General features: G+C 59.6%; 58 protein-coding genes (1 of these 58 cut by a window edge). 16 read left to right on the top strand and 42 right to left on the bottom strand.

Features of this window, described 5'->3' with window-relative positions; all coding sequences use genetic code 11:
* The 14 genes from DMP08_RS04875 to DMP08_RS04800 form a co-directional block, all read right to left on the bottom strand.
* On the bottom strand, positions 1-1,187 hold the 5' portion of the coding sequence (locus DMP08_RS04875; protein ID WP_244596809.1) for a glucosaminidase domain-containing protein. It extends 415 nt beyond the left edge of the window; the window shows 1,187 of its 1,602 coding nt (coding positions 1-1,187); its start codon is at positions 1,185-1,187; the stop codon falls past the left edge of the window.
* Between the two features lie 2 nt (positions 1,188-1,189).
* Positions 1,190-3,667: a VirB4-like conjugal transfer ATPase, CD1110 family gene (locus tag DMP08_RS04870; protein WP_123191845.1), complete on the bottom strand. Its 2,478-nt coding sequence runs from the start codon at positions 3,665-3,667 to the stop codon at positions 1,190-1,192.
* The gene (locus tag DMP08_RS04865; RefSeq protein ID WP_123191844.1) at positions 3,636-4,061 is read right to left on the bottom strand and encodes a PrgI family protein; all 426 of its coding nucleotides are present in this window, start codon (positions 4,059-4,061) and stop codon (positions 3,636-3,638) included. The genes DMP08_RS04870 and DMP08_RS04865 overlap by 32 nt, the downstream gene beginning before the upstream one ends.
* 12 nt (positions 4,062-4,073) lie before the next feature.
* The gene (locus DMP08_RS04860; RefSeq protein WP_006234636.1) at positions 4,074-4,289 is read right to left on the bottom strand and encodes a hypothetical protein; all 216 of its coding nucleotides are present in this window, start codon (positions 4,287-4,289) and stop codon (positions 4,074-4,076) included.
* A gap of 87 nt (positions 4,290-4,376) precedes the next feature.
* Positions 4,377-6,197, bottom strand: a complete 1,821-nt coding sequence (locus DMP08_RS04855) for a VirD4-like conjugal transfer protein, CD1115 family (RefSeq protein WP_123191843.1) — start codon at positions 6,195-6,197, stop codon at positions 4,377-4,379.
* A complete protein-coding gene (locus tag DMP08_RS04850) occupies positions 6,194-6,745 on the bottom strand; it encodes a hypothetical protein (RefSeq protein ID WP_123191842.1) in 552 nt (183 codons plus the stop codon). Before DMP08_RS04850 ends, DMP08_RS04855 begins: the two co-directional genes overlap by 4 nt.
* A gap of 57 nt (positions 6,746-6,802) precedes the next feature.
* Positions 6,803-7,336 carry a peptide ABC transporter substrate-binding protein gene (locus DMP08_RS04845; RefSeq protein ID WP_123191841.1) on the bottom strand — a complete coding sequence of 178 codons (534 nt, stop codon included), beginning with the start codon at positions 7,334-7,336 and terminating at the stop codon, positions 6,803-6,805.
* A 201-nt stretch (positions 7,337-7,537) separates the two neighbouring features.
* Positions 7,538-8,326, bottom strand: a complete 789-nt coding sequence (locus DMP08_RS04840; protein WP_161555419.1) for an ATP-binding protein — start codon at positions 8,324-8,326, stop codon at positions 7,538-7,540.
* Positions 8,327-8,340: 14 nt separating this feature from the next.
* Positions 8,341-8,856, bottom strand: a complete 516-nt coding sequence (locus tag DMP08_RS04835; protein ID WP_123191839.1) for a helix-turn-helix domain-containing protein — start codon at positions 8,854-8,856, stop codon at positions 8,341-8,343.
* A gap of 5 nt (positions 8,857-8,861) precedes the next feature.
* Positions 8,862-9,110, bottom strand: a complete 249-nt coding sequence (locus tag DMP08_RS04830) for a helix-turn-helix transcriptional regulator (RefSeq protein WP_123191838.1) — start codon at positions 9,108-9,110, stop codon at positions 8,862-8,864.
* Positions 9,111-9,188: 78 nt separating this feature from the next.
* Entirely contained in the window at positions 9,189-9,407 is a 219-nt protein-coding gene (locus tag DMP08_RS04820; protein ID WP_123191837.1) for a helix-turn-helix domain-containing protein, read from the bottom strand.
* A gap of 869 nt (positions 9,408-10,276) precedes the next feature.
* The gene (locus DMP08_RS04810) at positions 10,277-11,398 is read right to left on the bottom strand and encodes an IS1249 family transposase (RefSeq protein ID WP_123191836.1); all 1,122 of its coding nucleotides are present in this window, start codon (positions 11,396-11,398) and stop codon (positions 10,277-10,279) included.
* Between the two features lie 82 nt (positions 11,399-11,480).
* Positions 11,481-12,206, bottom strand: a complete 726-nt coding sequence (locus DMP08_RS04805; RefSeq protein ID WP_244596807.1) for a DUF3800 domain-containing protein — start codon at positions 12,204-12,206, stop codon at positions 11,481-11,483.
* A 1,023-nt stretch (positions 12,207-13,229) separates the two neighbouring features.
* A complete protein-coding gene (locus DMP08_RS04800; protein WP_123191835.1) occupies positions 13,230-13,655 on the bottom strand; it encodes a helix-turn-helix domain-containing protein in 426 nt (141 codons plus the stop codon).
* Positions 13,656-13,865: 210 nt separating this feature from the next.
* Here DMP08_RS04800 and DMP08_RS04795 point away from each other — a divergent pair, with 210 nt between their 5' ends.
* The 4 genes from DMP08_RS04795 (at position 13,866) to DMP08_RS04780 (ending at position 16,288) form a co-directional block, all read left to right on the top strand.
* Positions 13,866-14,075, top strand: coding sequence for a hypothetical protein (locus DMP08_RS04795; RefSeq protein WP_244596805.1), 210 nt, complete (start codon positions 13,866-13,868; stop codon positions 14,073-14,075).
* Entirely contained in the window at positions 14,062-15,135 is a 1,074-nt protein-coding gene (locus DMP08_RS04790; protein ID WP_123191834.1) for a site-specific integrase, read from the top strand. The genes DMP08_RS04795 and DMP08_RS04790 overlap by 14 nt, the downstream gene beginning before the upstream one ends.
* A complete protein-coding gene (locus DMP08_RS04785) occupies positions 15,135-15,509 on the top strand; it encodes a plasmid mobilization protein (RefSeq protein ID WP_420541185.1) in 375 nt (124 codons plus the stop codon). The genes DMP08_RS04790 and DMP08_RS04785 overlap by 1 nt, the downstream gene beginning before the upstream one ends.
* 410 nt (positions 15,510-15,919) lie before the next feature.
* Entirely contained in the window at positions 15,920-16,288 is a 369-nt protein-coding gene (locus DMP08_RS04780) for a YraN family protein (RefSeq protein ID WP_123191832.1), read from the top strand.
* A 35-nt stretch (positions 16,289-16,323) separates the two neighbouring features.
* Here DMP08_RS04780 and DMP08_RS04775 read toward each other — a convergent pair whose 3' ends face one another.
* The 3 genes from DMP08_RS04775 to DMP08_RS04765 all read right to left on the bottom strand — a co-directional run bounded on the left by DMP08_RS04775 (position 16,324) and on the right by DMP08_RS04765 (position 18,640).
* Positions 16,324-17,457, bottom strand: a complete 1,134-nt coding sequence (locus tag DMP08_RS04775; RefSeq protein ID WP_123191831.1) for an AAA family ATPase — start codon at positions 17,455-17,457, stop codon at positions 16,324-16,326.
* Positions 17,450-18,292: a DUF6414 family protein gene (locus DMP08_RS04770; protein ID WP_123191830.1), complete on the bottom strand. Its 843-nt coding sequence runs from the start codon at positions 18,290-18,292 to the stop codon at positions 17,450-17,452. Before DMP08_RS04770 ends, DMP08_RS04775 begins: the two co-directional genes overlap by 8 nt.
* A 138-nt stretch (positions 18,293-18,430) precedes the next feature.
* Positions 18,431-18,640, bottom strand: a complete 210-nt coding sequence (locus tag DMP08_RS04765; protein ID WP_244596804.1) for a hypothetical protein — start codon at positions 18,638-18,640, stop codon at positions 18,431-18,433.
* 373 nt (positions 18,641-19,013) lie between these two features.
* Here DMP08_RS04765 and DMP08_RS04760 point away from each other — a divergent pair, with 373 nt between their 5' ends.
* The 8 genes from DMP08_RS04760 (at position 19,014) to DMP08_RS04725 (ending at position 25,503) form a co-directional block, all read left to right on the top strand.
* Positions 19,014-19,781: a ParA family protein gene (locus tag DMP08_RS04760; RefSeq protein WP_123191829.1), complete on the top strand. Its 768-nt coding sequence runs from the start codon at positions 19,014-19,016 to the stop codon at positions 19,779-19,781.
* Entirely contained in the window at positions 19,771-20,676 is a 906-nt protein-coding gene (locus tag DMP08_RS04755) for a ParB/RepB/Spo0J family partition protein (RefSeq protein ID WP_123191828.1), read from the top strand. Before DMP08_RS04760 ends, DMP08_RS04755 begins: the two co-directional genes overlap by 11 nt.
* A gap of 292 nt (positions 20,677-20,968) precedes the next feature.
* Positions 20,969-21,379, top strand: a complete 411-nt coding sequence (locus DMP08_RS04750; protein ID WP_123191827.1) for a CopG family transcriptional regulator — start codon at positions 20,969-20,971, stop codon at positions 21,377-21,379.
* Positions 21,379-22,689: a relaxase/mobilization nuclease domain-containing protein gene (locus DMP08_RS04745; protein ID WP_123191826.1), complete on the top strand. Its 1,311-nt coding sequence runs from the start codon at positions 21,379-21,381 to the stop codon at positions 22,687-22,689. The genes DMP08_RS04750 and DMP08_RS04745 overlap by 1 nt, the downstream gene beginning before the upstream one ends.
* Before the next feature lie 10 nt (positions 22,690-22,699).
* Positions 22,700-23,329 (top strand): hypothetical protein, encoded by a 630-nt coding sequence (locus DMP08_RS04740; protein WP_123191825.1) that lies wholly within the window; start codon positions 22,700-22,702, stop codon positions 23,327-23,329.
* A 76-nt stretch (positions 23,330-23,405) separates the two neighbouring features.
* A complete protein-coding gene (locus DMP08_RS04735; protein WP_123191824.1) occupies positions 23,406-24,113 on the top strand; it encodes a hypothetical protein in 708 nt (235 codons plus the stop codon).
* 47 nt (positions 24,114-24,160) lie between these two features.
* Positions 24,161-24,685 (top strand): type IV toxin-antitoxin system AbiEi family antitoxin domain-containing protein, encoded by a 525-nt coding sequence (locus tag DMP08_RS04730; protein WP_123191823.1) that lies wholly within the window; start codon positions 24,161-24,163, stop codon positions 24,683-24,685.
* Positions 24,682-25,503: a nucleotidyl transferase AbiEii/AbiGii toxin family protein gene (locus tag DMP08_RS04725; protein WP_123191822.1), complete on the top strand. Its 822-nt coding sequence runs from the start codon at positions 24,682-24,684 to the stop codon at positions 25,501-25,503. The genes DMP08_RS04730 and DMP08_RS04725 overlap by 4 nt, the downstream gene beginning before the upstream one ends.
* Positions 25,504-25,720: 217 nt before the next feature.
* On the opposite strand, the gene DMP08_RS04720 is transcribed toward DMP08_RS04725, so the two are convergent.
* From DMP08_RS04720 to DMP08_RS04645, 15 genes are all read right to left on the bottom strand, one after another.
* Positions 25,721-29,212, bottom strand: a complete 3,492-nt coding sequence (locus DMP08_RS04720; RefSeq protein WP_123191821.1) for a SpaA isopeptide-forming pilin-related protein — start codon at positions 29,210-29,212, stop codon at positions 25,721-25,723.
* A gap of 2 nt (positions 29,213-29,214) precedes the next feature.
* Positions 29,215-29,724, bottom strand: a complete 510-nt coding sequence (locus DMP08_RS04715) for a DNA gyrase (protein WP_123191820.1) — start codon at positions 29,722-29,724, stop codon at positions 29,215-29,217.
* 95 nt (positions 29,725-29,819) lie between these two features.
* The gene (locus DMP08_RS04710) at positions 29,820-30,827 is read right to left on the bottom strand and encodes a VirB6/TrbL-like conjugal transfer protein, CD1112 family (protein ID WP_170158404.1); all 1,008 of its coding nucleotides are present in this window, start codon (positions 30,825-30,827) and stop codon (positions 29,820-29,822) included.
* A gap of 9 nt (positions 30,828-30,836) precedes the next feature.
* The gene (locus DMP08_RS04705) at positions 30,837-31,589 is read right to left on the bottom strand and encodes a hypothetical protein (RefSeq protein WP_123191819.1); all 753 of its coding nucleotides are present in this window, start codon (positions 31,587-31,589) and stop codon (positions 30,837-30,839) included.
* 14 nt (positions 31,590-31,603) lie between these two features.
* Complete coding sequence (locus DMP08_RS04700; RefSeq protein WP_123191818.1) at positions 31,604-33,268, bottom strand: C40 family peptidase; 1,665 nt, start codon at positions 33,266-33,268, stop codon at positions 31,604-31,606.
* Between the two features lie 6 nt (positions 33,269-33,274).
* Positions 33,275-35,806, bottom strand: coding sequence for a VirB4-like conjugal transfer ATPase, CD1110 family (locus tag DMP08_RS04695; protein WP_475733603.1), 2,532 nt, complete (start codon positions 35,804-35,806; stop codon positions 33,275-33,277).
* A complete protein-coding gene (locus tag DMP08_RS04690) occupies positions 35,784-36,200 on the bottom strand; it encodes a PrgI family protein (protein WP_123191817.1) in 417 nt (138 codons plus the stop codon). Before DMP08_RS04690 ends, DMP08_RS04695 begins: the two co-directional genes overlap by 23 nt.
* Before the next feature lie 14 nt (positions 36,201-36,214).
* Positions 36,215-36,430, bottom strand: coding sequence for a hypothetical protein (locus DMP08_RS04685; protein ID WP_086414237.1), 216 nt, complete (start codon positions 36,428-36,430; stop codon positions 36,215-36,217).
* A 197-nt stretch (positions 36,431-36,627) separates the two neighbouring features.
* Positions 36,628-38,460 carry a VirD4-like conjugal transfer protein, CD1115 family gene (locus DMP08_RS04680; RefSeq protein WP_244596803.1) on the bottom strand — a complete coding sequence of 611 codons (1,833 nt, stop codon included), beginning with the start codon at positions 38,458-38,460 and terminating at the stop codon, positions 36,628-36,630.
* Position 38,461: 1 nt separating this feature from the next.
* Positions 38,462-39,040 carry a hypothetical protein gene (locus DMP08_RS04675; protein ID WP_123191816.1) on the bottom strand — a complete coding sequence of 193 codons (579 nt, stop codon included), beginning with the start codon at positions 39,038-39,040 and terminating at the stop codon, positions 38,462-38,464.
* 38 nt (positions 39,041-39,078) lie between these two features.
* Positions 39,079-39,849, bottom strand: coding sequence for a hypothetical protein (locus DMP08_RS04670; protein WP_123191815.1), 771 nt, complete (start codon positions 39,847-39,849; stop codon positions 39,079-39,081).
* Between the two features lie 203 nt (positions 39,850-40,052).
* Positions 40,053-40,838 (bottom strand): ATP-binding protein, encoded by a 786-nt coding sequence (locus DMP08_RS04660; RefSeq protein ID WP_123191813.1) that lies wholly within the window; start codon positions 40,836-40,838, stop codon positions 40,053-40,055.
* Positions 40,828-41,322, bottom strand: a complete 495-nt coding sequence (locus DMP08_RS04655; RefSeq protein ID WP_123191812.1) for a hypothetical protein — start codon at positions 41,320-41,322, stop codon at positions 40,828-40,830. Before DMP08_RS04655 ends, DMP08_RS04660 begins: the two co-directional genes overlap by 11 nt.
* A complete protein-coding gene (locus DMP08_RS04650; RefSeq protein WP_123191811.1) occupies positions 41,319-41,588 on the bottom strand; it encodes a helix-turn-helix domain-containing protein in 270 nt (89 codons plus the stop codon). The genes DMP08_RS04655 and DMP08_RS04650 overlap by 4 nt, the downstream gene beginning before the upstream one ends.
* Positions 41,589-41,726: 138 nt before the next feature.
* Positions 41,727-41,945, bottom strand: coding sequence for a helix-turn-helix domain-containing protein (locus DMP08_RS04645; protein WP_161555418.1), 219 nt, complete (start codon positions 41,943-41,945; stop codon positions 41,727-41,729).
* 406 nt (positions 41,946-42,351) lie between these two features.
* Here DMP08_RS04645 and DMP08_RS04640 point away from each other — a divergent pair, with 406 nt between their 5' ends.
* The gene (locus tag DMP08_RS04640) at positions 42,352-42,894 is read left to right on the top strand and encodes an IS66 family transposase (protein WP_123191809.1); all 543 of its coding nucleotides are present in this window, start codon (positions 42,352-42,354) and stop codon (positions 42,892-42,894) included.
* Between the two features lie 208 nt (positions 42,895-43,102).
* Here DMP08_RS04640 and DMP08_RS04635 read toward each other — a convergent pair whose 3' ends face one another.
* Positions 43,103-43,402, bottom strand: coding sequence for a LysR family transcriptional regulator (locus tag DMP08_RS04635; protein ID WP_123191808.1), 300 nt, complete (start codon positions 43,400-43,402; stop codon positions 43,103-43,105).
* A gap of 811 nt (positions 43,403-44,213) precedes the next feature.
* Positions 44,214-46,658 (bottom strand): leucine-rich repeat domain-containing protein, encoded by a 2,445-nt coding sequence (locus DMP08_RS04630; protein WP_161555416.1) that lies wholly within the window; start codon positions 46,656-46,658, stop codon positions 44,214-44,216.
* A 900-nt stretch (positions 46,659-47,558) separates the two neighbouring features.
* On the opposite strand from DMP08_RS04630, the gene DMP08_RS04620 reads away from it, so the two are divergent.
* From DMP08_RS04620 to DMP08_RS12615, 3 genes are all read left to right on the top strand, one after another.
* Positions 47,559-48,884 (top strand): DUF3440 domain-containing protein, encoded by a 1,326-nt coding sequence (locus DMP08_RS04620; protein WP_123191883.1) that lies wholly within the window; start codon positions 47,559-47,561, stop codon positions 48,882-48,884.
* Positions 48,862-49,413, top strand: coding sequence for an IbrB-like domain-containing protein (locus DMP08_RS04615; protein WP_123191805.1), 552 nt, complete (start codon positions 48,862-48,864; stop codon positions 49,411-49,413). Before DMP08_RS04620 ends, DMP08_RS04615 begins: the two co-directional genes overlap by 23 nt.
* 353 nt (positions 49,414-49,766) lie before the next feature.
* Entirely contained in the window at positions 49,767-49,979 is a 213-nt protein-coding gene (locus DMP08_RS12615; protein WP_337959665.1) for a DUF4143 domain-containing protein, read from the top strand.
* 489 nt (positions 49,980-50,468) lie between these two features.
* On the opposite strand, the gene DMP08_RS12725 is transcribed toward DMP08_RS12615, so the two are convergent.
* The 8 genes from DMP08_RS12725 to DMP08_RS04575 form a co-directional block, all read right to left on the bottom strand.
* Positions 50,469-50,948, bottom strand: coding sequence for a phosphotransferase family protein (locus tag DMP08_RS12725; RefSeq protein ID WP_337959666.1), 480 nt, complete (start codon positions 50,946-50,948; stop codon positions 50,469-50,471).
* A gap of 56 nt (positions 50,949-51,004) precedes the next feature.
* Positions 51,005-51,415 (bottom strand): phosphotransferase family protein, encoded by a 411-nt coding sequence (locus tag DMP08_RS12720; protein ID WP_123191803.1) that lies wholly within the window; start codon positions 51,413-51,415, stop codon positions 51,005-51,007.
* Positions 51,412-51,723 carry a hypothetical protein gene (locus DMP08_RS04595; protein ID WP_148042324.1) on the bottom strand — a complete coding sequence of 104 codons (312 nt, stop codon included), beginning with the start codon at positions 51,721-51,723 and terminating at the stop codon, positions 51,412-51,414. Before DMP08_RS04595 ends, DMP08_RS12720 begins: the two co-directional genes overlap by 4 nt.
* A gap of 87 nt (positions 51,724-51,810) precedes the next feature.
* A complete protein-coding gene (locus DMP08_RS12790) occupies positions 51,811-52,041 on the bottom strand; it encodes a methyltransferase domain-containing protein (protein ID WP_123191801.1) in 231 nt (76 codons plus the stop codon).
* Positions 52,042-52,076: 35 nt separating this feature from the next.
* Complete coding sequence (locus tag DMP08_RS12785; RefSeq protein ID WP_161555415.1) at positions 52,077-52,214, bottom strand: hypothetical protein; 138 nt, start codon at positions 52,212-52,214, stop codon at positions 52,077-52,079.
* A gap of 779 nt (positions 52,215-52,993) precedes the next feature.
* The gene (locus DMP08_RS04585) at positions 52,994-53,290 is read right to left on the bottom strand and encodes a thioredoxin family protein (protein ID WP_123191800.1); all 297 of its coding nucleotides are present in this window, start codon (positions 53,288-53,290) and stop codon (positions 52,994-52,996) included.
* Positions 53,291-53,312: 22 nt separating this feature from the next.
* Complete coding sequence (locus DMP08_RS04580; RefSeq protein WP_211328385.1) at positions 53,313-54,314, bottom strand: permease; 1,002 nt, start codon at positions 54,312-54,314, stop codon at positions 53,313-53,315.
* Positions 54,315-54,406: 92 nt separating this feature from the next.
* The gene (locus DMP08_RS04575; protein WP_123191881.1) at positions 54,407-54,724 is read right to left on the bottom strand and encodes an ArsR/SmtB family transcription factor; all 318 of its coding nucleotides are present in this window, start codon (positions 54,722-54,724) and stop codon (positions 54,407-54,409) included.
* Between the last annotated feature and the right edge of the window lie 714 nt (positions 54,725-55,438).

The raw sequence follows: 55,438 nt of genomic DNA, 5'->3' as shown, positions 1-55,438 counted from the left end.
GACTCGACGTAGGACGAGTCGGTCGCCCAGCCGGCGTCCTTGAGCCCCTCGGCCATCCTGTCCGAGTCGTGCCTCTCGATCGCCTCCTGGATGAGGGCGTTGCCCGAGTAGCGCTGCGCCTGCAGGAAGACCCTGCTGCGGAAGCGGATGCACTCGGCGTCGCCGGTGAAGCGGATGAAGCTCGCCGTGATCTGGGTGTGCTCGCCGGGCACGTACTCCTCGCTGGTGGCCCAGTTCGCCTTGCCGGCCACCTCGGGGCAGCCCGCGTAGCCCGACCACCACTTCATGCCGAAGAGGTTGTGGTCGCGCTCTGCGAGCCGGCTCATGCGGTCGCCCTGGCCGGACTCCTGGATGATCTGCGCTATGGTGCAGCCCGCCGGGTGCCCGTACTCCTCCTGGCACTCGAGCGCCGCCTCGACCATCTCGTAGGTGATGTAGGGAGGCAGCCCCTCGAGGCCCTGCTTGGAGGCCGCGTCGTCCCAGAAGCCGAACAGCGCGCTCACCAGCTGCGCGACGGCGAGCGCGCACGCGACGAAGGCCACGATGCCGGCCACCGCCCCGAGCAGGGCGGGCGCCGCGCCCGAGACCGCGCCCGCGATCGCGGAGGCGGCGCCCTTCGACCCCGCGGCTCGGGCCGCCTCGCCTGACGCCTGCGCGGCCGCCTGGGCCGTCTGGTGCTTGGCCGGGGCGGTCGCGCCGGCTGCTACGGGACCGCGCGCGCCTCCCTTGGGGGCGCCGAGCGCGGTCGCCGCCTTGCGGCTGCTCCGGGCGGCTTTCTTCGCATTCCTCTGCCGAAGCCCTCCCGCGGCCTTCTTGGCCGCATGCCCCGCGTCGTACATGCCCGAGGCGCCCTCGAGCTCCTCCGAGTCGTCGAGTTGGGAGACTGCCTCCCGGGCGATCGCCAGCTTCGCCGCCTCGACGCGCGAGCGCATCGCTGCCGCCGCGCGCCGGTCTCCGGCGGGTTGGGACAATTTGTCCCCGAGCCCGCCTTCCGGCGCATCGGGCCTGGAAGGGCGCCCCTTCGCCGCTGCGGCGGGGCCTCCCGCCTCGTCGAGCGGGCCGGCTCCCTCCGAGACGTTTCCCAGGGCGTCGCGCTCGGTCTCCGCGACGTCGCCCGCGGTGAGCACGTCGCGGCGCTGCGCCCCGACCACCTCGAGCATCCCGCCGCCCTCGCTCGGGCTCGCCACGGCTACTCCTTCGCCTCTCGCGCCGCCCGGCGCATCTCGCGCTCGGCGACCTCTGCGGGCTTGGTGTTCCACAGATCGTAGAGCGGGCCTTTAGGGAAGTCGTCGGTGATGGGCACGCGGATCCCCGCGCTGATGAGCAGCCCCTCGCCGGGCTTGACGGCGTCGCCGATGTAGCCGCGCTCCGTGGCGGAGAGCTGGAGCATCTCCGCCCATGCGTCGAGGTCGGCGGTGGACTGCTTGTGCAGCAGGAAGAACTCGGAGTTGAGCACCATGTCGCGGGCCTCGGCGTTGGCCAGCATGTGGCTCGTGTTCTGGCTGATGCCGGTGCAGATGAGGCCGAACTTGCGCCCCTCGCGCCACAGGCGGGCGAAGTACTCGACCACCGTCGGGTGCGCGAAGAGGCTCTGCACCTCGTCGATGTAGAGCCAGGTGTAGTTGGGGCGCGGCGGCGTGACCATCACGCGGTTGCGCACCATCTCGAGCGCCGTGATCATGCCGAACACGCGCATGTTCTGGCCGAGCCCGTGCATGTCGATGTTGGTGATGCGGTTGTCGAGCGCCACGTTGCTCTGGCCGTTGAAGAAGGAGAACGCGCCCTTCACGTAGCGCTCGTAGCGCAGCGCGATGTCGGCGGCCTCGGGCTCGGGCTGAGCGAGCAGCGCCGCGTGGAAGTCGCCGAGCGTGGGCAGGCGGCCGTCCTTCGCGCACTCCCGGTACGCCTCGCCGACGCAGCGGGCGATGATCGAGCGGTCGCGCTCCGGCAGGCCCTCGCGGCCCTCGGCCATGAGCGCGCTCGAGAGCGCGAGCACCGCGTCGGTCTTGTACGCGAGCTTGGCGGCGTCGGCGCGGTCCGCGACGTCGGCGGTGTCGAGGGGGTTGAGCACCGCCGAGCATCCCGGGGCGAGCTCGACGTTCGCGCCGCCGAGCGCGCCGACGAGGCTGCCGTACTCGCCGGCGGGGTCGAAGATCACGACCTCGTCCTCGGGGTGCGCGAGCACGGTGTTGGTTATCTCGCGCTTCACCGAGAAGCTCTTGCCCGAGCCGGGCTTGCCGCACACGAAGCCCATGGGGCTCGCCAGGCGCTTGCGGTCGCACAGCACCAGGTTCCCGCTCTCCTTGGACTGCCCGTAGTAGCCGCCGCCCGCCTCGTCGAGGCTCTGGCTCGCGAAGGGCATCTGCATCGCCACCTGCCCCGTGGTGAGGTAGCGGCTCACGGTGACGTGGTTGTCCCCGAGCGGGAGCACCGAGTTGAGCGCCTGGCGCTGGCGGAAGTGGAGCGGCTCGAGGCCGATCGTGCAGCCCTGCGCGACGCTCGTCACCTGCTGGACGCGGCGGTCGAGCTCCTCGAGGCTGTCGGCCCAGGTGTAGACGAGGCCCGTGTAGACGAACAGGCGCTCGGACTTGTTGCGCAGGAAGTCGAGCAGCTCCTCGGCCTCCTCCTTCGAGAAGCGCAGCTCGGGCGGCAGGATCTGGTAGTCGTAGCCCTTCTTCACGGCGCTCATCTGCTCGTCGATGATCTCTTTGTCCATCCAGTCGATCTGGCGCTTCACGAGCGCGAGCGCCTCGCTCTGCGCGATGGGCTGCACGTGCAGCGTCACGTTGAGCGGCAGCGGCAGGTCGATGATGGAGGCGAGGTAGGTCTCCTCGATGACCGACCCGAAGCTGCGCACCGCGAGCACCGCGCCGTAGCGCCCGTCGCTGCGGAAGCAGTCGGACCTGCCCTCGGGCTTGAAGTCGAGCGTGGAGGGTATGACGAAGTCCTTCGTGCGCGCGCCCGACGTCGGGGACAATTTGTCCCAGGAGAACTCGAAGCGCGACCCCGGGCGCAGCTGCCCCTGCAAAAGCTCGAGCCTCTCGGCGCCGTCGAGGGCGCGCGACGAGCAGCGTATGCGCGCGAGCGTCTGCTCCACGTCGCCCCGGATGCGCGCGAGCTTGGGCACCGCGGCGTCGACGTCGTCGGCGCCCACGGCGTAGGTCAGGTAGCGGTGGCGCACGAGGTTCGAGACGCCTTCGCGCATCTTGTCGTTGAGGATCCGGTTGTACTCTTCGGCGAGCCCTGCCGTGGCGCGCTCCCCGGGCACGAAGAAGACCTTGCGGCCGACCTCGTCGGCGGGGATGGGCGCGTTCACGACCTGGAGCTGCACGTGGGAGTCCGCCGGGAAGTAGTTGAACAGCGAGCTCATCACGGTGAAGGCCGTCTCGCGCGCCTCCTTGCGCGCGGACTGGTAGCTGATGTCGGAGAACTCGACCGTCTGGCTGAACACCCCCGGCATCACCTGGGCGATGCCGTCTTTGTACATGGCGTCGTAGCCGACGTAGGCGGCCATCTCGCGCGAGCGGTCGCGCTCCCGGCGGCGCCTCTGCCGCTCGGCCTCCGCGCCCTTCGAGGCGTCCTTGCGCCCGCCCGTGCCGCCGAGGAGCAGCCCGAGGGTGCTCGGGCGCTTCGGCCTATTCTCCTTGTTGGTTCTTGGTCGGCTCATAGAGCTCGGCTCCTTTCTTCCTGCCCCTGCGCCTCGCGCGCCGCCCCGGGCGGCCCGGGCGCGGCGAGCTCTCGGGAAGGCTCCCGGCGAGGCAGGGCTCGTACGCGAGCAGCTGCGGGGAGAGCTCGTGTGCCGCCAGGAGCGGCAGCAGCTCCTCGGCCCGCATGCCGAAGGGCCGCCAGAACCCGGCGAGCCAGAGCGGCATGCTGCAGAGCATGATCGGGAAGGCCGCGTCCGCGACGTCGGCGTGCAGGCCCAGGTGGACGAAGGCCGCCGCCCCGACGGCGCTGCCGAAGCCGAGCGACACGCAGGCGAGCGTGCGCAGGCTCATCTTCCCGACGATCTTCTCCTCGTACTCCCCGATGTCCTTCTGCACCGGTATCCTGAGCGCCATCCGCGACGCCCCCTATGCCGGCAGCCAGGACGTGTCCAGCTGCCCGAAGTAGACCGACGCGGCGATGATGATCGCGCCGCCGGCGATGGTGGATATGGCGGTCGCGATCTGCGGGCCGCCCTGCTGCTCCCTGATGGCCAGGCCGAGCGAGACCGCTCCCCACACGACCAGGAAGCCGCCGAGGAAGGTCACGCAGCCCGACACGAGCTTGATGACGTTTGCGAGCATGCTGCTCTCCTTTGCTTTCGGTTGGCGATGTTCCTTGCTGTTCCCCCCCCCCCGCGGCGGGGGAGGCCCGCGCCCGCCGCGGCCCCGTCACGAGTTGCCTTCCTTGTGCCTGCGGTACTCTGCGAAGTCGAACGGGCCACGGCGGGCCGCCTCCTCGAGCAGGCGCGAGCGCGGGTGGCGCTCGAGCCGGTACTTCCGGTCCATGAGCGGCATGCACCCGTTCACGAGCACGAGCGCGTCCTCGCGCGGCATGCGCGCCACCTCGGCGGGCTGTATGAGGTCGCGCTCGGAGATGCCCCGGTTCACGGTCCGGGTCCAGCCGGCGCCCCGCGAGTCGCTCTGCGTCTCGCTCGCCACCGTCTGCTTGCCGGCCATCTTGCTGATCTCCTCGTTGGTCTCGTTCGCCTTGCCGCCCAGGTAGAGCAGCGTGTCGCAGGCGTTCACGATGGTCTCGGCATTGTTGTCGCCGTAGGTCTCCTTCAGCTGCGAGAGAGACTGGGCGATCATCGAGACGGCGATGTTCCGGCTGCGGGTGACGGCGATGGTCCGCTCGAAGTCGGGTATGCGCCCGATGTTGGCGAACTCGTCGAAGACGAAGTGCACCGTCGTGGGCAGCGAGCCGCCGTGCGCCTCGAGCGCCTCGGCGCAAAGCGCGCTCACGGCCGTGTCCATGAGCAGGGCGAACAAGAAGTCGAAGGTCGAGTCGGTGTCGCTCATAGACGCGAAGAGTGCGACCTTGGCGTCCTCGTCGCCCATGTGGGCGAGGTCGAGCTCGTCTTTGGAGGTGAGGTCGCGCACGGCTCGGATGGACAGCGGCTTCAGGCGGACGTTGCAGCTCGAGAGCATCGACTTCATGGTGTCGCCGGCGGCAACGCGGAACTCGCGGTAGCTCGCGAGCGCGAAGTCGTCGGGCGGCGCGGGCTCGCGGACTTTGACCCACTCCCACGCGCCGTTCTCCTCGGAAAAGCCGCGCATCGACCCGCCGTCCTCCGCCGCGGCTCCTCCTCGCCTGACGTAGCGCTCGCCGGTTTCCAGCTCGCGGAACACCATGTCGAGCGGGCTCATGTAGCCCGGGTCGTCGCGTGCGTCGGCGAGCGAGAGCAGCGTGAGCAGCCCGTCGAGGTTTCGGTCGGCAGGCTCGCAGTGCATGACGAGGTAGGCCGTGAGCGCGGTGTAGACCAGCCGCTCGGCCTTCTCCCAGTAGGGGTCGCCCTTGTGGTCGGCCTCGCCCTCGGTGTTGGCGACGATGCCGCGGGCGAAGCGGATGACGCCCGCCTCGTCGCGTATGTAGGCTATGGGGTTGAAGCGCATGGAGCGCGAGAAGTCGATGGTGTCGAACGCGCGGATCTCGTAGCCGAGCTCCGCCAGCGCGCCGCCCGTCTCGCGGATGAGCGTGCCCTTCGGGTCGGTCACGAAGAAGCTGGCGTTGGCCTGCAGGAGGTTCGGCTTGACGTAGTAGCGCGTCTTGCCGGTGCCGGGTCCTCCCACCACGAGCACGTTGTCGTTGGTGTCGGTGGAGAGGTCGAACCTGCGGCTCACGAGGCGGATGCGCGCGTTGTCGGTGAGGATGATGTTGTTGTCGGGGTCCTTGGCGTCGCCGAAGGGCGCGATGTCTTTAGGCGTGGCCCACCTGGAGCTCCCGTGCTCCTCGCCGTCGCGCCGGGCCCCCTTGGACCCCAGGGAGCGCGCCCAGGCAAGGAGCGCCGCGCACGCGCAGGCGGTCCCCGCGCACAGGGGAAGCGCCTCCGTTGAGAATACGCGTCCCGCGCGGAGCGCCGCCGGGATCGCCGCCATGGCGGCCTCCGGGTCGATGATTGGGTTCGCGCCCGACGCCGCGAGGGCCGCGGCCGCGAAGTCTCCCGCGGCGAACGCCGCCGCGGCCAGAGCGGCCGCCGCCTGCCACCTCATCTCTCGGGCCCCTCGATATGCCGCGGGCCGTGCTCCCGGCCGGGGCCCTGGCTGTGGGCCCTCGACGCCTCGCGCGCACGCTCGGCGCGCTCGGCCAGCCGCTCGGGCGCCTGGCGCCTCTCGGCTATCTCGGAGAGCCGCTCCCTTGCGCGCTTGGCGGCCTTTCCCGTCTCTTGCTCGAGCTGGCGGAAAGCCTCGTCGACCTCGGGCGCGTCCTCCACCTTGAAGAGCAGCCAGTCGCGGCCCTCGCCGGGGATGATGTGGTGCTCGACCGACGCGGTGCGCAGCTTGCCGGAGACGACCTCCTTGATCGTCGCGTACTCGGGAAGCCCCGAGAGCTCCTCGAGGCTGAGCTTCGCGTAGGTCGGCACGCCCTCGGCCGCGATGGCCTCGGCGCGCCCGCCGGCGATGGTCCCGCGGATTCCCGCGAGGCGCTCCGAGAGCTCCCTCGCGCTGCGCGCCATGGCCTCGGCGCCGGCCTCCTGGCCGATTCTCAGCATCCAGTCGAGCAGCTTGCCGCCCGCCTCGTCCCCGTAGTCGCTCGCCATCCCGCGCCTCCCTTCCAGTCGAGATGAAAAAGGGGCGCCTTCGCGCCCCGGTTGTCCCTATTCGGTCCCGACGGCCCTCTCGCGCGCCATTGGGGCGCGGGCTTCCTGCCCGGCGTGCGCGCGGCTCGCCTCGCGGGCGGACGCGGCGCGCTGCGCCAGCGGCTCGGGCGCCTTCTCGTGCAGATGGGCCCACTCGCCGCTGCGGCACTGCTCCGGCGTCGCCTCGCACATGTCGCGCATGGCGCGCTCGAACCGCTCGGGCTCCTGGGCGATGGCGCCGAAGCTCCAGCTCTCGAAGCCGGTCCACGCGTCGCCGTCGCGCTTGAGCGTCCACCACTCGTCGCCGCCGTTCACCTGCTGGATGAACGCGAGGTCGCGGTAGCAGAACCCCTGGCGTATGGCCCAGTTGCCCGAGCCGAGCGCCTCGCGGAGCCTGTCGACGCTCTCCGTGCGGGAGAACTCGTAGGGGTACTCCTCGAGGAACGGGTCGTCCTGCCAGTCGAAGCCGCCGACCTTGAGCCAGCCGTTCTCCTGGCACTTCTCCACGAGCTCTTCGTGCTCGCGGCCGGTTATCCTCTCGAAGCCGTCCATGGGTCCTCCGCCTTTCGTTTGTTGCTTGGCGGGCGGCGTCCTCGCGATGGGGGCACGGTGCGAGTCGGAGCAGACGTGCGTGCTGGCGCGCCGGCGCCGCCCAAGACGTGTATAGCGATTTCGATTGCGGCGGCGACCGGGGCCGCCCGCGATGGGTCGAGCTGGGTCGAGCCGTCCGCGCCTCCACGGGAAGCGCACAAGCTAGCCGCGCCGGCGCCTGTCCCTTCCGCCGAGGTAGACGGGCCTGCAGGTCTGGGAGATTCTGCTCGCGATCGCCTCTGCCGTTACGCGCTCGCCGCGCCTTGCGAGCCTGTCCGCCAGCGCGCCCGGCGCGTAGTTCGACGTGACGATGGTCGGGCGCATGTCCTCGTAGCGCGTGTCGAGCACGCTGAACACGGTGCCGACGGACCATTCCGTCGCGTCCTCCTTGCCGAGGTCGTCGAGCACGAGGACGTCGCACTTGGCGTACCGCGCGACGGCGGCCTCGGTGCCGCCCTCGTCGAACGTGGCCTTCACACGCTCGAGCATGCCCTTGGCCGTCGTGAAGGCGACGTCGTAGCCGGCCTCGGCGAACAGCCTGGCCATAGCGGAGGCGGCGTGCGTCTTGCCGGCGCCGACGCCCCCGTGTATGTAGAGCCCGGCGCCCCCGTTGCCCGCGAACGAGGCGATGTACTCGGCGAACTCGGGGCGGTCGGCCTCGGCGGCCCAGCAACGCCTGGGGATGCCCGCGCGCGAGAGCGCCTTCTCCCGGCGGGCGGCCTCCTCCTTGGCGGCGAGGGCCGCGCGCCTTCGCTCCTCGGCCTCCCGCTCGCGGGCCGCGCCCTCGCACGGGCAGGGGGCGGCGGAGACCCAGGCGACCTTTCCCGCCAGCGCCGCGCCGAGCGGATCGAGGGCGGCGCCGCAGTGCGGGCACGTCCTCGGCTCCGGCTCGTCGAAGGAGAGCCCGGCCGCCCGGGCCTGCTCCAGGGTGATGAGTCCCGCTCGGTCCATCGGGCGCCCCCTCCTTATCTTCTGAAGTCCTTGTTGTCCCTTTTTGATATTGGGTGGCATATCGTCAGGGGTTTGCCTGACATCTCGTCAGGGGTTCGGGCTGCGAACCCTGACGGTTCGTCACCCTTGTTCGCGGCGAACCCTGTCATTTCGTCACCCTTTCGCGCCGAGAACCCTGACATCTCGTCAGGGGTTGCCAGCGCTCCGGGCGGCAGCCTCTCGCGCACGATGCGGTACCGCTTGGTGGCGTGCCCGCGCGCCGGGGCGTGCACGCCGCATTCCTCGATGAGGCCCCGGTCGAGCAGGTCGCGGATGGCGCGGTGGGCGCTGCGCTCCTGCACGTTGAGGAAGCGGGCCAGGCCGCCCTTGCTCTCGAAGTAGTCGCACCCGGCGTCGCAGAAGCCGAAGATGCGCGCGTAGACGAGCAGAGGGAGCCCCGAGAGGCCCAGGTCCGCCATCATGAAATGCCGTACCGCCGTGAACTCGCGCAGGGAGGGGCCATCGCGCCCCTTTGGGCCTGCGGCCGCCATCGGCGCTAGCTCCTTCTGGGCGAGCCGAGGATGCTGTTTCGCTCGACCCATGCGACGAGCTCGTCGTGCAGCACGATGCCGTCGCGCGTCTTGCCGCCGATGTAGCGGATCGGGAACGGGTCGTCGGGGTCCTTGGCGAGCCGGTACATGGCGTCGCGGCTGATGCGCAGCATCGCGCACGCCTCGTCGGCGCCGAATATCGCGTTGGTCGATGCGATGAGCCTCACCTGGCTCCTGCTAGTGCTCTTGGTCATGGTCGTCCTCGAGCTCCTTTCGTCTCGAGGCTCCTTCGCGTGCCCGGCCGCGGGCGGCTCCCGGGGCGGTCGTCGCCGTCATTTCCTCCCGCTCCTCGACTCGATGTAGGCGTCCACTGACGCCCTCGACACCAGGAGCTTCCTTCCGAGCCTGTACGAGTCGATCCCTCCCGACCAGATGAGGTCGTACGCCTTGTTTCGGCTCGCCCTCATGTACTCCTGCATCTCGATTACCGTCATCCATTCGCCGCGATCTTGGTTGCCCTCGGGCGCGGCGCATTCGGCTGTGCGTGCCATGGTTCCTCCAATCTTCCCGTGCGGCACCGCGCGAGGACACCGCACGGCACCGTGTGCCTTTTCGTCTGCGCGACGATTGAACCGCCTGATGTCGATTGGTGGGCACGGCGCGAGCGGAGATGGGTCGAGGTGGGTCGAGCTGGTCGGGCCTTCACGAAACGGTCATGAGCCGCATGCCTTAGCTCGTCTAAGTCCCTGAAAAGTAAAAGGCGCCCATGCGGGCGCCTGCCTAGTAGCTGGAATTGTTCGGTTGTGGTCGGAATGCTCGTATTCCGCGGTGCTGTCGTCCGGGGTCCGGCATCTGTCGTTTGCCTCTTCTGTCGTGTTTGATGTTGCGTGTTATGCGAGCGACCTTCCGCGGGCCTGCCGGCCCGTTACCCCAGGTGCACCCGGGTAAATGGTACCCATCCGCTGGGACATGGCCTGTTGCGGTTGGTGATTCGGCTGAGCGGGAGCAGACGAACGGCGCGAGGATGCGTGCCGGATTCGAGTTAGTCAACACTGGCTCTTGAATCTGGCCGATTGGAGTCGTCTCATTGCCTGCAGCTCTTCGAGCCCAATCGCGAAATAGCTGCCTCCAATGCGGCTTTATAGCCCTCTGATACTGCTTCGTAATCTCGGAAAAAGGCGAAATCGCTTTCGCAATTCCGCCCCGCAAACCCGAGGGTTTCTAACTGGAGCCTATTATGCAGCCAAGTGACATTTATCAACCCTCCGCGCGTGACAGACTCCATTGTCGGTAAACGCTCCGCCAAGGGCTGATCGCCTCCCTAGACGAGCTTCTTGCGCGTCTCCTTCAGTATGCCCTTCTTGAAATCGGACCATTTGCCGAAGAATTTCGGGTTATAGGACAAAACGTGTTGCTATGACTAGTCCCAGTCCGAACGCCAGGGGACCGACTGGTGCAGATCCTGCCAGACCAGGCCATCACCCCACTCCATCGGTTCTTCGCTTCTCTGCCCGTAGGTGATGTTGCGATATGCCCGGGCGATCTGGTCATCCGTGGGCATCACCTTCAGGATCTGCGCAGCGGGCAGGGGGCACTCCGTGTGCAGATAGCACCACCAGTAGACGGCCTTGATCCTCCTGGTGGTGCTGAGGCCCCTGTGGTCCCTCAGCATGCGTCTCAGCTGGGCGTTCACGCCGCCCTCTATCCTGTTGTTCGTTGCCGGCAGAGGCCCGAGCACGCCCGTGAGGCCAGGGTCGACGTAGGTGAAGAGCGTCCCCTGCCTGACGAGGGTCGTAAGCGAGCCTCTCGCCCTGACGAGCCTCTCGTGGGTGTAGGCCAGGTGTCCGCGCTCGTCACGGGTGCGCTCGGCCAGGAACGCACTCCAGCGCGAGCACCATGACGCGTAGGAGACCATCCAGGCGGCCGCCTGCTCGGAGCTGGCAACATGCGGCAGCCGGCACGCGAGGTCATAGGGCTCGACGCCCGCCCTAAGCTTGGGACGTGAGGTGGTGTACCTTCTGACCTGGCAGAAGGCATGGAAGGTGCAACGCTGGACCCTCGTGGTGGGCCACATGCGCCTGGCGGCCTCGGCGAACCCCGAGCCGCCGTCACCCACCACCACGCCGGGAGGGGCGATGCGGGCCAGCAGGGCCGACCAGGCACGCGAGTTCTCGCTTCTTGCCACGTACCACCCGAGGACATGCTCGTCCGTGCAGGCTATGAGCACGACGACGTCGCGAGCGACCCATATCCCGTCGACGTAGACGACATCGAAGACCTCGTCCACGAGGGGAGGCAGGGGCCATATGTCCCAGAACCTGGAGGTCCTCCTCCTGAAGGTCCTCCCGCCACCCGGCAGGTCGGACTGTCTCTCACCGGAGAGCAGCCATGTCAGGAACCCGTCCAACGTCTTCGCGGAAGCATCTATCCCATGGACGAACGTTGCCCCGCAGGCGAGGCATCTCCAGCGCTGCCTCCCTGCGGTCGTCCTGCCACTCCTCTTGGTCTTGCCCCCGCAGTAGGGGCACCTCACCTTGCCCATCGGACCGCCTGCCTCCGTCGACGTCGACACAGGCAACTAACATGGCATGTTTATGGGCATTTAGCTGGGACGATAGGCGGGATCAGCAACACGTTCTGTCCATCCTCGTAGTTGGGAGGGACCAACTATAGACCCACCTTATTGGGGTGTTACCTGCAAGAACGTGACAGATCAGCAACACGTTTTGTCCTTTAACCCAGAATTTCTCGTCCGTCGCGGTGGCCGCATGCTCCGCGTATTTGATCGCCGTGAGCTCCATGGTGCAGATGTAGTCTGCCGCCTGCGAAAGCCGGTACTCGGAGGGCTGCGCCGACCGGTAGACGACGGCGTCCTTCGACAGCGCGTACTCGACCGCGCGATGGAGGGACTCGGCGATGGAGTGCTGGCCGTTGTCGTAGTAGACCTTGACCATATCGAAGGATTGCAGCTCCGCGAGGTTGTCGAACAGGAAGTTCACGAGGTCCCTCCGCATCGTCCCCGCGAGCTTGTCGAGCGAGGCGAACTGCTTGGTCGCGTATGCGAAGGTATGGTACTTCACGGGCATGTGGCGGAAGAAGACTCGGAACGAGCCGAGCAGCATCTTGCGCGTTTTCAGATTGAGTCCAGAGTACTGGTCCTTGCCGTTCATGAGCGGCGACGCATGGAAGGGTATGTTCGGGAGCCCCTTGGCGCGAAGGGCGCCCTCATATGCCGCGATCGAATCCGCGATGCTCTCGGATTGGTCGTGCATGACGACGGTAAGCAGGTAGTGGCGGTCGGAGAGGCCGTCGCTTCCCGACTCGTCGACGAAGATGCTGAGTTCTCGCATTGTTCTCCTGGATAAGAAAAAAGCCGGGGAAAACGTCCCCGGCACTTGGAAGCCTTCCTAACGGAAAACCAATTACCTTATATCATGTACTGCCTGAAAATTCAAGGGAGCTCGAAGCGTTTTAGGACGTCAGCGGAATCTCAAAGCCCGTTCGTCAACTCATAGGAAAGCCACCTGAGACTACTCACTTTGCCTACCGATGGCGAAGACATGCGACCTGCGGTTTTGCGAACGGCGTTAAAGCCGCCCGCGCTGATTCACCTGCGATTGCAGCTGGCGGCTTGCAGGCTACAGAGCGATTGAGTTTCAAAACGGGCGTTTTCGGCGCTATCGAGCCTCCAAAGGCGGCCCGCCGCGCCCTTTGGGACAAAAACAAAAACTCAACGTCCTGAGTTTGAAAAAAGTTTTTGAAGTTGTCCCAGCTTTTGTCCCCGAAGCCGATGAAACACGACATGGCGTTACCTGGCGGCACTCGATTCGAGACGGCACCGAAAACTGGATGCAACTGGAATGACGGGACGGCAGAACCGAAGCCATCGAGTGGGAATAACCCAACGTACTTTTTACCCCTCTGAATACAGATGCAAGCCGTTGTTCCGAGTGGTTCGCTGTTGGTGCAAGCCACCCATGATTCTATCAAACGGTCTCAATTATTCGACCCTTTCCAAGGTAATTTTGAGGGGGTCGTTTCATAGCATCTACCTGCGGTTTTTCATTATTTAGAATCTTGAGACCAGAATGGTGGAACAAGAGGAAACCAGAGGGATGAACAGGGAATAAATAAAGACGCAAAAATTGCAAAGTTGAGACCACACCACTTTTCGAAGAAAACAAGGATTCGGCCGAAGTGGTCTCAAAATGGTCTCAACCCTGTTTTTGAGGTCTTTTTTGGTCTCAACTTCTACATTTGCGCAGGTAGAAAGCCCAAAACTTTTATTCAAAATTTCGGGCCAAAATTGCAAATCTTGAGACCACCTGCAAGGCATGTTGATGGTGATTGTATAGGACGCACCTAAAAGGCTTTTAAGCCTTGAAACCTGCTTTCCAGAGCTCGTACTCGGATTCGGTGATTCCGCCGCTCTGAAGGGCACTGCGCTTCCGCTGCCACGCCTTTAACGCCACTTGAAGCTTGGGCGCATCGGCAGCGAAGGGATTCATCCCTATCGACAGCCCCTGCTTGGTTTCCACCGGCTCAAGACCCAGGGAGTCTTCCATCTGGAATACCACCGTCAACAGGTCTTGAGCATTTTCGATCTCATGATCGACCAAAGTCCCCTGTTCGACCCCTAAGGCCTGCGCCATCTTGGAAAGCGCGTCCCCCTTAAGAGTCCTCGCGTTGCGTTCGTAGTTCCTGATGGCGGCATCGGTGCATCCGACAGCATCGGCAAGCTGCTGCTGGGTGAGTCCACGCTGCTTACGCAACTTCCTTATTGTTGCACCAGTATCCATTCTGCCGCTCCCTCCACTGCCTCTATCGATAGCCATTATGCATAGCATTCGCTCAGTTTGTCATCGAACGCCAAAATTCTATTTGTGTTCACGTCAAGATATTATAGAACAAATTCGTTCTAAATCTACTTGACCGAACAGTATCGTTCTCTTATAGTCATGGTAAGCACAACAGAACACTATCGTTCTATTTCGACGAAAGGAGTCAAAGTGGACGACTCTAGGATGGTTGGAGCGCAGGAAGTCTCTTCGCAGCTCAACGTTTCACGCGGATGCGCATACCGGCTCATCAGGCTGCTCAACTCGGAATTGAAGGAGCAGGGTCGCATAACGATACCGGGGAAGGTGAACCGCGAGTATTTCGAACACCGCTTCTTCGACTGCGAGTGGAAGGACGCGGCAGACCATGACCGTCTATAGAAACAAGGACAACAACACCTGGTATGCGACGTTCTACTATCGGGATGGCAAGGGGCTGCGCCACCACAAGACGAAGCGGGGCTTCGAGACGGAAGCGGAAGCACTTGTGTGGGAGCATGATTTTATTGCATACCACTCCGATTCGATGGACATGCTGTTCAGCGACTTCACAGAGCATTACATCGAAGACATCGCGCCGCGTCTGAAGTTGAACACCCTGCTGACCAAACAGTCCATCATCGAGGGCAAGATACTGCCAGCATTCGGCAGGAAACGCATGAGCGAGATAACGTCACGAGACATCCTGCGATGGCAGAACCAGCTGATGGACGGCACAGAGGACGCCGATAGCTTCTCTCCCACCTATCTGAGAACGATAAACAGCCAGCTATCGGCAATCTTCAACCATGCCGTTCGCTACTACGGCTTCAAAGCGAACCCCATGACCGCCGTCCCCCCAATGGGAGACAAGAAGGCGCCTGAGATGCTCTTCTGGATCAAGGATGAGTATTTGAAGTTCTCTAGCGAGACCATGACCAAACCTGAATCGTTCCATGCTTTCGAATTGTTGTACTGGTGCGGCCTGCGAGTAGGCGAACTTCTAGCTCTTACGCCTTCCGATTTCGATTTCAAGACCAAGATCCTGAACGTAGACAAATCTTACCAACGACTTCGGGGCCAGGATATCGTGACCGCCCCCAAAACAAAGAAGTCGGTACGCAAGATCGTCATGCCCGCCTTCCTCTGCGAGGAGACAGAAGAATACCTGGATACCCTGTTCGGCATTAAGCCTGATGAACGCATATTCATGTTCACCAAGAATTTCCTTCATTACGAGATGAAACGCTGCAGCAAGGCTGCTGGCGTCAAGGCAATACGGGTGCATGATCTTCGCCATAGCCATGTTTCGCTCTTGATTAACATGGGTTATTCCCCGTTGGCCATAGCAGATCGCCTTGGCCATGAGAGTATCGACATCACATTTCGCTACGCCCATCTGTTCCCCAATGTCCAAGAAGGACTGGCTGATTCTCTGAGCGATGAAAGGGGCGATCTCTGATGCCCTGTCCCAACGCCGCGAGGCGGCGAAGCACGACCGTGAGCTTTCGATGCACTCCAGAAGAGAGCGAGATGATCGACCGGCTCGTGGCGATGAGCGGTATGACCAAACAGAACTACATCGTAAAACGTCTTGGTGACAACAGCATCAGTGTCAGCGCAAGCGTGCGTCTCTACAAGGGGCTCAAGGACGCCGCCAAAAGCATCTATCTCGAACTACGACGGATACACTCATCGGGTGATATGAGCCAGGAAGCCATTGCCGTGATGGAGTCGTTTGTCAGCATACTCAAAGACCTCGGGAACTATGACGAAAACGAGCTCTCGCAGACAGAGGCCGATGCTCACAGCATGTTGAACATGAAGCGGGAGTAGCGGCCTGATACGTTGCCGGTACGCGTAATCCGGCGAATAGACCGACAGCCTGCCATCAACTTATCTCATATAGCCACCCTCGCAGCCAAGCGCCCCGAAAACTCCAACCGCTCATTTACTGATAGGCAGCCAATAAGCCACACACTGCGCCTGGCACATTGCATCCATGAAACCATCCGCTTCCCTTCCCCCTTGGCGTCCTCTTGGACTCTGCAGGCTCACCCAGAACCCGGGTTGGCGCGCAAGGGCCGCAAAAACTTTTTGACCGGCGGTTTCTCTATCTGACTTCCAATCAAAAACTCAAGCGCTGACGCGTTTTAGCTTTCCCCCTTGCGCTGACCCGGAACATGGGTGACTTCAGAGCTACAAGGTTCGCTCAAAGGGGGCGAGCCACAGAGCAGGAGGTCATTATGGAAGCAACTATCAAGGACAAGGCAATGCGTGGCATCGGCACCTTTCTGGAACGTCGCGGGATGGAAATCCTCGAAACCGGCTGGGCTCACGGCAAGGACAAGATCGACTACGTGGCCGACGACGAGGGTGAATTGGTATTCATCGCCTGCAAGATCCGCGAGAACACCGGCAAGGGCATCGGTGACGAAAACCTCGACCGCGACATGTTCGAACGCATCGCTGCAGCCTATCTGGCAGAGCACATCGACCTTCCCGAGGGAACCGTTCGATTCGACGTCGTGTCCATGCTCGTCCTAGGCGACAGCAAGGCTCTTCTTCGCCACCACCGGAATGCGCTCTCCGTGGCCGGTAACGACCTCGACTAGCCGCGAAAGCGGGCGGGAGCCGTAAGGCTCCCGCTTTACTCAACATGAGTGATAATCCGATTAGTCAGTGTGTCGAATACAGCACGCTCAATTTTGGTCTTCATCAACCTGATATTGTTATAACGACCTGCATTTTGCAGGAACCATTCTCGAACACCTTTTTCGTCAATATAAGATTTATCGTCTTTGTCGAGATGTTTTACTGTTTCATCAAAATGCCTGCTAGCGATTTGCCGTTTCTCATCAACCCCAAGCTCTTCAAACTTCACGCACGCACCGATTCTTGAAAACATGGCAGGACCAAGCACACGGCGCATTTCGCTTTCGGAGGAAAAGTTTGAGGTGCATATGAACAATGCATTTGGAAGGCTGACCTCATAATAGGTATCAAGAAAAATACCTTCATCAAACAGCTGATAAAAGGCATTGTAGAATCTTGGGTCAACCTTATCGAACTCATCAATCAAGATGACATTCGACTCCCTTGCAAGCAGGTCACGGGCGAAGCTAACGTGTGAATGTTCCGCTCCAAAAACATAATTATATGCTTCTGAAGTCTGCATCATCGAAAACTGAATCCGAGTAAGCTTCCCACCGAGAATGGTGCTCATACATTTTGCGGTCTCCGTCTTGCCAACGCCTGAAGGACCATAGAACATGAGAACAGCGGGTCTTTTTGAATTCATAACAGATAGCTGGTAAAGTGAACTGATAAGATGCGTTTTACAGGCCTCTTGTCCAAGAATACCCGACTTCAGTTTCTCATATACAGTTTTTAGAGAACCCTTCCTTATCCGCTTATAGTTTGAGGTTCTGATCTCGATACTATCCGGAAAAGCTGTTCGCAGGGATGCTTCTGCCTGGCGTGGAGGGTTCTGGACATACAAGGTATCGAAATCATAGCTTTGGGTAACGATGTTGGCGAAATTGGAAATGACATGACCGACAACTGAGCCGAAATCGTCGGCACGCACAATGCAATTATCGACATGCTGCGCTTCGTCCAAATCGAGATCAGGGACAGCGTAATCGCTTGCTCTTACTCGTTTGTTGTACGTTCTGATAGCCTCGAGAAACTCTACACTGGTCTCATTTTCTCCGATTGACTTCGACAACAGCTTTTCGAAGTCCTTGCCAGAACCCTTAAAAAGCACAATCTTATTAGCCATTGTTCTGCACACCCGCCAAAAGCACGTCATACATTACAAGCGGAGGCCCATTCTTCCCGGATGGAGTGCTACTGACGTCGCCGGTGATAGGGAAATCAGGGTTATCTGTCGTGTTAATCCCCTCTACATGAAGCTCGTTGTTGATATCAAGCTCCTCGATCCTGCAGGTTCCAACTCGCACAGCGTATATCGTTAGGTTCATACGAAGCAAATCCGACGCTTTATAGTTATTCTTGAATACCGAATTATTAAAGCGAAAGACAACTTCTTCACTTTGTGAATCTTCAGAATCTTTTCCAAGAAACTCAAAATAGCCTTTGGCGTTATTCAAGGTGCTATCCAGCTTATCAACGGCGATATTGAAGTCACCGGCTGGAATCCCTTGTCCGCTTCTCATCATCGAAAGATAGGGTGTCATGAGCGCAAAATTTGACATAGTATTATCAATAGCTTGTATCCTAAATCCCTCGAACTTCCGAACACCGGATTTCTCATTATCGGGTACATCTACAATTTCTAAGAAATCCGTCAATACGGTATTAGTGACAATGCTCTTTGCGACAAGACTGGTGTCAAAAGAAGCCGATGCGGAACCGCTGGCTGAAGCTTCCGCATTGAAGCCAAATAGCAGTTTTAGCGCACCGAAGCCACCAGAAACTCTTGCTTCAGCACTTGCGTCTGCCTGTTTTGCGGTGTCTTCTTTGAGTTCTGTGTAGAGTGAAAGCTCGCCACAATTAACGATTTGAATATAGTCAGAGACTGACCCCTCATCGAAATAGACAATCTTACAGATTGACTCGGTTTTTTCTGGATGCTGCTTCTCTTTTTCCGACATTCAGAACCTCCATAATCCCCGCTAGAACATTGTTGCTTCATACGTATAGTTTATGGCAGAGTTTTTTGAAGCTCTTGGCCTGTACGAGCACCTTTTCGAACACTTCTTCTTTCGTTTTCTTAGCCATCTCGATGCTTCCTATTCACTGGTTAGATCGTTGATTAAGCACATGCGCACATAAGCACTGAAGCTCATGCCCTTTAGTGCAGCTTGTTCCTGAGCTGCATCCTTTAAATTCTTGGGGATACGCAACGTTATGGCCATTTGACCACCGTCGGCCAGATAACGTCTCTGCTCGGTTTCCGGCAAACCGCCGATCACCATGTCGGCAAAGTTTTCGTGAGACACGCTACCTCCCTTATTGCATTGATAATGCAATACAAATTGTAGCAGAAAGTTAGACAATAATGCATAATGCTCGGAACACGAGTCCACCAAAGCTGGGGCACTCCTGAAAAGCTGCCCCATTAAGAGTCCTTATTCGGAAACACTCTCGAAATCGGAAGTCGCAGTATGGAGAGCATTCTCGCGGAAGAGATAATTGCTCAAAAAGCGAGGCGACAAAATCAAATTACTGCCAAAATCGTTTATCAAAACCGAACGTTTTCGTTCTATTCTGGTGTATACTGATGGCGTAATACAAGTCTCCGATTGAAACCGCACGGGCTCTCATCTTCCACATCTCTGCCGAGAACCCGTGTCAATGTAAAGGAGAGCCGCTATGCGTACGCTCGCAATCAGCAACTACAAGGGCGGCGTGGGCAAGACCACCACTGCCGTCAACCTGGCATCGATCTATGCCAGACAGGGAAAACGCGTCCTGCTCATCGACCTCGACCCACAGGCTTCCACCACTGATTTTTTCGGAGCCTACACCGAAGCCGATGCCAATGGCATCAGCAGCGTTGGGTTGCTCTACCAGAACAAGCCCGTGTCTGAGGTCGTCCACGAGACGAGCGTCCCGAACCTGTCGCTTATCCCCTCCACCATCGAACTGGTGGACCAGAACGAACTGGTGCTGCGCGAGCAGAGGCTAAAATTCGCACTCGACGACGCCTCCGATGATTACGACATCACCATCCTCGACTGCTCACCTGTCATGAAGCGCCTTGCATTCAATGCCTATCTGGCCGCCGCCGAAAACGGCTGCGTCATCATTCCCGTGAAGCTCGATGCCACCGTCATGCGCGGCACCGCCCTCACGATTTCCGCCATACAGTCCATAGCCGACGCGCTGCGCATGCCGACGCCGAGGTGGCGCGTGCTTCGCACCTTCGTCCCTGGGCTCATGACCAACGCCGAAGCGACGGGCGCTGCGGTGCTAGACCGCTATTTTCCTACCGAGCAATTCGTCACCCAGATCCACGCATCCGCGAAGGTCTGCGAGGGCAGCTGGTCGTGGCAGCCGGTCGTGGCCTTCGAGCCGAACAGCCGCCCAGCCAAGGACTACGAGGCGCTTGCCGAGGAGCTGGGCGGCCATGTGTGCTAAAGCAGCGGAGGCTGCAAACGGTTTTTCGATAACGGGCCTTCTGGACTCGCAGGCCAAGACGCGCGAGCGTTATCCCGTGATTGAGATTTCCGTCGCAGACATCTGCGACCACCCCAACAACGTCATCTATTCCATGGACGAATCCGAGATCGTCAAGCTCGCGCGCTCCATCGAGAAGGACGGGCTCACCGACCTGCCGCTTGTGCGCAAGCTCGCAGATGGATCGTGGCAGATGCTTTCGGGACACCGGCGCAAGACGGCCTTCAGGCTGCTGTCCGAGACGGACCCGCGCTTCGAGAAGATGCCCTGCCGTGCGGTTGATTCGGTCAGCGATGCCCAGGCGCTCACGCTGTTGCACACCGCTAACCTCTTCACGCGCCAACTCTCGGCAACGGAGCGGGCGGCGGCCAGCCGCGCCCTAGGTGCAGAGGTCGAGCAGATGCGCGCGACGACGCCGGAGCTTACCGGCAGGCGTACCGAGGACATCAAGGCTGCCATCATCTCAGAGCAGACAGGACGCAAGGTCTCCGGCAAGACTATCCGCCGCCAGGAGGCGCTGGCAGACAGGATCGAGAACCTCACTCCAAGTTGGAAACAGAGCGCCGAGAAGAGGGAGCTGTCCGCAGAGGCAGTCGAGAGGCTATCGCACATGAGCGCAACCGAGCAAGACGAGCTCTACAAGCGCGCCGGAAAGACCATCGCGACAAAGCGCGAGCTTAGCGCCCTCATCGCGACGGTGGATGCGGAAGCGGATGCGGCCGACAAGGACCTTCTTCGTGCCGACCGTGCGCTGAAGGCGTTCGTCGCCCGCGGCCTCGGCAAGCTCTCGCCCCAAGACCGCACCGTCGTCGACTCGATCGCGAAGAGCTTCGCGAGGCTTCGGGAGGTGAACTGACAGCCATCATCCGGCTCAAAGCCCCTTCTGAGCCAATCCTAGCAAGTCGCCTATTTCGTAATACATACGAAATAGCACTTGCCGCCCCACCCCGTCGCCTTTGGAGTTTCCCTTGGGTCGCAGAAACCGGGCAAGCCGGTTCCATGCGACCGATGGCGGCGACAGTGGAGCGGGCGTTGAAGGCGCCGACCGCAGACGCGGCCTCCGTCTTCAAGCGGGGGATGCCCCGCGCCCCTGAAAAACACATGCCGGTCTTCCACATTGCCGGCATCCATGTAAAGGAGACACATCCATGAGCTACGTCCATACCTTCAGCTGCAGGCTGAGCGACGACGACAGGCGAAGGCTCGCCGAACAGGCTGGCCGACTCGAACTCAAGTCGTCGGAATACCTGCGCTACCTCATCCGCATACCCCTCGCCGACAAGGACTCAGCCTCTTCCGCCAGGTGTGTCGTGATCGACGCCGATGCCATGGTGGCCATGGCGCGGGAGCTCACGAAGTGGGGCTATCACTACAACCAGGCGGTCCATTCAATGAATACTATCTCGCTCTTCATCAAGAGAGGCAGGCTTGAAGCCGACTACTTTTCGCGAACGATCGGCGAGATAAACGAAAGCCTTCGCGAAGTTGAAAGCGGACGGCTGGAGCTGGCGTCGCGCCTTGCCGAGATGGAGCGAAGCGTGCTGGTAGGTGACGAGTGATGCCAATCATCAAGCCGATATCCGGCCACACCAACACGCAGCGTATCGCGAGCTATCTCGAAAAGGACGGACGAGCCCTGGCGCGCGACTTCTTCAACCTCTCCTGGGATGAACGCGAGATGGAAGGCTACGACCCTGACCTGAAGGGCGACGTGCGCTGGGCGGACGAGATGGACCGGACGCGCGAGGCCTTCGGCAACGACCAGCCACACGGCGGCAGGCCCGCCCGCACCTTCAAGCACTACGTCATCTCGCCCGACCCGAAGGACGACATCGGGCTGGAAGAGCTTCAGAAACTCGCCCGCGTATGGGTCGAGCAGAACTTCGGCGACTACCAGGTCGCGATAATCTACCATGACGATAACGAGCACGGCATTCCCCACGCCCACGTCGTGGTGAACAACACCAACCTCGCGACCGGCCTTCGCCTGCAGGACCCCTTCCCGCGCGAACTCAACCACGACCTGCAGGACATCGCGATGAAGCAGGGACTCGCGTTCCTCTCCGACGACGATCCTGAGGCCGACGGCTTCGTCAGGCTCGCGCAGAAGGATGCGGAAAGCGCCGTGCCAGTCCGGACGCGCCAGGACGTATTCCTGAGCCGGGCGGAGCGCCGCGTGCTCGAATCGGGCGAGTATTCCTGGGTGAACGATATCCGCTCCCGAGTGTCCATGGCGAAATCCCTCGCGAGGAACGAGGCGGAGTTTCGGCAGATTCTGGACATGCTCGACGTTGACGTGCGCGACAACTCCGCGAAAGCCAAGAGGGCCGACTGGATCTACTCGCTGAGGGACCAGCAGACGCTCCGGGTCGGTGGTGAACTCCTTGGCTACACGTACGGCAAGGAAGCCCTGCAGTCGCGCTTCGCCCGCAAGAACGTCGCACGCCCGGGCGAAGACGTCTCCAAGGACTGCATGCGCATCGCCATGCACGCCACGCAGATCAACGACCTCGCGGAGCTCCATTCGCTCGCATGCGCGCTTGAAACCACCAGCCGCTTCGGGATAACCGCGATGGCGGACTTCGAGGTCAGGATAGAGAGCGCCGAGCGGAAGGTGGCGTTCCAAAAGACACCGGCAGAGCTGCAGAAGTTGCAGCAGACGATCCGACAGCTAGAAGAGGCGCGCGACTTCATGGGCGAGAAAAAGCTGCTGCCGCAGCAGCGCTCGAAACCAGCAAAGAAGAAGCTAAACGCAGCCCAGAAGGCGGCGGTGGCCAAGCGGGACAAACAGGCAAAAACGGCCTCGTCCGATTCTCGGGGCCGCAGCCGACGGGACATACAGCAGAACCGCGACCAGAGGCATAGGTAAGGAGCGAGTCATGAACGTTCAGATCTTCTACGACAACGGGCGGGTGGACGAGTTCGACGTCGAGCACTTCACCCTGCCGCAGCCCTTCGACGGCAACAACATGCTCACGAACTTCGAGGTGCGATTCGACAACCTGGACACCGAAAGCCTGTGGCTCCAGGCGCACTTCTACGACATTCGGCCTGAATACCGCCAGGATGCGAAGCCGGAGAGCACGCCCGTCGCCCGCAGAATGCGCGGCTGGCGCTTCCTCCTAGTGGACAAGAGCGAGATAGGACATGTGGCCAGGATAGTGGTGAACAACGAGTCCGTCGCCTGGAGGCAGGGAGAGTCGCTCATCAACGGGATACGCTTCAACGCAGCGATGCTCGCCTGTTACACCGACGAGACGGCGGCCTCCAACAACCGCAAGGCCATCGTTCTACATGACTATCTGGCGAATGCCGACCCGCTGCTCGCCGCGGACGAAGACGAGCTCTGCGCACGCTTTGGATACACACGCGATGCCTACGAGCAGGCGCTTATGGCGGAAGGCTGTCAGCCGGTTGATGAAGCAGATTCTGGTCACGCCGCCCGGAAAGAGGCGGAGGAGGCCTCTTCAGGCTGGCTCGATGACTTAGGAGAAGACGAGGAGGGATAACGATGAGGTTAGTGTTCGGATTCTTCAGATGGCTTTTCAAGGCCGTGTTCCGCATGTTCATGTAAGGAGACAGAAAATGAAACCCAAGAGATTCATCGATGCGCTTATTAATGCCGCTTCAGGCAGGCAAATAATGCTCATAGCTTTGTTTTGCATCCTTGCCGCGATAACCGTGGCATGCTGTCTGTGTGGCTGCTTGCCGACACCGGACTCCGGCGATGAGGCGAGCGCGCAGACTGCGCCGCAATCCAACGCCGCCGCGTCCGACAGCCCGAATGACGCTTCGATAGGCGACGGCGTGTCGACATCCTCCGAAGCGAAAGATGCCGAGGCCGTCGCTGCGAATTCCCCGACATCGTCGGATGCTTCTTCGCAGAGCCCCGCAGATACCGAGCAGGGGCAATCCGGCAGCAGTTCGAATCAGGCAGAGGCTGTTTCTTCCGGAACGGGCCAGACGTCTGGTGGAAGCAGCGCGAACGCCGACGTGACCGCATCGGTGCCTGAAAAGGTCTGGGTCGTCGATTACGAACAGATCTGGGTCGAAGACGCAGGTGCCTGGGACGAGCAGACGCCGGTCTACGGCTACGTGGAGAAGTCGGTCTGCAACATCTGCGGAGCCGAGATCACAGGAAACGAGACAGCCCACGGCAAGGCCCACATGCTCGCCGGAGGAGGCAGCGGCCATCATACCGAAGTCTCCCAGGTGATCACCGGATACTCCACCACGCACCATGATGCCGTCTGCCACTACGAGACAGTCGAAAACGGCGGTCATTGGGAATGACTGGCGCTGTAGTGTCAAAAGTAGTTCATATACGCTATACTTTTGGCATGGCGAAAACAGACGACATATATGAAGCGGTCGACGACTTCGGTCTGATCACCTCTGCCGAAGCAAAGGCCCTGGGTGTGTCGAACGCGGAGTTGGTTCAACTGGCGCGCCGGGGAAAACTCGAGCGTGTCGCGCGTGGCGTCTACCGCATGCCGGTATGGCCCTACCAGGAAGCTGCGCCTTACGCCTTGGCGGTGAAAACCGTCGGGGCCGGTGCTTACCTGTACGGTGAATCCGTCGCAGCGCTGTTGAACCTGATACCGACCGATCCATCCCGCATCACGGTGGCAACACCGATCAGGGTCAGAAAGACTCTTGTGGGTAACGTAAGGATCGTAAGCCGGAAAACCGACAACGTGGTCCGATACGAAGGCGTTCCCTCTCAGTTCGTTGGAGACGCTTTGACCTCCGCGTCCAAATCCATAGGATCCGATCGTGTTCTGCAGGCGGCAAACGAGGCATTGAGCCTGGGCTACATCACCGGGCGGGAGCTAAGCATAATCAAAAAGGAGCTTGAGGCATGACAAAACGTCCGAACAGCATGCGCCATCTAGATGACGCCATTCGCAGGGTGTGCGACGGCTCGGGGAACGACTACGTCAAGCTGCGCACGGTTATGGCGAATGCGATCGTTGCGCAGATGCTTCCGGACGGGGTCATCAAAGGCGGAAGCGCCATAAAGATGCGCTACGGCGATACCGCTACCCGCTTCACGACGGATCTCGATACGGCAACAACGACAGATCCCGATACCTACGTTGAACAGCTTGCCTCTTCCCTGCGGGTCGGCTGGGAAGGTTTCACTGGAATTGTTTCTCCGAGGAATCCCGCTCACCCAGAAGGGGTGCCTGTCGAATACGTCATGAAGCCATACGACGTGAAACTGTCCTACATGGGCAAACCGTGGTGCACCGTCCCTCTCGAAGTGGGACACAACGAAATCGGGGATGCCGATGTCGCCGACTGGGTAGAATTGGAAGACGCGACACGCCTTTTCGGGTCAATAGGATTCCCCGAGCTTGGCAAGGTCCCGCTCATGCCGCTTACGTATCAGATCGCTCAGAAGATTCACGCTGTTTCCGGCGGAGGAGACCGCGCTAGGGATTTAGTCGACTTGCAGCTGATCATGGCTCACGAAGCAGTCAACCTTGATGATGTGAAAGCCATCTGCATCCGTTTGTTCAGCTATAGAAGAAAGCAGTCATGGCCGCCCGTCGTCGAGAAGGGAGTCGGCTGGGATTCCATCTACGACGCACAGGCGGAACCTTTTTCCGTGCAACCGAACGCAGACGAGGCAATCAATTGGGTGAACGGTCTCATCGTTCAGATAGACCGAGCATAAAACCTTATACCAAGCGCTTTGAGCGACGACCTTTATACATTCGAAAACACCCCGGAAGAATTCTAGGAAAACTCCGGGGTGTTATTTATTCGACTTACTTTTTAGGTCAAACCATAATGCTCTTCTCTTCTAGAAGCTTCACTGCTTACCTTGCACAGAGCGTAGGTGAGCATCGTCAGGAAACCGGATGCGAAGCCTGACATCCAGAGAAGGACATTCACTCTTCGCCACCCCCTTCTCCTTCATCCTCGTCCTTTTCCTTATGCCCGCGATGCTTTGCGAGCGCCACCGTTGCGGCAGCGCATCCGAGAGCGCCGAACAAGGCGACGATGGGCAGCGGCGGCAGGTCGTCGCCCGTCTTTGGCAGGCTTTCGCCAGAATCGGGCATCGACTTGTCCTTCATCTCGACCTTCTGCACGTCTCCGGTCTCCTCCACGGTGAAGGCGACGTCTTCGGCCACTTCGTATCCGTCGGGCGCGCTCGTCTCACGCAGCGTGTAGTCTCCGGATTCGAGGCCGTTGATGCGATGGACCTCGTCGGTGGTGTCCCATTCCGCGACGGTCTTGCCGTCCTTGTCCAGGATGGCCAGATGCGCGCCGGGAAGCTCTTCTCCCGTCGCGATGTCGGTCTTGGAGATGTCGATCTTGGTGTAGTCGTCCTTCATCACAACGCTCTGTACCTCGCCGGTCTCCTTCACTTCGAAAGGCACGGAGGTTGTCAGCAGATAGCCCTCGGGTGCGATGGTCTCGGTCAGCGTGTAGCTGCCCGGCGCGATTCCGATGACGCGATGAGCCTCTTCAGTCGACACCCATTCCTCCACGAGGACGCCGTCCTCGTCAGTGATGGCAAGCGTCGCGCCGGGAAGCTCGGCTCCGCTCGTCAGGTCGGTCTTGGTTACGTCGAACAACGTAGGCGTGTTCTCGAAGGTCAGCGCCAGCGTACTGGCGAACTGCGAACCTTCTGTGGCAAGCCCGATGAAGCCCTGGTCGTTGACCTCAAAGGCGATGGGCTCGGAATCTTCGGGCGTGTAATAGCCCTCCGGCGCCTCCGTCTCCTCAATCAGATACGACCCATGAGGCAGATACGACACGTCGGCGGTGCCGTCGGAGCCCGTGATGACGTCGGTCTCATAGAGAACCGAGAAGCCCTGGTCGATGCCGTCGACCACGGCATCGTCTGACACCTGCCAGATATGGAACGTGGCTCCGGCGAGCTTCTTGTCGGCGTCCGTTCCATCCACCTTGAGAAGCTCTATGGTCGTGGGCGCGTCGACGGCATCAAAAGATTCGACCACGATCGGCACGAGCTGCCCCTGACTTTCGATGGACACGTGGTGCTCGCTCGTGTCGAGCGCCCAGTCTTCGGGGCTCTTGGTCTCATAGATCACGTAGTTTCCCAGATAGAGGTCTTCGACGGAGGCCTTGCCCTCTGCATCCGTGGTCACGTAGCCGACAATCTGGCCGTCCTCGAAGCGAATCGTCCCGTCGCCGGTCACGACGTTCCCCTCGGCCTTTATGCAGTACTCCGCCCCCTCCACGGGAAGCTCGCTTTCGCCATCGGTCTTCAGGATCTGGATCTCGGCGCGGATAGGCGCATCAGCGTAGGTGACGGTGATGGGGTCGTCCCAGGTACGGTACTCGTCAACAGTGAACTTTATGTCCTCACCACCGAGAACGTAGCCTTCCGGAGACTCGACTTCATGGAGGCGATAGGTCCCCTCATCGAGTTTCATCGGTAGCGTGCACTTGCCTGAGGAGAGCGTAGTCCAGGTGTCCACCACCTCGCCCGCATAGCGGTCGTTGTAGGTGACGAGCTCACCGTCAGCATCGAAGAGCTGGAAGCTGCAGGGCAGCGGAATAGCCTTGCCGGTGGTCGAGTCCACCTTCTGGATGACGATAGGGGTCTGCGGGATGTGGTTTACCACGATCTGCACGGGCTTGTACTGTCCCTCCGTGCTCACGGTAATGGCCCAATCGTCCACGCCTATGAGCGTGATGCCGTATTCAGTCTTCACGCGTTGCGCGACGTCGTCGGGGATCACCTCGTGGACGGTGTAGTCGCCGTATGCGAGCGCGCCCGTCCACCCTTGGGGATGGTGGTCCTTCGTGGTGGCGAAGCCGTCCTCGTCGGTCGTGATGGTGCAGACGACGCCGCCCTTCTCGACGAGCTCTCCGCTGTCGGGAGAGACGACCGCCCCGTCGTTGTCGTTGATTATCTGGAATTGGATGCCCTCTATCGCGATACGCGTGAGTTCCTGGTCCTCCTCGTCGTTGTTCGTCGAGACTTCCTTGACGAGCCGGTAGTCGCCGCGCTCGACGGTGTCAGCCGAGACGGGCGAGTTATAGGTGTAGACGTTCTCACCGACGGCACCCTCGTCGGTGATGCGCACGAGGAACGTCTTGGGGTCGTTGTGGTCGCCGTCGTCGAGGTTGTATCCGACGGGCGCCTTGGTCTCGGTGATGAGGACCGTGCCGATGGGCAGGCATGCCGTGGTGCCGTTGGTCTGGCGGTACAGGTCAGGGCCGGATACCTTGAACTCGTCTGCGTAATAGGCGAATCCATCCTCGTCGCTGACAAACACCCATGTGTCATGTGCTTGCCCGGAGGCGCGGGCGGCTGCGACGCTTGCATAGTCACCGTCGAAGTACTCGACGGTGAACTCCGCCCCCTTGAGCGATGCCGCGCTCTGGGGCCTGTTGGCGTTGGTGGTCGCGTCGACCTTGCCGACGAGCATGCCGACCGGATCGGAGAACGGGATGTCGTATACCGTTCCGCCGTTCACAGCGCTGACCTTGTTGCTCCTGACCGTGACGGGATAGGCCGTATCGTCTGTCCACATTCCGGTAGACGCGCTGATCTCCTTGACGTAATAGTCGCCGACGGCTATCTCGTCTGCCCGCGCGTATCCGGCGGCATCCGTCGTCATGCGGGCGACCTCGCTGGTGCACGCGGCATCCGAGTAGATTCCATAGACCGCGCCCTGCGTGGAATAGCAGGCGTTTCCATCGCTCACGGACGGGTTGGCGGAGAGCTTGGTCAGTTCCACCGAGCCGTTGGGGATGTACTTGAACGAGAGGACGATCTGGGTCCCCGCACCGGTGAAGAGTTCGAAGGCGGAGAAGTTGGAAGGCCCCTCGCCCGCGCGTCTGCACATCTGCCGCCCGGTGGCGTTCTCGTTGATTTCCGAGCCGTCCTCGCCGAAGCCTATCACGTTATAACGGGCCCAGTCCTTGAAGTCCTGGCTGCAGCCGTAGAGCGCGTAATCGCCGTTGCTGGAGAACGTGTCGGACACGATGATATGGGTGAGCGCCGCGTAGCGGGCGTCGGTCATCTCGCTGCCGTCGTACCAGGTATCCGGGAACATGCCCGCGTCGAAGCCCGGGCTGCCGTATCCGAACCACAGGTCGGCGATTGTCTCGTCGCTGCGCCCGCTCGGCGCGTCGATGCCTCCCTTCTGATAGCTTCCCGAACCTGGCGTCGCAGCCGACGGGTTGCCGCAGTAGGCCATGGATCCGTCTGCCAACATCCAGTTCGTGGAGTAGCCCGCGTAGTAGATCGAGCCGCCTACCTCTAGCTCCGATGACTCCGAGGCGTATGCGCGATTGAAGACGGATGGCAGGACCACCGACCCGAGGGCGGACAGCACAAGCATGCACGCCATGAGCGCGCGCAGCACCCTGCCGCCGCTTTTCCTTATCATCGTCTGCATTCTCAGGCCCTCGCGTTCTCTCGGGAACGGGCGGCGTCGCCCCGGGCGCCCAGTGCCTGCGAGCCGTCGCGCGCTTCGGCGACCTTGCTGCCCAGATCCTGCCGTCCCTTATCCTTGGAATCCTTGGCGTGCTCTGCCAGGTATTCGCTTCGCTGACGCTCCACGGCTTCCTTGATTTCCTGGGGCATCACTTTCACGGTGTCCTTCTCGGGCTTTCCGCTCTCGTCGAGCACGGGCTGCCCGTCGGCGTCCAGGATGGTGCGCTTGAGCCATACTTCCCTGTCCGCCAGAAGGGGTATGTCGCGGAAGTTCTCCCCGCGGTACTTGGATTCGTTCGCGAACAGCGGACTGAACTGGTAGCTTCCCACGTCGATGCTGTCGATGACAGTGCCCTTCGGCAGCGTCACCTGGTTGAAGGTCTTCGTCTCGCCCGTGACCTTGTCCTCATACTCGATGTCGGTGCGCACGAAGTTCTTGTGCAGGGTCAGGTAGACGTTCTTCTTCTCTGTCATTGTCTTTCTCCTTATACATTGGCGATGGCGGGGCGTTGTGGAAGTGCCCCCTGTCCTTTGCGCTCTCGCTCATCCCATCGCATCACCCCTTTCCGCTATCCGCCGACGATGTCGCGTGCCCAGCTGCCGCTTTTGACGAGCGACAGGATGAGCAGTATGCACATGGCGAGGTACTGTAGCGCGTAGCTGAGGCCGCCGGCGATCGAGTCGATTGGCGTGCCCGTCCCCGTGTTCGCCGCATTGAGACCGCCCAGTACTATGGGAAACGCGATGAGCAGAACCAGGATGATGATCCCGGCGAGGCACACCGCCACGAAGTTCTTGATGTAGCCGATGCCGATCTGGCGCGTGTCCTCGGTTCCCATGAGCGCGAGCGGGATGGGCGAGAACGCCGCCATGAGGTAAAGTTGGATGGCGCGCGCCCAGCTGACGACGAGCGCGACGATGTAGGCGACGAGCACCACGAGCCAGCTGATGAGGGCCACGATGAGCATGGCAACGAGCGCGGCCAAGTCGTTGTCGGTGGTGACGATCGACACGGTGGAAAGGTCCATCGCGCCTCCGGTGCCGAACATGTCGATGACGCGCTCGATGGCAAGCTTGGTCACCGAGTACACCGACGCCATGAGGTCGAAGCTGTTCTGTATGAGGAACAGGAACACGGCGAAGAACACCAGCAGGAACACGACCTCCTTCACGCCGGGAAGACTTGCGTTGCCATCCATTCTCTGCGATATCTGTATGAGCTTGATGGTGAACACGAAGGAGAGCACGCCGCAGCCTATGGGCAGGATGGCGACCTCCCACACGCCGCGCGCAAGCGAGTACATGGTCGTCTCACCGGCGGTCCCGAGCATGGAGTCGAAGCTCGCTGCCAGCACCCCGTTGTAGCCGATCGATTTGAGAATGTTGACCTGGTTGGTGAAGATCCAGTTGCAGCAGTCCCGCAGTACCCCGCAGAGCCACTTGTTGATGTCGTCGGCGATGGACGCGAAGGCGAGGTCGGGAAAGAGCATGAACGATGAGAGCAGGAGGAACGTCGCGGCGAACGCGAACGCGAAGCGCCTCTTTCCCATGGCGGGGCATATGGTCTCGGAAGTCATGGCCACCGCCTATCCCATGACCGTGAAGGAGTTCGCGGCGCGGTCGTAGGAGACCGTGAGCATGGTCGACGCCGCGTCGTCGCACGTGAAGTTCGACGTTACGCTCCCGTCCGCGTAGCTCACCACGAGCTCGCGCGTCCACGTGGCCTTGGTGGCCGAGGGGACGTGTGCACGGGCGTAGGTCGCGATGGCTTCTTGGAGGGCGTCGGTGGTGCCCCCGAGCAGCTCGCGGTACTCGTCGTTGACTCCGACGACCTGAATCGCCGCAGCGGTCGGGCTGCCCTGGACGTAGGTTGTTGCGATCTGGAAGTCGTCGGATGACACGCTCCAGGTGCCGTCCGCTGCCTGCCTGAGCATGACGAGGGATTCCTTGAACGTGCCGTCCGTCCTGTCGAGCGCGAGCAGGACTTCGGTCTGCGAGGGGTTCTGCGTGATTGACTTCACGTCGAAGGCCGACATGTCGCTTCGCGTCCCGTCGGATTCGATGTAGCGCGCGTCCTTGAACGTGACGGTCGCGCCCGATGCGTTCGTCCAGACGCTTCCCTTGAGGATGTCCATGGGGCTTACTGCCTCGACCGCGTTCTCGTCTGAGCCCGTTTGCTCCTCGTCCGAACTTCCCTCTTCCTGCGCCTGCGTCGCTGGGACAGTTTGTCCCACCTGGCTATCGCCTTCCGAAAGGGAGCAGCGCACGATAGTCGAAGCCGCCAGTATGACGACGGCGCCGATGGCCAGCACGAGGATGATCCTGTTCTTCCTGTTCATGGTTTTTGCCTTTCTCATCGGTACCTGACGGCGCAGGTGAAATAGTCGATTCCGGTCGCTATCTTGCAGACGTCGCCCGTCTGGGGTTCGTGGATGTAGCTGTCGCCTCCCAGATAGATCGCGACATGTCCCATCCGCCACAGGATGTCGCCGGGCTGCGCCTCGGACAAAAGGATCGTCGTGCCGCCCGCTTTCTGGTCCTCGCTCTGGCGTGGGATCGCGATCCCGGCCTGCGCATAGCAGTACTGGGTCAGCCCCGAGCAATCGAGTCCCACCCCCGGCGTCGTCCCGCCCCAGACGTAGGGCACCCCGAGCTGACTTTCCGCAGCGGCGACTATCGCATCGGAGCTCTCGCCGAGCGCCTCGAACTGGGCCACGCTCATGCCGTCGAAGCGGTAGAGGTTGTAGGTCTGCATGGCAGTCTTGAGGCTTTCCACATACGAGGAACTTGTGGCGTATCCCGCATCTTTGAGCCCTTCGGCCATCTTGTCCGAGTCGCAAGAGGCCATCGCCTCCTGGATGAGCGCGTTTTGCGAATAGCGCGTGTTCTGGAGGAACACCCTGCTGCGGAACACGATGCAGTCCCTGCACGACTTGAAGCTGGTGAACTCGGCCATGATGGTGAAGCTTCGGCCATCGACCTCCTCGCCGGTCTGCCAGCTGGAGTGTCCGCTCACTTCCGCGGCGAGCCCGTAGCTTTGCGCCCACTTGATGCCGAAGAGGTTGTTGTCCTGCGTGGCCAGCCCTGACAAGTGGTCGCCCTGGCCGGACTCGCAGATGATCTGCGCTAGCGTGCATCCCGCCGGGTGGCCGTAGACCTCCTGGCATTCGAGCGCGGTGATCACTATCTCCCTCGTGATGTAGGGTGGAAGCCCGGCCACAGCCTGCTTCGTCGACTCGTTCTCCCAGAAGCCGAAGAGAGCGCTCACCAGCTGGGAGACGAGCATCATCGCGAGCACGAAGACGATGATGCCTGCGATGACGCCGGATAGAGGGGCCAGCGCGGAAGATGCGAAGGCCGCGAACGTCTTCGTTCCCGCCCCCTTGGCCGCCGCCTGCGCTCCGGCCTGGGCCGCCTTCTCCTGCGCCGCGTGCGCGCGGATCCACGTGCGTCTCGACTGCATGGAGTCCTTCTTCTCCTTCGCGGTCGACGCCGTACCTTTTCTGCCGCCCTTCTTCGACGACTGCGCCCCCGCCGTCTTGGCGGAACCTTTCCTCGCGGTGACGTTGCGCGCTGGCTTCGGGTTCTTGGCGACCTTCGACCTTCTGGCAAGGTTTCGCGCATCGGATACATACGCGTACGCCTCCTGCGTGCCCTGCGTCTCGTCGGCCTCGTCCATCTCTCCTGCGGCGAGCGCCGCGATCTTGCTCCTCATGTTGGCATGCGACTGCAGGGCGGTACCGGTCTGGCGGGAGACGTTTCCCGCCGCCTGGTCGCCCGCGTCGGAAGACTCCTGGCCGCCTGCACGTGAGATGACACGCCCGAGCACGTCGCGCACCGATCTGCTACCGGACGACGCACCTTTCTTCTCGGCATCTGCGACGGCGTCGGCCTTCCTCACGAGCCCCGCGCTCACGGCATCCGTACGACCGGTCCTCGCGACCGAAGGCGCGCCGCCTTCGGTCTGCGTGAGCTTCTCGGCCTTCGCGATGTCGGTATGTCTGGCCAGATCCCCCATGCGGTCCTAGCCCTCGTCGCCGGAATCGCCGAAGGATAACTTGGCGGCGCGCTTGATCTGGGCGATCTCCTCGGGCTTGGTGTTGAACAGGTCGTAGAGCCTGCCCTTGGGGAAGTCATCCTTGATGGGGATGCGAGCGCCACCGGCGATGAGCATTCCTTCGCCGGGCTTTATCGACTCGTCTATGTAGGCCTCTTCCTGCGCGCTGAAGTCAAGCAGCTTCGCCCACGACTGGCGGTCGAGAGGGGACTGCTTGTGCAGCAGCAGGAAGTCCGAGTTCAGCACCATGTTGCGCGCCTCCTCGTGTTCGAGCATGTAGATCGAGTTCTGCGTGATGCCCGTGCAGATGAGGTTGAACTTACGGCCTTCGGCCCAGAACTTTGAGAAGTAGCTGATGATCGCCGGATGACTGAACAGGCTCTGCACCTCGTCTATGTAGAGCCAGGTGGTGACGCCGCGCTCGAAGTTGAAGTACATGCGGTTGCGTACCGCCTCAAGGGCGGTGAGCATGCCGAACACGCGCATGTTGGAGTTGAGGTCCTTGAAGTCGACGTTGGTGATGCGGTTGTCAAACGTGACGTTGGAGGGATTGTTGAAGAACGACAGCGCTCCCTTGACGTATCGCTCGTAGCGAAGCGCGATGTCGCGCGCCTCGGCCTCGGGCTGATCGCACATGATGTCGTAGAAGTCGCCGAGCGTCGGCACGCGCGATTCCTTCGCGCCGCGCCCGTACGCAAGTTCGACGCAGCGGCTGATGATGGACTTGTCGGCCTCCGGAAGCCCCTGACTGCCTTCGGCCATGGTGGCGGATGACAGCGCGAGAATGGCCTCGATCTTGAAGGCCATCTGGCTCGCGTTGGCCATGTCCGACACGTCCGAGAGGTCGAATGGGTTCATGAACGTCACCGAGTCGGGCGCGAAGCGTATACGGATCCCGCCCGCAGGCTCGACCACCGGCGAGTATTCTCCCGCAGGATCGAACACTATCACCTCATCATCCGGATAGGCCAGGATGGTGTTCTCTATCTCGCGCTTGACCGAAAACGACTTGCCCGAACCCGGCTTGCCGCTCACGAAGCCCATGGGGCTCGCGAGCAGCTTGCGATTGCAGACGACGAGATTTCCCGACTGCTTGGACTGCCCCACGTAGCCGCCGCCGGGCTGGTTGAGCTCCTGGGACGCGAAGGGCATCTGTATGGCCACTTGGGCGGTCGTGAACATGCGCGACATCTCGACGTGGTTGTGACCGAGAGGCAGGACGGAGTTGAGGCCCTGGCGCTGCCGGTAGTTCAGGGTGTCGAGGTCTATCGAGTTGCGCCGTGCCGTGCTCATAACCTGGAGCACCTGCTCGTCGAGCTCTTCGAGCGTGGGTGCATAGGTGTAGACCAGCCCGGTGAACACGAAGAGGCGCTGGTTCTTGTTCTGGAGGTGGTCGAGAAGGTCTTCGGCCTCCTCCTTGGAGTACTTGAGCTCGGATGGCAGGATCTGGAAGTCGTAGCCCTTCTTCACCGCCGTCATCTGCTCGTCGATGACCTCTTTGTCCATCCAGGCCAGACGCTGCTTCACGAACGCCACGGCCTTGGCTTTGTCCATGGCCTGCACGTGCAGCGTCACGTTCAAGGGCAGCGCGAGGTCGATGATGTCTGCGAGCGCGCGGTCGGAAAGCTCGCTTCCGAACCGACGAAACCCGAGCACCTGCCCGTACGTCCCGTCGCTCTTGAAGCAGTCGTTTCGCCCATCGGACTTGAAGTCGAGCACGTCGGGTGCGACGAAGTCCTTGGTGCGAAGCCCGCTCCTCTTCGATATCTCGCCGTAGAAGGGATAGGTCTTGGCATGGCCGGGACGCAGCTGGGAGTGGAGGACGGAGAGCCGCTCCTCGCCGTCGATGGCCACCGCATCGCTTTTGATGCGCGCGAGCGTCTGCATGCAGTCGCTCTTCATGCGCGCAAGCTTCGGGACCGCTGCGTCGACGTTGAGAGCGCCGACCGCGAACGTGAGGTAGCGCTCGCGGGTGAGGTTGGACACCCCCTCGCGCATCTTGTCGTTCAGTATCCGGTTGTATTCGTCAACGTACTCGTCGCATTTCGGGTCCCGGTGCTCGAAGAACACCTTGTGGCCAATCTCCTCTGCCGGTATGGGCGTGTTGACGACGGACAGCTGCACGCTCGTCTCCGCCCCGAAGTAGTCGAACAGCTGGCAGTAGGTTGAGAAGATGGCCTGCTGGTTCTCCTCGCGCGCGGACTGGTAGCTGATGTCTGAGAAGCGCAGGGTCTGGGAGAAGAGCCCCTCCTCGACCTGAGCGATCCCGTCTCTGTACATGGCGTCGTAGCCTATGTAGCGGTAGACGTCCTTGGCGGCGAATCGCGCGTGCCTCTTGGCCTGCGTCTGGGTCGAGAGCTCCTTCTCCTGGGCCTTGAGTCTCTTCGCGACGTTGGATGTCCCGCGTGCGTGCGCGTCCTTCCTCGCAGTCTTGAGTCTCTTCTTCTCTTCCTTTCGCCCTCGCTTCTGTTCGCGCTCAGTGCTCTTTGCTCGGCTCATAGGCTTCCGCCCCCCGTCGTTTCGCGCGGCGGCGGGACGCGCGGTCCGCCTTCTCCGCAAAGGTCTCTGCAGGTTTCGGTTCGAGCAGGTTCACGCTCGGGACGTAGAGCATCCGGTCGTCGGTGAAGGTGTGCTGGAACCATAGGGGGATGAACGCTTCGAGCTTCATGCCGCTCGGACGCCAGAATCCGGCGAGCCAGAACGGCATCGAGCACGCCATGACGGGCATGGTCGCGTTGGAGACTTCTATACGCAAGACGAAGTAGGTGAATGACGCCGCGCCCACGGCTGCGGCGAGTCCTCCGACGACGCAGACGAGCGTCCTGAAGGAGAGCTTTCCCACGACCTTCTCGGTGTATTCCCCGATGTCCTTGTGGATGGATACGCTCAGCATCGTCGCCACCGTCCTTAGGCGGGAAGCCAGGACGTGTCGAGCATCCCGAAGTAGACTGCTGCAGCGATGATGATGGCGCCGCCCGCGATGGTGGAGATCGCGCTCGCGATCTGGCTGCCGCCTTGCTGCTCGCGGATGGCGAGGCCTAGGGAGACGGCGCCCCATACGACGAGGAATCCTCCGAGGAAGGTTACGCACCCCGATACCAGGGTGATGATGTTAGCAAGCATGTCTTGTTCCTTTACATTGTTTCGCGGCCTTGAGTGGAAGTGGCCGCTGCTCTGCCATGGTAGAATCCGTTTGGAGCGTGAGCTCCTTTACATTGGCGGTGGCGGCTCTCGGGTGCTTGTGTGGAAGCAATCGCCCGACGTAGGGTGCCTGTATTCGGCGCAGCCGCCGCCGTTTTTCCTTACTGGGACAATTTGTCTCACCTCAATTCCACCACCTCCCTCTGCGCGCGCCTTTCAAGTTCGAACGTCTGGCCGACTTCTCTGAAGCGTCTGTGCCTCTCCGGCTGGAACTTGTTGTCCAGAAACGGGCTCGCGCCTGCGATGAGCACGATGGCCTTGCTTCGCGCGAGTTTCCCGACTTCGGCGGCCTGGATGAGGTCGCGCTCGGCGCGGCCGTAGTTCTTGGTGGTGGACGAGTTCGCGCCCCGGCTCTCGTTGACGTTCAAGGTCGAGACCGTCTCCTTGCCGATCATCTCGGCGATCTCCTTGTTCGTCTCATTGGACTTGCCGCCCAGGAAAAGCGTCGTGTCGCAGCAGTCGATGATGGTCTGCGCGTCGTCCTTGTACTCTCGCTTGAGCTGGGAGAGCGACTGCAGGATCACCGAGATCGACATGTTGCGGCTGCGCACGACGGCCACCATCTTCTCGACGTCGGGCAGGTGCCCGAGGTTGGCGAACTCGTCGAAGACGAAGTGGACCGGCGTCGGCAGCCTTCCGCCATAGACGAGCAGGGCCTTGTCGCAAAGTTCGTTCATGGTCTGCCACATCATGATGGCAAACAGGAACGAGAAGGTGTCTGCCGTGTCCTTCATGATGGCGAACACGGCGCTCTTCTGCCCCGGATCCCCGATCGTGTCGAGGCGCATCTCATCGAAGGACAAAAGCTCGCGCATCTCGTCGAAGGTGAACGGCGCGAGGCGCGCGTTGCACGAGATGATGATCGACTTCATCGTCTTTCCGGCCCCGCTCTTGAACGACTTGTAGTTCCCGAGCGAGAAGTCCCTTTCCGCTGTGACGGGCTGCGCGACTTGCACCCACTCGTATCCGTTGCCGCCACCATCGGAAAAGCCTCGGACATCCTCGTCGAAGACGGCGACAGCGTCGCCTGTCTTCCTGTACGACTTGCCCGTCTCGATCTCGCGGAAGAGCAGGTCGAGGGGGCTCAGGTACGACTCGTCGTCCTCCCTTGCCTCCGCGAGCCCCAGAAGCGTCATGAAACCGGGGATGGTGCGGTCGGCCTCCGGGCAGTGGAACACCAGGTATCCGATGAGCGCCATGTAGAGCATCCGCTCCGACTTCTCCCAGAACGGGTCGCTCGTGTTCTCGCCCTGTGGCGTCGTGTTCTTTATCAGGCAGTCCACGAACATGAGCACGTCGGCCTGCGAGCGCACATAGGCGAGCGGGTTGTAGTGCATGGATCCCTTGAAGTCTATGGTGTTGAAGACCGCGATGCGGTATCCCTCACCTTCGAGCATGGCCCCGGTGTCGGGCAGCATCGTGCCTTTCGGATCGGTCACGAAGAACGAGGTGTTGCACTGCATGAGGTTGGGAAGCACGTAGAACCGGCTCTTGCCCGATCCGCTACCGCCCACCACCAGCACGCTGTTGTTGCGATCTGTCTCCATGTCGAAGTGCTCGCGGGAAAGCGCGAGCCCGAGGTTCTCGGTGAAGATAATGTTGTTGTCCGGGTTGGCCATGTCCTTGAACCGCTGGCCTTCCTTCACTGTGCTCCAGCGCGCCGAGCCGTGCTCCTCGCCGGTGCGGTAGTTGCCCTCGCGGGAAAGCGAGTACGCCCACACCATCCAGATCCCGCATGCCGCGACCAGTCCAGCGACAAGGGCCGCAGGCTCGACAAACATGACAACGCCTTCGGCCGCCAGGTGCTCCGGCAGGGTGTAGAGCGCGTCCGTGAGATGCCCCAGCATCGGTGCCGGAAATGTCGTCAGGCATGCGACGTAGGCGTTCGCAACGACGAACGCGAGCGCCGAGAGCACGGCGGCGGACACCAGCTTGTCCTTGCGAAGCCTCATCCTATTTCGTCCTCAGTTCCTGCGCCCTGTCCGCTCGTTCGGGAGCGCGGCCCTTGCCGCGTCCCCTTTCAGCTTCGAGCGCAGCGGCGGACACGCGGGTGCGCGCCGTGCGCTTCTCCAAGGGCTCTGAGTCTCGGCTCGTTTCCTTCTTCTTGGTTTCAGCCCGCTCGGAGCCCTTGTTCAGTGTCTGGTCCGCCTTTTCCAGAGACGCCCGCGCGTCGTCGATGAGCTCTTCGAGCACGCGGTCGACCTTCCCGGCATCCTCATGGCGGAACAGGAGGGATTGCTTTCCGGAGCGCTGGTCGGTGAAGAAGCGGTGCTCGACGCCTGCGTCGTCGAGATGCTTGTTGAGGATCTGCTTGATGCTGTCGTAGTTCTCGACCTGCGTCAGCTCGTCGAGATTCAGGCTCGCCCACTCAGGAGAGCCCTCTTTGGCATCGAGGTCGCCTTTGACGTGCTTGAGCGCGACGGTCAGCTTCTTGGCTGCCGCATGCATGGCGTCCTGGCCTGCCGTCTGGCCGATGTCGAGCATCCAGTCGAAAAGCTTCTCGCCCGATTCGTCCCCGAAGTCGCTTGGCATCAGAGACCTCCTTTCACTGGGACAATTTGTCCCACCTGTTATCTGTCCTTGGTCCCTTTTGCTTCATCGAGCGTTCTCGATTCCAGATTCGCCGCTGCACGCCGGGCTGCTTCGGCCTGCTCTGCAAGGGCAGTCGCGTGGAACATGGGCTGTTTAACGAGTTTTGCAGCCACCTGCTTCTCGATCTTCGCGAAGGAAAAGTCCTCGTGAATGCAATACCTGCCGTTGACATCAGTAAACTCCCGTGTCTGCCTATCGAAGGTGCAAGCTTTCTCGCCGTCCGGCGCCGCGAGGGATCTCGAGCCGTCGTCGTATTCGAGCCACTTCCAACCTTCTGGCAGACCAGATGCCTGCCAGCTTTTTGGAGGGAGCATCAGATCCTCGTAGTCCCTCATGTAGTCCAGGAACTCGCACTCCTCGGGCGTCGCGACGTGCATCGAGGTTACGGCGCGCGCGAACTCGTGATAGTCCCTTGCCACGCCCTCGAAAGACCAGCTCTCAAAGTCGAGCCAGCCGTCGTCGGTCTTCTTGAGCGTCCACCATTCGTCTCCGCCGTTCACCTGCTGGATGAAGGCGAGGTCCTTGTAGAGGAAGCCTTGGCGAATCGCCCAGTTGCCGCCGCCGAGCGTCTGGCGGAGCGCTTCCATGTCCTCGATCCGTGCAAACTCGTAGGGGTATTCTTCAAGATAGGGGTCATCCTGCCAGTCATATCCGCCGCGCTTGAGCCAGCCGTTTTCCTGGCATTTCGCGACAAGAGAGTCCTTCGTCTCTTCGTCGACGCGGTTCTGGAAACCAACGGTATCTTTCATGTTCGGACCCCTTCTTTGGCAGTTTCGAGCAAGAGGAAAGTCGTCTGCCCCATGCTTCTTTTGCGTTCTTCGCGCCTTGGCCAAGCCGCCTTGGCAAGGCCGACGTCCTTGCACTTTATACATCTTTCGCGCGTTGTCGCTGCTGCTCGGGTTGCCATGTAGTCTTTCGTGGTCCCCTGGGTCACGGCCTGCTTCAAATCTCCTCATCGAAGCCTCCTGTCAGGGCCTACGAGATGAAGGATGCCGCACGTTTCCGCGATGCGGGAGGCGATCGCTTCCGCCGATTCGCCCTCGCCGCGCTTTGCCATCCGGGCCTTGAGGTCGCCTAAGGCGAACTGCGAGGTGAACACCATCGACTTCAGGTTCTCGTAACGCGCGTTGACGATCTGGAAGAGCATGCCGACGGCCCATTGGCTTGGCGACTCCTTCCCCATGTCGTCCAGCACGAGGACGTCGCAGGTCGTGTACCGCGCCGTTTTCACCATCGTGGAATCGTTGTTGCCAAAGGTCTCTTGAATGGAGGAGAGCATGTCGGGCACGGTGGCGAACACCACCGAGTAGCCCGCTGCGCTGAACTCCTTGGCAAGCGCGCTGGCCTCGAACGTCTTGCCCCTTCCGACCCCGCCGTAGATATAGAGCCCGCAGCCCGGTTCCTCCCCGAATCGTGCCAGGAAGAGGTTGCTCTCCCTATGGGTGATTGTCGCGCCGAGGAAGCGCCGTCGGATCCCGCATGATTCGAGGCGCCTGAGCTCTTCGAGCCTGGCTTCCTTCGCCCTTTGCTCGGCAGCCCGCCTTTCCGCCTCGGCAGATTCCTCGCAGTCGCATTTGACGGCCGACACCAGCCGAAGCCCGCCGTGGAATACGACGCCGAGAGGTTCGAGGCTCTTCCCGCAGTATGCACAGACACAAGGCGATGGATTATCGCAGGCGATGCCTCGTTCCCTCGCTTCGCTGAGCGTCATGATTCCGCGATTCTCCTCATGCTTCATCTGTGTCGCCTTTCTTATCGAAGTGTTTGTTATTTACCTTTCTTATTGGGTGACAGATTGTCATATGCTCCGATAACAAATCGTCATAAGCCGGATGCGCGTCTGCTGACGCATCTTCATATGACGTCATGTCATAAGCCGTATTCCTGTATAGGTTCAGGTTCTCCCGCACGCGCGCGGGAAGCGACTCGACGGCTATCAAGTAGTGTCCGCTTTCGGTTTTCGCGCGCTCAGGAGCGAGGTCGTATATGAGGCCAGCATCTATGAGCTGTCCGATGGCTCTGAACACCGCTCGCGCGCTCACGTTCAGGAACCTGGCTGTTCCTTCCTTACTCTCGTAGAACACCCTCCCGCACGCCCAGAAGCCGAATACCCTCGCGTAGACGAGCAAAGGCACGCCTGTGAGCTTCAAATCAACCATCATGAAATCGTGAACGAGAACGAACGAAAGACGATGCGATTGCTTGCGCCTTTCGTTCTTCATGTCCGCTTCGCCTTTCGTCGGCTCGTGCTCTGGACCGGTGCGTTTCTCTCCACCCAGGCAAGAAGTTCCGTGCGCAAGACGAAGCCGCCGCGCGCATAGTTCGGCAGACAGCGCAACGGGAGCGGATCGTGCTCGCGCTTCGCCAATTCATAGACCCGGTTGAGGCCGACGCTCAGAAGCAGCGCCGTCTCGCGGGCGTTGTAAGTGTCTTGAATGGGCACGGGTGTTTTGACAAAGGGAATGGCGCTATATGCTGAATCGCTCATGGCTGCCCTCAATCTCTTGCTTGATCGAGAACGTCCGGAGCGACGGCACAGCCCGAAGGGCGCACCTTGCAGAGGGCGATCGCATTTCGTCTAGCCACATCGAGGCTCATCTCTGTATCCGCGCCAATCACGCAGGTCTTAGCGAGACAGTCTCGAAAGCCCGCTGAGCGCCTTCTCGACTTCCACGAGGTTGAACCTGACGCTTCTGCCGAGATGGATGACGGGGATGCGCTTCTGACGGGCCAGCTTGTAAACGAAGCCGGTTGACACCCTGAAATAGTCCGCGACCTCATCGGCCGTCATCAAATCATGGTCTGGGACGGCGATGTCGTCGTTGACCTTGCGGGGATCAGGCATGTCAGAGATTGGCGCCTTGCTTATCATTGGGATTAGCCCCTTCTTCCATCGGGTGCATCCGAGCGAACTGGGTGCTTTCGGATGCGCTTCTGTTTAACCGTGTGGCGCAGGTATAACGGCATCTGGCCTAACCCGCAACACGGCGAGAAGCAACTAATCCCCAGGAGTCTCTGGGATCACGGTCTTGACAATATCCACAATTTGCAGCTTGGGCGAGGCATGCGCTCCAGCGTCCCGATCAAGACCGGCGTAAGCGCCGGATCATCTTGACTGTTGTCGGTTTTGCGGGCGATGGGGATGCAAACGCCGTTGTTGCAACGCGTCGTTTGCGACGCGTCTCATAGATACGCCGATCCACGCCGAGAGCCGGTCCATCTTCGATTCGGGTCGCGGATGAGAAAGTCACATACGTCGACGCTTTGCGGAGATCGTGAAAGTTGCAGGAGGCGACATCAAAACTGAAGAGGTGGACTCTGTCGCACTCGAGACAAGACGTCGAATTGACGAGATGTTTGCTATCGAATCGAACTTCGACGACATGGATACCGAAAAGCGCTTCCAAAAGCGTAATGCCCATCTTCGAGCAATCATGGAAAAGCTCTTTATATGGGCACGAGCTCGCAAGCTCGAAGCTGTACCCGGCAGGGCACTTGCTGAAGCGCTGACATACGCTATAACGCACTGGCCTTATGCCATGAACGTATTCGATAATGGTCGACTAGAATTTACAAACAATCTTGCCGAGCGCGCAATCAAACCGTTCGTAATAGGAAGAAAGAATTTTCTCTTCAGCGATACACCATGTGGGACAGAGGCTTCTACTGGAATATACTCAGCAGTAACCACAGCTAAAATGAATGGGCTTAATCCTCGCAAGTACATTGAATGGTTGCTAGATGCAATGCCCAACGCTCAAACACTGATAGTAGTGACTTTCTCGATACCTTAATGCCATGGTCACCATCGGCGCCTGCTCATATCCACCTAAAACCAAAAGCAGCCGCAGAAGCTGCCGAGATGGCTGACGATGCCATTGTAGGCATCGATCCCTCAACGCCCGAAGACGAAAAGCAGAAAGGTTTCGGAGCTTTCCGCATTCAGCCGAGACAACTCCGAGACCTTTCTCACGACACGCTACTTTTGACGCTTGCAAAGCACTACGGTAAAGATATTATTCTTCTATGGCAAATCCCCTGCCCACCTCCTTCGATCGAAAACCTCTCGCAAAGATCAAATGCACGCACTGCAAGCTGCGCCCTAACGTAAAACGCACGGCCTGCTTCAGTCGGAACCACGCCCTGAGTAGTGCGGTCGAATAAAAGACAGCCGATCTCCTCTTCGAGGTCGAACATAGTCTTGGAGACGTTTTGCACCGACATTCTCCCCGCCCGGGCGGCGGCAGAAAAAGATCCCTCCTCATAAGCCTTAACAAAGAACTTAATATGATTGATATTCATCTCTCGCCCCCTTCAATGCGACCATCCGACCGCTGTTGCACTTTTCGAAGCAAAAGGAATCAAACCATACCGAAACGCAGCAAAAAGGATGATTTTTTCCATCAAAACGTGCTGCCAGAGCTTTAGAAGGCGCCGATCAGACCTTCGCAAGACGACGCAACCGCAACATGAACACGTCCGTCGTCACGCTATCCTCGATCTCCTTCTACCCCATAACCGTCCTCTCCTACCATGAGCCGGCAGCTTTCTGCCAGCTTTTCGAGAAATCCGACGAATGAAAGAACGTCTTTTGCAAACGTGGGAAATCACTCTAAAAACAGTTCCATCGAAAGCGCAGTCAAACAAAAAAGCGAATCACTACAGGAACACTCGAAACTCTTCTAATCCAAGCAATACCCGATCTCACAGAAAAAGGGTCAGCTGATTTTGCGAAGTTCAACGACAGCCACTCTCGTAATCCTTACTCTGTCATGAACAAGAGATGGCCGTGATGGACGCTCCCTCAACTACGGTCCCTGCTATTTGCATGAGCATTTTGATCCGAGCATACACCAGAAAGAGCACTACCGTAGCTTAAGGCCAAGCGAGTACAGTATTTCGCTTCGAGCTAATCCGCCAGAATGTTCAGAAATGTGCGTCCCCGTAAGATATGTACCCACACGATTCCAGTCATCGAGGGAAAACTCATCGGGATCATCAATATTTCGCAAGACCAGAACACACTCTCCCAACAAAAACCTCAGATCAGATATATAATCAGCCGACGTATTGAGAACCAAATAGTCGAAAAGTGAAATTCTCATCGCAAATGCTACCTCCTTAGCTTCCTAGCCGCGGTCCGTACGGCCAGAAAAAGAAAGCAAGCGAACGAAACCGCCATCAACAAAGAGAACCCACCTATCGTTGCCACGAGAAGCGGGAAGGACGTATCTCCCGTGCGAAGAAGCGTCGCCCGCTCGACCTTGTAGGCCGTGCCCGCGGAGGGCGTCCACGTCGCGGCGTAGGAGACGTCGGAGTCGGGCATCGCCGCGGCGGGGGCCGGGCTCCAGCCCGCGAAGGCGAAGCCGGGCTTGGTGGGCTCGTCGGGCGGGGCTATCGGGGCGCCGAACATCGTGGGCCCGGAGGTGTAGGCCCCTTGGAGCGGGTCGCCGTCGGTCGACCAGGAGAGCTGGTGCACGTTGCGCGAGTAGTGCAGCTTCAAGACGAGCGAGCCGTCGGGGGCGACCGTGCCGGAGGGGACGGAGCCGGGCGCGGCGGCGTCGACGGAGAAGCCCTCGTAGGGACGGGCCTGGGCGGAGACTTCCTCGCCGGTCGTGCCGGCCAGGTTCTCGACCTCGTCGGGAGACGACGGGTACGAGCCGTCGAGGGACTGGCGGTAGTGCTCGACCTTGTAGGCCGTGCCCGCGGAGGGCGTCCACGTCGCGGCGTAGGAGACGTCGGAGTCGGGCATCGCCGCGGCGGGGGCCGGGCTCCAGCCCGCGAAGGCGAAGCCGGGCTTGGTGGGCTCGTCGGGCGGGGCTATCGGGGCGCCGAACATCGTGGGCCCGGAGGTGTAGGCCCCTTGGAGCGGGTCGCCGTCGGTCGACCAGGAGAGCTGGTGCACGTTGCGCGAGTAGTGCAGCTTCAAGACGAGCGAGCCGTCGGGGGCGACCGTGCCGGAGGGGACGGAGCCGGGCGCGGCGGCGTCGACGGAGAAGCCCTCGTAGGGACGGGCCTGGGCGGAGACTTCCTCGCCGGTCGTGCCGGCCAGGTTCTCGACCTCGTCGGGAGACGACGGGTACGAGCCGTCGAGGGACTGGCGGTAGTGCTCGACCTTGTAGGCCGTGCCGTTTTCAACATCCACTTTCAGAACAAAAGTCGTATTCGTCGTTATGTCTGGATCTGGATCGCTAAAAAGTAAAAAGTTATGGTTTGATTTGTAGAACAGACGCGTTTGCCCGTTTTCAACGTGATAACCAAGCACTTGGACAATATAGGCGTCATCTCCGGTTCGAGCGTGCAGCAAGCTGGAGATAGGGATGGTGGCAAATTCGGTCTCTTTAGGCATGCTCATAGAGGCAGAGAAGATTTCCGGTTCTTCCAACGACCTGGGTCCGTGAGAGCTGCCGACTTGATCCCACCAGATGTACTTGAAATAAACATGGTCTAAGCTTGTTCCTTCGTTCTCCATCAAAAGGGGATGGTCCACCGATACTCCAACGGCACGGGTTGGTCCCGTCAAAGTGACGTTCGAGCTGAAATAGACATTGGGGAATATCGACTGACCGGAAGAACCGTCCGATCCTTTAACCGTAGGATTCTCGGCAGCGTAAGCTGGCTGCAGTTCCACACGCTCAAACGACATGGGCAGCCTCCAATCCACGGCGATCGGCACACCGTCCAAAGCCCATGTCCCTCTATAGCCCGCGCGATCAGGCAACCCGGAATCGGGAAGCGTCCAAGAAGCGTCATTTGTGAAGAAGGGTGACCCTAACGGGAAGGCATCCTTAACCCAGCTGAGAGGAAACGAGGCGAGCTTCTCATAAACCAGATCTCCATTCTCAGCATGAAACACGACCTCCATGGGGAAGGAATACGCCCAGGATTCCTGCATCGAAGATGCGGCCTCATCATAAGTAAGCTTGTCTGGCAGAATGATCGGGGCTTTCTCGTTCGCATACAGCGCATCATGAGAATAAGCTCCCAAGCTTCCGTCATTTACCGAGCGGTCGACGACGATCTGGGATATTCCCTTGTTTTCGCGAAACGCCGCATCTCCCACCGTCACCACCGAAGAAGGGATTCTTACCTTGACGCTCGCATCGTTGGCAAAAGCCCCATAGAAGGCGGTTTCTCCTATGGAGCGAAGCGAGCCGAGAAGGGAGAAGTCGCCTCCGCCTTCCGAAACGATGCCCCTGAGGCTAAAGCATCTTTCGAAACAGCCATCCCCTATCCTTTCCAACGATGCGGGCAGAACTACCTTTTGAAGGGAGACGCAATATTTGAAAGCGTAGTTCGATAATTCGGAAATAGCCGTATTCGAAAGATCGACCGTGCCCTCAAGCTCTCGGCAATCCCTAAACGCTTGGTTGCCAATACTCGTCACGTTGGTCGCACCCGCCATGTCGAGCGCGACCAAGCGGTAGCTCGATCCTCCTCGAAAGGCGTTACTTCCGATCCTTGTAACGTTGCGCCCTCCGACCTCCGCCGGAATGGCCACCTTGAGCGACGGGTTGTCGCCTTGCGAGGAAAGCCAGACGCTGTCGATGCCCGTCACCTCCCCCGACCAAGAAACTACAAGGGCCTCCTGGGGAACCTGAACGGGCTCCGACCCGAAAGCCTGCGATACCATCCCGAACGTCGATCCGAGAAAAACAGGTATGCAGGCCAGCAAAACGACCTTCAGCAGCAAAGCGGAGAGGGACCGAGGCAAGGAAATCGGGGGGGGGGGGGGTGAAACCGTCATTTCTTCTACTCCTCGTCAAAACATCTCACGCCCGGCACCGCAAAAACCGTGCGGGGCGTGAAAAACTTTAAGATGCCCGAATAATATACGCTCGTCCTCTAAAAGTCTATTCATATACTAGGATAATGTTTGATCTGGCCTTTTGTTTCAACCTCAGGTTGAAGCAAACGATATTTACGTATAATTCCGCCTTCCGGGACGGAAACCTGCGGCTCGCCCGCTCATTAGGCTTGATAACCAAAAATCCCAACGATCGCACGCTTAGTGGGAGCGCGCTGCATCGTTCAGCACAATCGAGAGCAACAGCTCCGCCGATCGCGCCCAGCATGCGGGCAGAGCTTTAGAACCACAGCTCGACCAGGATCGATGCACGAGCACTCAAGAACCACCTTCTGAAGGTGGGCGCACGCGAATCCGGACCGCGATCAGCGAACGCCTCTTCCGGCGACACGCTTTGAAGCGCCTCGGCAGGATCTCGGGGCACCCACGCGCAGCCAGCGGGCCAGCCTCTTTTTTCTCGGGTAAAACCTCCTTCCGTTCTCCATTCTCGCGCCGCAAGCGCTTGCATTGTTTTTCTTCGAGTATAATTAACAAGAGAGCCGCGAATCGCAGTTAAGGTTATTTTTAGAAAAGATGGTTGATGAAGCAAATCACCGATTGCTCGTCACCCGAATGAGTCGCCTTACGGCTAGGACGATGCAGGGGTGGGCCATGATCAAGCAATATACCGACCAAAACGTCTACAACGCACTACAGCAAAGGCTGGGCTTCGTGTTTCGGGAGTTCGACAACGTCTTCGTTTCGTTCTCCGGAGGCAAGGACAGCGGGCTTCTCCTCGATCTGCTTTTGGACTTCCGGAGACGACACTGCCCGGAAAGGACGGTCGGCGTATTCCATCAAGACTTCGAAGCCCAGTACACTGCCACAACGGAGTACGTTGAGAGAACGTTCGACAGGATCGAAGCCGAGGCAAGGGTTCAACCTTACTGGGTGTGCCTCCCCATGGCCACAAGGACGGCCCTCGGAAGTTATGAGATGTTTTGGTACCCCTGGGACGACCAAAAGGAGGACATCTGGGTACGGCCGATGCCGAAACGCCGCTATGTGATCAGAATGGGCAGGAACCCCATTGAAACGTACCGCTATAAAATGCACCAGGAGGATCTCGCCAAACAATTCGCCCGCTGGTACAAAAAGATCTGCGGCGGAGGAAAAACCGTATGCCTCCTAGGGATCCGGACAGACGAGTCGCTTCATCGCTACAGCGGAATCCTCAATAAAAAATATGGGTACCGAGGCGAATGCTGGATCACTCGCCAATTTAAAGACGTATGGAGCGCAAGCCCATTGTACGACTGGACGGTCAGTGACGTCTGGCACGCGAATGCGCTTTTTGGCTACGACTACAATCATCTGTACGACCTGTATCACATGGCCGGCCTGACCCCTGACCAGATGAGGGTCGCATCTCCGTTCGGCGACTCCGCAAAAGACAGCTTGAATCTCTACCGCGTGATCGACCCATACATATGGGCGAAGCTGGTCGGGCGCGTCCAAGGCGCGAACTTCGGATCGATCTACTGTCGAACCAAAGCACTAGGCTACGGAAGGCTGGCCCTGCCCGAAGGACACACATGGAAGTCCTTTACGTTCTTCCTGCTAGAAACACTCCCAGAAAACCTTCGAAAATCTTACATACAAAAATTCAAAACGTCTATCCGTTTCTGGTATGAAACAGGAGGCGGCCTCGACGAAGGGGTCATATCGGAGCTCTTAGAACGAGGCTACCACATTCACCGCAACGGCTTTTCTAACTATACGCTCAAAAAAAATTCACGCATCGTATTCGAAGGCGAACTGCCAGATCACACCGACGACGTTAAGTCAACCCGGGATATCCCCAGTTGGAAAAGGATGTGCTACTGCATATTGAGGAACGACCACACGTGCAGCACCATGGGGTTCGGCCTGACAAGGGAGCGCAGGCGGCACGTTGATTCGTTGAGGAGTGAGTATGGAAAGATTATCGGAAGATAAAGTGCCACCGGATCGTCGAAGCCCGGTTTATGATGTCATTGCCGTGCCAATCGAAAAAGTGAAGGCCAACACATACAACCCAAACGCCGTAGCTCCTCCCGAACTGGAACTGCTCTACGACAGCATCAAGGAGGACGGTTACACCATGCCCATTGTATGCTATGTCGATAGGGAGAACGACAGATACGTCGTTGTGGACGGCTTCCATCGTTATCGCGTCATGCTAGAGCATCCCGACATACGGGAAAGGGAAAACGGCATGCTTCCCGTATCCGTAATCGACAAGCCCATCGATTGTCGGATGGCCAGTACGATCCGCCACAACCGCGCAAGAGGATCGCATAATGTAGACCTCATGAGCAAAATCGTCGCAGATCTTCACGATTTAGGCCGATCCGACGCTTGGATCTCTAAGCATTTGGGCATGGATCGCGACGAGATCCTGCGCCTTAAGCAAATAACCGGCTTGGCGGCCCTGTTCAAAGACTCAGAGTTCGGTTCGTCATGGATACCCAGACAAGATCCATAGCCCCGCACATTATTTTAAGCCAAGCCCCACTCGATAGCGCCGCGAACCCCTCCCCTTTCATCATCTGATCTTAGCTTGCCCTGACATTTAAGCTGCCACCTGGGGTTCCTTCGCTGCATCGCCGCATTCGCTTTTGACCGACGCAAGCAATGCTCGAAATTGCTGGTCAAAGCCGGCCTGGTATCTTCATGGATTCAGTATCGATTCGCCAAAACATGCCGCACAGAAGCGAAGACAACCCATCGTACAAAAGAGCCACGCGACCTTCTTCGACGGCGGGCACGCTCGATCACACTCCAAAACGATCAAGCGAGATCGTGAGAGATCCGCTCGTCGAGACATAGAAATAGCTCGTGCGCGTGCCAGTGTTGGCGTTTCGCGCCACATACGAGACCGTGCCGACATATTTCGCGCTCGACATCGGCCCTCTCGGTGCTCTTTCTGGGCTTGACGCCTCCAGTCTCGCCAACGAAAACGCTCTCTTCACCGAGTTCAAAGGTGCGCTTACTGAACAGTACGTGTGCCAGCAATTGGTTTCGGACTGTGAGCTCAAACCCTATTGCTGATCCGCGGAAAACTCACGCAGAGAAGTCGATTTCCTTGTCCAGTACGGTAGTTCGGTTTACCCGATCGAGGTAAAGGCTGAGGAAAATCGGAAGTCGAAAGGCTTGCGTGCATTTCATGAGCGGTACCCCGAGATCCTGTCAAGGCGCTTTAGCCTTTCAGGATTCGTGATCAAGATTGGATGCGCAACGTACCTCTTTTCGCCATTGGAAACCCGGAGAACTGGGATTGAGGGACGCGGATTGCTTGATAAGGTGGACTGAACAATGCTCAAATCGACGCTTAACCAATTTTTGACGTGAGATTATACTAATGAAAAAATAGGATATAGACTTTGTTGGCATGCTGTCGCAATGCTGGAAGACACTGAGTATGGAAACACATTACAGCACCAACCTGCCCAGGCGACGGTTCATCATGGACGGTCAGTTATCCCAGAGGTATAAAGCGTTTCATCTGTTATCGCAATCCTTTCACCGGACTAACCTGCTCTACGAAGTTCTCGCTATGTCGCGCCGCATGTCGTGCGATGATGGAGCGTACCATTTTGAGATAACGTGCTCCATTTCGTTGTAGGATTCGAAGATGTCGCGTGTTTGTCGAAGATGATGCTCAACCTGTTCCTCGCCGAAGTGAACCGCCCACGCAATGGAGCCGATCGCGTTGCTCGCGCAGTACGCTGCGAGCAACGCCCAGAACTCGTCCGGCACATCGCCGTCGAAGTAGCCGTCGATTCTGCCCGACGCGAAAGCCGGAGATGCTTCGACGTCCCACACAACTCGCTTGTGGTCGTCCCACGGGTCGGCAGTCCTGCTGCGGTCGAAGTCGATTACCGCAAGCTCGCCGTCAGAGCCGAGGAGAAGGTTGCCCACATGGTAGTCGCCGTGACAGAATCCCACGGGGCGTGAGGGAAGCAGAGGACGGGCGCGCTCGACGCATCTGAGGAAGGCGTTGCGCTCGGGCAGGTCGATGCCGATCTTGTCGAGGGCCGCCCTCCTTTTTCAACCTGGCTCAGGAAGACGCTCTCTCAGCTTGCGTGCAAAGGCTGGCATGGAATACGGTGAAGCGCTTTAAGCAGTTTGCCGGCCTTCACTCCAAGAGAACGCTGGTCGGCGACGGGTGCGGACGCGAGCGCCTCCCGGAGGTCTTCTCCTTCGACCCAGGTGAGCAGCATGTAGCATCGCATCCCGCCGTCGCAGAACCCGAACGAGATCGGTCTTGGTGCTGGGATGCCGGCCTCCACTGCGTGTGCCAGGCCGTTGTATTGGAACAGCTTCTTATCATAATCGCCCACATCGGATACCCGCAACATATACGTCGCCCCATCTCCAAGAACGATGCGAAACTTCGCGTCGGTCGAGAAGCCCTTGTTGACGAGAACGATGTCGATTGCGTCGGCAAGCTCAGGTACGCCAGCGAGAATATCAAAATCCGTCACTTTACTTTAATCCCCTCACAGGGCTTCTCACATACGATAAGTCCGTGGACGCTGCTACCCAATACGGTCAGGTCCTCGCAGATCTCAAGGTGCCAAGCGCAGAACTTCTCGTACTGCTCCTCGCTCAGGGATCCCAGTTTGTCGGGATACGCATGGGCGAGGCCATCCGCCGACACGTGAAACTGCGGGACGAGTCCCGCAAATCGACACGCCACCTCCGCCTCCTTCGGCGTCGTGCGGTAGAACACCTTTTTAAACCCGCCATAAAATTGGTCGACAATGGAGTCGATGCCATCGAGGTGTTTCATGAAGTTGCTCTGGAAACAGCCATGTCGGTTGAGATAGGCAATAAAAACACGTCCCTGCGGTCTGGCCAAGCGGGCTGCCTTGGAGAGCTAACGGGTACGGTCGGAGGCATCGGTCAGGTGATAGAGCGCACCGAGGATAAGCGCCGCATCGAAAGAGCCATCGGAAAAGTCGGAGAGGTCGCAGGCATCAAGACGCATGATGCTCTCAAGGAGGCATGCATCTGGGTGGGATTCCGGGGCTTCGACGTTGCACCGGGCCATGTCGCCTGCGACGACGCGGTGACCAAGCCTCGCGAGGTCGAAGTAGTAGGCGCCCATCCCCGCGCAGCAGTCGAGTATGCGGCCGTTCGGTTTCAGGATTTTCCGCAGGTAGACGCTCGTCGTCCGCCGCTCGAGCTGATGGCTCCTGTTCCCCGGCCAGCGGCTCCCCTCGTGGAAAACGGATAGAACTCGTCAAGAGCCTCGGCGTAACCGTCTCTGGCTCCACTCATCACATAACCTTCCTGTTGGTCTCACGGAATCGTACGAAGCCGCAATTCGTTTTCCGTGCCGGATAGACGATGCTCTCGGACATAAGTTTCTCCAGTCAGGCATGATTCTCGTTGAGAGCGTATGATAACCGAAATACGACTTGATTATCATCGGGCATCCTTTCATGAGGCATTTTGAGCGAAGAGACAAGACCCGACTGGCTGCTGAATTGCATCTCGGCGTTTATTCCCGGGAATCTATGACATCTGCAGGTCAGGGCATGAGTCGAAACCATATTGAGACCAAATCGGGCGTTTTCGGCTTTTCGAGGCCTCCGGAACTGCTTTCGGGCGGATTATTCCCTTGGAGTAAACGCAAGACCCACGGAGAACAATGGAAATGCCTGCTCAAACAGGAAGTTGAGGCCACCCTAGAGTGCGGATTGAGACCACTTTCCAGCGGAATTTGAACTGCACGTAAAAATCGGCTGAGACCACTTTGAGACTACCCGGAACGGCCGTTTTCGGCGATTTCAGTTCACTGTGTGACACGAGATGCCACCAGCTGCACCACAGCGCATGCAGACCAAATTCCTCTTATCGAGCAGGAATGGCGAGAGTGGTAACGGGAGGCTTGCACCTTACCTAGCGGCCACTTGGAACAGTCGCAGCCATACATTGCCCGGGGAGCACCCTGTTTTGCAAGGTGCTCCCTGTTTATCCTTGGGTTCCGGTTCAAAATAGTAGCTCGACAACAGCGCAATGCTATCCAGGGCAACAACGCTGATGGTATCTCATGCTTAACAGCGACCACCGCATGAGCACGCACCGCCAGATGGATTTCCGCCATCCAAAGCTTTCTCTATCAATTCAGCAATCGCCTCGGGAGCAAGCACGCTGCCACTTGAGACCACCTTGCCGTCAATCGCAAGCGCAGGAGTGCTCATAATACCGGCCGAAGCTACGATGGCGACATCGGTAATGTACTCCACTCTCGTAGGAACCCCTATCTGATGTGCGGCCTCAAGCGCGTTGGCATGCAACTGCTCACACTTCTTACAGCCCATCCCGTATACCACAATCTTCTTTTCTTCCATTTCTTCCTCCTTTTCTGTCCCTCTAGACGAGAAACATCCCGAACGCGTTCAATGCATAACCGCATATAACTACACCGACGATGACGACGCCGATGAATATGCCCATGAGCTTTCCGGATACAACCTTCTTCAGCATAACGAGAGAGGGGATCGAGAGCACGGTCACGCTCATCATGAACGAAACGACGGTGCCTACCCCTACGCCTTTGATCACAAGCGCCTCGGCAATGGGCAGCGTGCCGAAGATGTCGGCGTAGACGGGCGCGCCGAGGAGTGTGGCGAGGATGACCGAGAAGGGGTTGTTGTCGCCGAGGATCGCTTGGATGACCTCGGTGGGAATCCAGTTGTGGATGAGGGCCCCAACTCCAACTCCGATCAGCACATAGGGCCACACCTTTCCAACGATCTGGCCGACCTGCCCCCACGCGTAGGCAATGCGATTGCGTCGAGTAAGCGCGGACTTATGCTCGTCAGTCTCCACAAGCGTTCCTTCACGCACGAACGCGGGTATCTCGCCCTCTAGGTGCATTCGGTCCATAAGCGACCCACCTACCACGGCGACAACCAACCCAAGCACCACGTAAGCGATAGCTATCTTCCAGTTGAAAACACTGGCGAGCAGGATGAGCGAGGCCAGGTCCACCATGGGACTCGATATGAGAAACGAAAAGGTCACACCCACGGGAAGTCCTGCCTTCGTGAAGCCGATGAAGAGCGGGATGGACGAGCAGGAGCAGAACGGGGTGACGGTTCCCATGAGGGCGCCCACGATATTGGCCCAGATGCCGTGCATGTGCCCGAGGATGCGGCGCGTGCGCTCGGGTGGGAAGTAGCTCTGGATGTAGCTTATCAGGAAGATTACGACCACCAGCAGGATGGCGATCTTCACGGTGTCGTAGCAGAAGAAGAGGATGCTGCCGCCCACGCGGCCTTCGACGTCGAGTCCCGCCTGCGTGAGCAGCCAGCCGAAGAAGTCGTTCAGCCACGTCATCTTCAGCAGTGCGTTGTTGATAGCTTCAAACATTGTGCGCCCCTTCTCATATCAATAAAAATTGATATGTGTCCTTTAAGAAAAGCCGCTTGTGCGGCTGTTCCCCCCATCCTTGTGGCATGGCCCTAACTACAGTGACCCTTCGAACAATCCGATGCACCCGCATCGACTTGGGTCAACCGGTCGATCAGCGCCATCGCGTCGGCACGGCCTTTCTCGCTGATACGGTAGTGCGTCCACTTACCCACCTGCCACGACTCCACCACGCCCGACTGGCAGAGGACCTTCATGTGGTGCGAAAGGTTGGACTGAGTGATATCGATGTGCTCCTGCAGGTCGCACGCGCACTTCTCGCCCGTGCGCAGACGTTCGAGGATCTGCAGGCGGTATTCGTTACAGAAGGCCTTGAAGACGCGCGCGTTCTTTTCGTATTCGTTCTCCACGTTCATCTCCTCATATCAAATTACTTTGATATGTTAGTCTGGCCAAGCGAATCTGTCAACAGCCACCCGAAGACTGCAGCAAATAACTGATCGAGAGCAGTTTTACGGAATCCTTTGGTTGCAGGAACAGGATGATGGCTCTAACCTTCCTCTATGGTTGGTGTTTATTCCCGGGAATCTATGACATCCGCTGGTCAGAGCATGAGTTGAGACCATATTGAGACCAAATCGGGCGTTTTCGACGTTTCGAGGCCCGAAAGGCAGTTTTCGGGCGGAATATTCCCCTGGAGTAAACGCAAGACCCATGGGGAATAATGGAAACGCCTGCTTACACGGCGAGTTGAGACCACCTCAGTATGCCGGCCAAGACCACTTTTCGACGGATTTTGAACTGCCTGCCGAAGTCGGTTGAGACTACTTTGAGACCACCCGAAACGGCCGTTTTCGGCGATTTCAGTTCACTGTGCGACACAAGACACCACCAGCTGCACCACAGAGCACCTAGGTCAAATTAATCTTATCGAGTGGGAGTAGATAGGCCTCTGAGCTGGGTGTTTATCATCCGTCTCATCTATTAGCAAGCCAAGTGATTATTACAGGTAAATCGGTACATCGTTCCAAATTTCACCGGCACCCGTTACGGGGCTACCGGTACATCATTACGCTCTATCGGTACACCACAACATATTGATTTGACTCGCATACTCGTCATTC

The organism is Paraeggerthella hongkongensis (genome assembly GCF_003726035.1).
In the GTDB taxonomy this organism is placed as follows: domain Bacteria; phylum Actinomycetota; class Coriobacteriia; order Coriobacteriales; family Eggerthellaceae; genus Paraeggerthella; species Paraeggerthella hongkongensis.
This window is presented reverse-complemented; position numbering and strand designations above follow the sequence as displayed.

What these genes read in the sequence shown, in the direction of transcription:
- DMP08_RS04840 (WP_161555419.1), bottom strand. Translation starts at nt 8,326, where the DNA reads ATGGACCGAGCGGGACTCATCACCCTGGAGCAGGCCCGGGCGGCCGGG.
- DMP08_RS04715 (WP_123191820.1), bottom strand. Translation starts at nt 29,724, where the DNA reads ATGACAGAGAAGAAGAACGTCTACCTGACCCTGCACAAGAACTTCGTG.
- DMP08_RS04755 (WP_123191828.1), top strand. Translation starts at nt 19,771, where the DNA reads ATGTGTGCTAAAGCAGCGGAGGCTGCAAACGGTTTTTCGATAACGGGC.
- DMP08_RS04750 (WP_123191827.1), top strand. Translation starts at nt 20,969, where the DNA reads ATGAGCTACGTCCATACCTTCAGCTGCAGGCTGAGCGACGACGACAGG.
- DMP08_RS04685 (WP_086414237.1), bottom strand. Translation starts at nt 36,430, where the DNA reads ATGCTTGCTAACATCATCACCCTGGTATCGGGGTGCGTAACCTTCCTC.
- DMP08_RS04580 (WP_211328385.1), bottom strand. Translation starts at nt 54,314, where the DNA reads ATGTTTGAAGCTATCAACAACGCACTGCTGAAGATGACGTGGCTGAAC.
- DMP08_RS04720 (WP_123191821.1), bottom strand. Translation starts at nt 29,212, where the DNA reads ATGCAGACGATGATAAGGAAAAGCGGCGGCAGGGTGCTGCGCGCGCTC.
- DMP08_RS04760 (WP_123191829.1), top strand. Translation starts at nt 19,014, where the DNA reads ATGCGTACGCTCGCAATCAGCAACTACAAGGGCGGCGTGGGCAAGACC.
- DMP08_RS04830 (WP_123191838.1), bottom strand. Translation starts at nt 9,110, where the DNA reads ATGACCAAGAGCACTAGCAGGAGCCAGGTGAGGCTCATCGCATCGACC.
- DMP08_RS04690 (WP_123191817.1), bottom strand. Translation starts at nt 36,200, where the DNA reads ATGCTGAGCGTATCCATCCACAAGGACATCGGGGAATACACCGAGAAG.
- DMP08_RS04835 (WP_123191839.1), bottom strand. Translation starts at nt 8,856, where the DNA reads ATGGCGGCCGCAGGCCCAAAGGGGCGCGATGGCCCCTCCCTGCGCGAG.
- DMP08_RS04865 (WP_123191844.1), bottom strand. Translation starts at nt 4,061, where the DNA reads ATGGCGCTCAGGATACCGGTGCAGAAGGACATCGGGGAGTACGAGGAG.
- DMP08_RS04680 (WP_244596803.1), bottom strand. Translation starts at nt 38,460, where the DNA reads ATGAGGCTTCGCAAGGACAAGCTGGTGTCCGCCGCCGTGCTCTCGGCG.
- DMP08_RS04695 (WP_475733603.1), bottom strand. Translation starts at nt 35,806, where the DNA reads ATGAGCCGAGCAAAGAGCACTGAGCGCGAACAGAAGCGAGGGCGAAAG.
- DMP08_RS04735 (WP_123191824.1), top strand. Translation starts at nt 23,406, where the DNA reads ATGAAACCCAAGAGATTCATCGATGCGCTTATTAATGCCGCTTCAGGC.
- DMP08_RS04670 (WP_123191815.1), bottom strand. Translation starts at nt 39,849, where the DNA reads ATGAAAGATACCGTTGGTTTCCAGAACCGCGTCGACGAAGAGACGAAG.
- DMP08_RS04730 (WP_123191823.1), top strand. Translation starts at nt 24,161, where the DNA reads ATGGCGAAAACAGACGACATATATGAAGCGGTCGACGACTTCGGTCTG.
- DMP08_RS04780 (WP_123191832.1), top strand. Translation starts at nt 15,920, where the DNA reads ATGGAAGCAACTATCAAGGACAAGGCAATGCGTGGCATCGGCACCTTT.
- DMP08_RS04775 (WP_123191831.1), bottom strand. Translation starts at nt 17,457, where the DNA reads ATGGCTAATAAGATTGTGCTTTTTAAGGGTTCTGGCAAGGACTTCGAA.
- DMP08_RS04800 (WP_123191835.1), bottom strand. Translation starts at nt 13,655, where the DNA reads ATGGATACTGGTGCAACAATAAGGAAGTTGCGTAAGCAGCGTGGACTC.
- DMP08_RS04805 (WP_244596807.1), bottom strand. Translation starts at nt 12,206, where the DNA reads ATGCGAGAACTCAGCATCTTCGTCGACGAGTCGGGAAGCGACGGCCTC.
- DMP08_RS04790 (WP_123191834.1), top strand. Translation starts at nt 14,062, where the DNA reads ATGACCGTCTATAGAAACAAGGACAACAACACCTGGTATGCGACGTTC.
- DMP08_RS04705 (WP_123191819.1), bottom strand. Translation starts at nt 31,589, where the DNA reads ATGAACAGGAAGAACAGGATCATCCTCGTGCTGGCCATCGGCGCCGTC.
- DMP08_RS04810 (WP_123191836.1), bottom strand. Translation starts at nt 11,398, where the DNA reads ATGGGCAAGGTGAGGTGCCCCTACTGCGGGGGCAAGACCAAGAGGAGT.
- DMP08_RS04620 (WP_123191883.1), top strand. Translation starts at nt 47,559, where the DNA reads ATGATCAAGCAATATACCGACCAAAACGTCTACAACGCACTACAGCAA.
- DMP08_RS04870 (WP_123191845.1), bottom strand. Translation starts at nt 3,667, where the DNA reads ATGAGCCGACCAAGAACCAACAAGGAGAATAGGCCGAAGCGCCCGAGC.
- DMP08_RS04655 (WP_123191812.1), bottom strand. Translation starts at nt 41,322, where the DNA reads ATGAAGAACGAAAGGCGCAAGCAATCGCATCGTCTTTCGTTCGTTCTC.
- DMP08_RS04675 (WP_123191816.1), bottom strand. Translation starts at nt 39,040, where the DNA reads ATGCCAAGCGACTTCGGGGACGAATCGGGCGAGAAGCTTTTCGACTGG.
- DMP08_RS04645 (WP_161555418.1), bottom strand. Translation starts at nt 41,945, where the DNA reads ATGCCTGATCCCCGCAAGGTCAACGACGACATCGCCGTCCCAGACCAT.
- DMP08_RS04725 (WP_123191822.1), top strand. Translation starts at nt 24,682, where the DNA reads ATGACAAAACGTCCGAACAGCATGCGCCATCTAGATGACGCCATTCGC.
- DMP08_RS04700 (WP_123191818.1), bottom strand. Translation starts at nt 33,268, where the DNA reads ATGGGGGATCTGGCCAGACATACCGACATCGCGAAGGCCGAGAAGCTC.
- DMP08_RS04855 (WP_123191843.1), bottom strand. Translation starts at nt 6,197, where the DNA reads ATGAGGTGGCAGGCGGCGGCCGCTCTGGCCGCGGCGGCGTTCGCCGCG.
- DMP08_RS04710 (WP_170158404.1), bottom strand. Translation starts at nt 30,827, where the DNA reads ATGACTTCCGAGACCATATGCCCCGCCATGGGAAAGAGGCGCTTCGCG.
- DMP08_RS04770 (WP_123191830.1), bottom strand. Translation starts at nt 18,292, where the DNA reads ATGTCGGAAAAAGAGAAGCAGCATCCAGAAAAAACCGAGTCAATCTGT.
- DMP08_RS04660 (WP_123191813.1), bottom strand. Translation starts at nt 40,838, where the DNA reads ATGAAGCATGAGGAGAATCGCGGAATCATGACGCTCAGCGAAGCGAGG.
- DMP08_RS04595 (WP_148042324.1), bottom strand. Translation starts at nt 51,723, where the DNA reads ATGAAACACCTCGATGGCATCGACTCCATTGTCGACCAATTTTATGGC.
- DMP08_RS04860 (WP_006234636.1), bottom strand. Translation starts at nt 4,289, where the DNA reads ATGCTCGCAAACGTCATCAAGCTCGTGTCGGGCTGCGTGACCTTCCTC.
- DMP08_RS04615 (WP_123191805.1), top strand. Translation starts at nt 48,862, where the DNA reads ATGGAAAGATTATCGGAAGATAAAGTGCCACCGGATCGTCGAAGCCCG.
- DMP08_RS04820 (WP_123191837.1), bottom strand. Translation starts at nt 9,407, where the DNA reads ATGGCACGCACAGCCGAATGCGCCGCGCCCGAGGGCAACCAAGATCGC.
- DMP08_RS04635 (WP_123191808.1), bottom strand. Translation starts at nt 43,402, where the DNA reads ATGAATATCAATCATATTAAGTTCTTTGTTAAGGCTTATGAGGAGGGA.
- DMP08_RS04845 (WP_123191841.1), bottom strand. Translation starts at nt 7,336, where the DNA reads ATGGACGGCTTCGAGAGGATAACCGGCCGCGAGCACGAAGAGCTCGTG.
- DMP08_RS12785 (WP_161555415.1), bottom strand. Translation starts at nt 52,214, where the DNA reads ATGAGTGGAGCCAGAGACGGTTACGCCGAGGCTCTTGACGAGTTCTAT.
- DMP08_RS12790 (WP_123191801.1), bottom strand. Translation starts at nt 52,041, where the DNA reads ATGGGCGCCTACTACTTCGACCTCGCGAGGCTTGGTCACCGCGTCGTC.
- DMP08_RS04650 (WP_123191811.1), bottom strand. Translation starts at nt 41,588, where the DNA reads ATGAGCGATTCAGCATATAGCGCCATTCCCTTTGTCAAAACACCCGTG.
- DMP08_RS04585 (WP_123191800.1), bottom strand. Translation starts at nt 53,290, where the DNA reads ATGGAAGAAAAGAAGATTGTGGTATACGGGATGGGCTGTAAGAAGTGT.
- DMP08_RS04785 (WP_420541185.1), top strand. Translation starts at nt 15,135, where the DNA reads ATGCCCTGTCCCAACGCCGCGAGGCGGCGAAGCACGACCGTGAGCTTT.
- DMP08_RS04740 (WP_123191825.1), top strand. Translation starts at nt 22,700, where the DNA reads ATGAACGTTCAGATCTTCTACGACAACGGGCGGGTGGACGAGTTCGAC.
- DMP08_RS04745 (WP_123191826.1), top strand. Translation starts at nt 21,379, where the DNA reads ATGCCAATCATCAAGCCGATATCCGGCCACACCAACACGCAGCGTATC.
- DMP08_RS04850 (WP_123191842.1), bottom strand. Translation starts at nt 6,745, where the DNA reads ATGGCGAGCGACTACGGGGACGAGGCGGGCGGCAAGCTGCTCGACTGG.